Below are 46,117 nucleotides of genomic sequence, written 5' to 3' on the forward strand. Positions count from 1 at the left end.
GCCGCGGGCATCTCGACGGCGGCGCGCGCCTACCCTCAGGCGGCGCTTGTCCTCAATTTCGGCCACAACCGCGAACATGGCTTCACCTCGACGGAATTCCATACAGAGACCGGCCCGTTCACGCAGGTTCCACTGCCGGGCAATCGCTCCAGCCTTGTCTGGGTGGTCAAGCCAGAGACCGCCAAGGAGCTTGCCGCTTTGGACGATGCAACGCTCTCGCTCCGCGTCGAGCAAAAGATGCAATCGATGCTGGGCCGGGTATCCGTCGAGCCGGGTCGCCAGATTTATCCATTGTCGACGGTGACCCCCCTGCGTTTCGCGGCGCGACGGGTGGCGCTTGTCGGTGAGGCGGCGCACGTGTTCCCGCCGATCGGCGCGCAAGGCCTCAACCTAGGCATCAGGGATATTGACGATCTGGTTGGAATCGCGCGTGAAAATCGTGAGGATCCGGGGGCTGTTGCGGCCCTTGCTGCATACGATTTCAAGCGCCGGCCCGATATTCTGGCGCGCAGCAGCGCAGTCAATCTGCTCAACATGTCGCTGCTTTCGGACATGTTGCCGGCGCAGATGGCGCGTGGCGTTGGCCTGGGTGTACTTGGCGGCTTTACGCCGCTGCGCGCCTTCTTCATGCGGGAAGGGCTTCGCCCGGGCAGCGGCTTTGCGGCAGTTGCGGGCGGCCTTCGGAAGCCGGCTCGGCAGCGGTAGCGATTTTGCGGACTTTGCCGCGGTATCGCGACGTTCATCAAAACCTTTGTTGCGCATACCGCGTATCTTGAAGGCGCTCAGACGCTCGGGATTGAATTGATGCGGAGTCTGCGCCAAATAAAGCCAAGGAATTCAGTGGTGAGTGCGATGAAAACGGCCAAATTCGCGATCGGACAGGTGGTTCGCCACCGGCTGTTCCCGTTCCGAGGCATCATTTTCGACGTCGATCCGCAATTCGCCAACACCGACGAATGGTACGAGGCCATCCCCGCCGACGTACGGCCGCGCAAGGACCAACCATTCTACCACCTGCTCGCCGAGAATTCGGAAACCGAATACATCGCCTATGTGTCCGAGCAGAATTTGCTCGAGGACCAATCGGGAGAACCTGTCCGCCATCCGCAAATCAAGGAAATGTTCGACAAGAAGCCGGATGGGCGCTATGCGCCGAAACGGCAGTCCAGGCACTGACTTCCGGCATGCTGAGTATGGCCAGAAATGAAAAAAGCGGGGCATGACCCCGCTTTTTTGACTCGCTATATTCCCGACGCTGGATCAGTTGGCGGTCTTCGCCTTGTCCTGCTCGTCCTTGAGCTTCTTGGCGAAATCCTGGTTGTTCTTGGCGACGAAGTCCTGAAGCTTCTTCTGCCGGTCCTCGATGTCCGACTGCTGCAGCGGCGGGCCGTCATAGGCGCCGCTGAAGCCCTGCAGCGCGATCTTGATCGGGTTGGCCTGGTTCTGGAAATTGATCGAGGTCAGCGTGATCCCCTGACCCTTCTTGAACGAAGCGACAAGCTGATCGGTCAGCGGCACTTCCGCCACGCAACGATCCGGGAAGCAGATGACATAGTCGAGCTTCTGCGCCTTGCCGGTGTCGATCTGCAGGCCGATGCCGGGAGGCACGAGGCGGCCGGTCGGGACCGTCACCTGGAACACTTTGCGGTTCACCTTGCCCTTGAGCTCGATCAGGCTGACGCCGGTCACGAGTTGGCCATTGCCAGCGGTGACGATGTTCTGGACATTGCAGATGTCGACGTCTTCCTGCTTGGTGCAGGCCTTGAACCAGCCCTGCGGAATCTGCGGCTGCTGCTGCGCGGAAGCAGAGGGAAGTCCTGCGCCGAGAAAGCCAACCACGCCTGCGGCCATGACCGACAGGCGGTACGCGTTGCTGTTCAGGCTCGTCATGTCGTGCACTTCCTCTCAATGATCCCGGGACCGGCTTCTTCGCGCCGTGTGGTCCAGCTACCTGTTGCCAAAATGAGGCAACAGAATGACTTCGGACGGCGTGTTACACTGCAAGCGGCGTCGAATCCAGCCCGCCGACCGGTAATTCTTGACGACGCCATTGGCCGCCACGCAGGTGCCCCATGCTAGGGTGCGGACCGAATCATCAAGCCGACCTGTTAAGGAGACGGTCATGGGCCGCGTTCTTGTTTGGCTGGTCACCGCATTATCGTTTTTCAGCCTGTCGTCGCCTCCGGCGCTGTCGGAGCCGAAACACGCGATTGCGATGCAGGGCGAACCGGCCCTGCCGCCGGACTACACCCATTTCAGCTACGTCAATCCCGACGCGCCGAAGGGTGGCAGCATTACCTATTGCGTCGTCGGCAGCTTCGACAATCTCAACCCTTTCATCCTGAAAAGCCTGCGCACGACCGCGCGCGGCATGATGGACACGATTTACGGCAATCTGGTCTTCGAGCCGCTGATGCAGCGCAGTGCCGACGAGGCCTTTACCCTTTATGGGCTTCTGGCCGACACCGCCGACATGGATCCCGAGCGCAAGACCATCGAATTCCATCTCAACCCGAATGCCAAATGGTCGGATGGTCAGCCAGTGACGCCGGAAGACGTGCTGTTCACCTACGATGCCTATACGCAGAAAGGCCGTCCGCCCTACAGCGACCGCATGGCCAGGATCGCCAAGCTCGAAAAGACGGGCGACCATAGCGTGCGCTTTACCTTCAATGACAAGGCCGATCGTGAGTTTCCGCTGATCATCGCGCTGACACCGATCATCCCCAAGCACGCTTTCGACATCGACACTTTCGACAGGACGACGCTGAAGCCGTTGATCGGCAGCGGTCCCTACAGGATCGCGCAGGTGACGCCCGGCCAGCGCATCGTCTTCAAGCGCAACCCCGACTATTGGGGCAAGAACGTTCCCGCCAAGCGCGGTTTCGACAATTACGACCAGATCACCATCGAGTATTTTCTCAACGCCAACGCCAAGCTCGAAGCTTTCAAGAAGGGTCTTTGCGCCATCGACGACGACAGCGATCCGGTGAAACGCGAGCGCGATCTCGACTTTCCGGCGTTTCATAGGGGAGACGTTGTCTCAGAAACCTTCGATACCGGCATTCCACCCGTCGTGACGGGTTTTCTGTTCAACACGAGGCTGCCGAAGTTTTCCAACCCCGTGGTTCGGCGCGCGCTCGGCATGCTTTATGATTTCGAATGGGCCAACAAGAACCTGTTCGGCGGCAAGTACACCCGCACGATGAGCTACTGGCAGAACTCGGAGCTTTCCGCGCTCGGCCATCCGGCTGATGACAGGGAAAAGGCGCTGCTGGCGCCCTATCCCGGCCGCGTGCCGGCCGACGTCATGGACGGCACCTGGAAGCCGCCGGTGACGGACGGTTCGGGCCAGGACCGCAAGGTGCTGAAGACCGCTTTCGATCTTCTGAAAAGCATCGGCTACCATGTGCAGGACGGCACGATGATCGATCCCGACGGTAAACCTTTCGGCTTCGAGATTCTGACCGCCTCGCAGGATGAAGAACGTCTGGCCGGCATCTATCAGCGCACGCTTGAGAAGATCGGCATCAATGTCAGCATCCGCAGCCTGGACGGCGACCAGATCCAGTCGCGCAAGCAGCGTTTCGATTTCGAGGTCCTGATCGGCTCCAGCGGCTTCAACAATTCGTTGTCCCCTGGCATTGAGCAGATCGGGCGCTGGTCGTCCGCCGCGGCCAGGACCGAGGGATCGTTCAACCTCGCCGGCGTCGCCGATCCGGCGATCGATGCGGCCATCGACGCAATGCTGCGAGCCCGTTCGAAAGAGGATTACGTCGCGGCGGTTCGCGTTCTCGATCGGCTGCTGATCTCCGGCAATTACATGGTGCCGATGCAGTACAATACGCAGCAGTGGCTTGCTTACTGGAATTATCTGGAACATCCGCGCAAGACGCCCATATTCGGTTATCAGCTGCCAACATGGTGGCGCAAACCGAACTGAAGTCCGGAGATCGAGATGAGCGAAGCGAACGCCATAACCGTCGACGTGGTGTCGGACGTCGTCTGCCCGTGGTGCTTCATCGGTCAGAAGCGGCTGGACAAGGCGATCGCCGCGGCCGGCGATGTCGAAGTGCATATACGCTGGCGGCCGTTCCAACTCGATCCAACCATTCCGCCGCAAGGCAAGGACCGCCACGACTACATGCTGGCCAAGTTCGGCAGCGACGAGCGCATTCGCGAAATTCATGCTCGCATCGAACCGCTTGGCGAAGCTGAAGGCATTTCCTTTGCCTTCGACGCTATCAAGGTGGCGCCGAACACACTCGACGCGCATCGGCTGATCCGCTGGGCCGGTGCCGCCGGCGAGGACGTCCAGAACCGACTGGTGCGCCACCTATTCCAGCTGAATTTCGAGGAAGGCGCCAATATCGGCGACCACACCGTCTTGGTCGAAGCTGCCCGCGAGGCCGGCATGGACGCCGCTGTTGTCGAAACGCTCTTGCCGAGTGACGCTGATGTCGAGGCGGTTCGCACGGAAATCGCCACCGCGTCGCGCATGGGCATCACAGGCGTGCCGTGCTTCCTGCTCGAGGACAAATATGCCGTGATGGGTGCGCAGGATGCCGACACGTTGGCCGATGCGATCCGTCAGGTCGCGGCGGCCAAGGCGCGTGGCGAGTTGGAGAAAGCCGGCTGAGGCCAGCGGACGCCAATTCGCCTTCATTTGGCGTGCTGATGAAAGAGCCGCTTGCCATTGGGCCGGTGCGGATCACCCCTTTGGTTGACGAATGGGCAAGAACGATCCTGCACTCCCGCTGTTCCAATCCGATATCGGCGACTTCGCCACGGCGAGGAATCAGACGTTGAGGACAGCGTGTTCTCAGGCATTCTGGCCAGGTCTCGGCAAGAGAACCCCGGCCCTCATGATTTTTTGAGTCACGAAACCGTGTACCAGGTTTCCCCAGGGGAAGATCGACAGAAGCCCCGTTCGCCGCGTCCAAGTTGCTGAAACCAATCAAAATTTTCTGATCGTTGCCCACCGTTTTGCTGGCGATTCGATCTTCAATCTGTTGCCTCAGTGCAACGGCCGCGAGAGCAATCCCATAGGCCTGGTTTAAAAATTAATGGAAAATGATCAATTGGTGTTACCATCCGTAACAAAACAAAAAAGGTTTGGGCGGGATCGTGATTCGGATCGGCAGGCGATCGCAAGAGTCAGTACCGGATGGACTACACAGCGACGCCGCAGGGCGGTCGCATTTGACGCCGGTATCCTCGATGCGCAATTTCTGGGGGCTCGTGCGAGCCTACTGGATTTCGGACCGCTGGAAGGAAGCCTGGGCGCTGACGCTGGTAATAGCCCTGCTCACCGCGCTGTCCAGCAAGGCTAGCGTGTGGTTCGCCATGGCGTCGGGCGAATTGGTGAATTCGATCGCCTTCCTGCACGATGCCGCCAACACCAGGCCCTTGGAGACAATCCTGACGAACGCCGGCATACTGGTGCTGCTGGTCATGCTCAAGGACGTCGGCTTCACCGGCGTGCGCAATCTCGTCTCGGCAACCTTGCACCGCAAATGGCGCGGCTGGCTGAACGACCAATTCAACCAGGCCTTGCTCGACGGCAACCATACCCATTTTCACGCTCAACATGGTTCCGCGGACGGCGGCATCGTTGCGCCCGACAATGTCGACCAGCGCATCCAGGAATCGATCAAGGACATGACCGGCGGTGCAATCGGCCTCGCTATGGGCGTGCTGGGGCTGGCGACTTCGCTCTATTTCATAGGCCAGAACCTGTTGCAGTCGTCAGTGGAGGTCAAAGGCCTGGAGTTCCTTGGCAGCTATGGCAGCGCTGTTCTCGCCCTTCTCGCGGTTGCCACTTACGTACCCCTCAACACCTGGATCGCCGTCAAGCTCGGCAGCCTGCTGGAACGTCTCAACATTCGCATGCAGAAGGCCGAGGGAAGTTATCGTAGCGAACTGACGACGTTCCTGCGCCGCAGCTTCCATGTCGCCGCCTCGCATGGCGAGGGCGTGCAGAAGAGGATGCACGACCGGCTCTATGTCGACATCGATCGCACCTGGGGGCGGCTGAATGTCGTCAACACCAGCTATATGTCGTTCGAGCTGATCTACAACTTCGTCGGCGCCCGTATCGTCGCCTATGCTCCAGGCCTTGTGCCGTTCATCCACAGCCGCTTGGACTATAAAGGCTACATCACCGGCTCCGAAATGGTCGCCCAGCTCATCAGCCAGTGTTCCTGGTTCATTCATGTCATGCCCGCCATCGCGACGCTGCGCGCCAACAGCCAGCGCGTGACGGAGCTCGCCAACGCGATCGAGAAAGTCCAGCACCCGCAGGAATTCTACAGCCAGAGCGGCCGTTCCGACTTCCACTACGCCAGCCAGAATCCGGTCTTCGGTCTGACCATCCAGAAGCTGGAGCTGGCGCATCAGGGTGAGGATGCGACACCATTCCTCAGTTCCGCCAACCTGCGCTTCCGGCGCGGCGAATGGACCTTCCTGAAAGGCGAATCCGGGTGCGGCAAGACCTCGCTGATCAAGGCGATCAACGGCCTGTGGCCTTATGGCCGCGGCACCATCGTCTTCCCCGAGGGCGTCAAGAGCTTCTATGCCGCCCAGGAGGTCAAGCTGCCGCAGGTGTCGCTGAAACAGCTGGTCTGCCTGCCAGGCTCCGAAGGCGACCACGGCGATACCCAGGTCGCGTCGGCACTGCACAAGGCTGGCCTTGGCGATTTCATCGAACACATGGCCAATGAAAGCCGCGAGGGCAAGAACTGGGATCAGGTCCTGTCGGGCGGCCAGAAGCAGAAACTGGTGGTGGCTCGTATCATCCTGCAGCAACCGGGCCTGCTGTTCCTTGACGAGGCCACCGGGGCTCTCGACCCTGATGGCAAGATTGCCTTCCACCAGGCCATCAAGGACAACTGCCCTGATGTGACGGTGATCAGTGTCATGCACGAAGCCGTGGCACCGAGATCTGCCGCCGGGACCGAGTTCTACCACTCGATGGTCCTGATCGCCGATGGCGTCGCCACGAAGAAGCCGCTTGCCCCGAGCCTGCCGCTGGAACTCACCACGATCCTGGCCCAGCCAAGGCCGGTCGAGGACAAATGGACGCGTTTCTCGCGCCGGCTGAAGCAGAAATAACGCTGATGTCCCCGTGGCTTGCCATGGTGAACGGTCCACGGTGATCACAGTCTCGCGATCCGGGCCGTTCGGCACTGTTTTCCTTCCTCACCGCGATTGACTCGGCAAGGCGCGCTCCTATGTTGCGCCGGCTTGCAGCAGTCAAAAGCGAACCCGCAAGCAGAAAGGTCACCGCGCCATGCCTGGCGACAGTCACAGTCGAACGCAACCGCCGTCCGCCTAGACGTGACCTGAATGGTTCATGTCCTGCCGGACGGCAAGGAGTGAGCCATGAACGATTTTTTCCCCGTAGCGGACGACGAGGCCGTCGCTATCGCCCGCATCCTTGCCAATGATCACGTCGCCGACCTTGTCGAGGCGCTCAACCATGAATCGCGCGAAACCGCGACGGAGCTGCTTTGCGCCGTACCCTTCGAACGGCTGGTCGAGATTTTCGACCAGCCTGAGCTCGAAGGCGCGCCCGAACTGGCGGAGGCCCTGCCCCGTCCCAAGGCGAGCAAGCTGCTCACCGCCATGTCCGTCGACCGCGCGGCCGACATCCTGCGCGAGCTCGACGAGCCGGCACGCTCCGAGCTGCTCGGTGCGCTGGCGCCGCCGCTGCGCGCCACCCTGCTTTCCATTCTGGGCTATCCCGAAGGCAGCGCCGCCTCGATCATGACGACGGAGTTCGTCAGCGTGCCCTCCGACTGGACCGTCGGACGCACGCTCGACTACATCCGCAAGGTCGAACGGACGCGCGAGACGGTCTATGCGATCTACATCGTCGATCCGCGGACAAATCTCCTGGTGCGGTCGACGGGCTTGCGTCGGCTCATCACCGGTGAACCGGACGACCCGATCCTGTCGGTAGCGCCGGACCGCCTGCCGGTGACAGTCACTCCGCTGACGGATCGTGAACACCTGGCGCAGACGATCTCCAAATACGATCTGCTCGCCGTCCCGGTCGTCGACAACGGCAAGATCCTCGGCATCGTCACCATCGACGACATCATCGACACGATGATTGAGGAGACGACCGAAGACGTGCATCGCTTTGGCGGCATGGAGGCTTTGGACGAGCCGTATATGAAGATGAGCTTTCTCGCCATGATCAAGAAGCGCGGTGGTTGGCTCTGTGCGCTGTTCATCAGCGAGATGCTGACGGCCAATGCCATGCAAAGCTATGAGGGCGAGCTGGAGAAGGCGATCGTGCTGACGCTGTTCATCCCGCTGATCATGAGCTCCGGCGGCAATTCCGGCTCGCAGGCGACCTCGCTGGTCATCCGCGCGCTGGCGCTGCGCGAAATCGGCCTTCGTGACTGGTGGCGGGTGGCGCTGCGCGAACTGCCTACCGGTCTCGTGCTCGGCGCCATGCTGGGCGTGGTCGGCGTCTGCCGCATCGCGCTCTGGCAATATATGGGCTTCTATGACTATGGCCCGCACTGGCCGCTGATTGCCGCAACCGTTGGTGCCGCACTGGTCGGCATCGTCACCTTCGGTTCGCTGTCGGGGTCGATGCTGCCTTTCGCCCTGAAACGGATCGGTTTCGACCCCGCCAGTGCATCCGCACCGTTCGTCGCCACGCTGGTCGATGTCACCGGACTGGTGATCTATTTCTCGGTGGCGCTCGTCATCCTGCGCGGCACCTTGCTGTAGCGGTTCGACTGCCGCCGCCGGCCGTGGCTGGCGGCGGCAGCGCCGCGTCAGGCGACGTCAGACGCGCTCGCCGTCCTTCACTCGATAGGTCGGCTTGTACATGGTGACGAGCTCTTCGGAGGCGGTCGGGTGCACGGCCATTGTGCGGTCGAAGTCGTCCTTGGTCAGTCCGGCCTTCAGGGGGATGCCGAGCAGCTGTGCCATTTCGCCGGCATCCGGCCCCAATATGTGGGCGCCGAGAACCCTGCGCGAAGCGCCATCGACGACCAGCTTTATCAGCATCTTTTCGTCACGGCCCGACAGCGTGTGCCGCATCGGCCGGAAGCTGGCGCGGTAGATTTCGACATCGGCGAAGCGCTTTACGGCTTCGTCTTCCGACAGGCCGACCGTGCCGATTTCCGGTTGCGAGAAGACAGCCGTTGCGATCGTGTCGTGGTCGGGCGCCGTCGGATTGTCCTTGAAGGCCGTCTCGACGAAGCACATGGCTTCGTGAATCGCCACCGGGGTCAGCTGCACGCGGTTGGTGACATCGCCGATCGCCCAGATATTGTCGATGCTGGTGCGGGAATACGGGTCGACCTTGATCGCACCGGTCGCGGCGGTCATCTCGAGGCCTATGCCTTCCAGGCCCATATTCTCGGTGTTGGGGATGCGGCCGATCGCCAGCATCACCTGATCGACCGTCAGCACCTGCCCCCCGATGAGCTGCGCGTCGAGCCGTCCGTCCGGCCGCTTGCTGACCGATTCGGAGACGGAATGGCAAAGGATCTTTATCCCCTTCTTCTCCATCGTCTCATGCAGCGTGCGCCGCAGGTCCATGTCGAAGCGGCCGAGGATTTCCTTGCCGCGATAGACCAGCGTGGTGTCTACGCCGAGGCCATGGAAGATGTTGGCGAACTCGACCGCGATATAGCCGCCGCCCTCGATCATGATCGCCTTTGGCAGGTCCTTGAGGTCGAAAGCCTCATTGGAAAAGATGCAGTGTTCGTGGCCGGGCAGCGCCGGATGCGCTGCCGGACGGCCGCCGGTGGCGATCAGGATCTGATCGGCGGTGACGGTGCGGTCCTCGCTCAGGAGGTGGATCACGTGCGGGTCGACGATCATCGCCCGCGTGTGAAACGTCTCGCCACCCGAACCCTCGACATTCTTCTTGTAGATCGCTTCCAGCCGGCTGATCTCGCGGTCCTTGTTGGCGACCAGCGTCTGCCAGTCGAAACTGGCTTCCGGCACTGTCCAGCCATAGCCGGCGGCGTCGGCGAAATGCTCGGGAAATTGCGAGGCATAGACATAGAGCTTCTTCGGCACGCAGCCCCTGATGACGCAGGTGCCACCGAAACGGTATTCTTCGGCGATGCCAACGCGCTTGCCGAGCGCTGCCGCGACCCGCGCCGCCCTCACCCCTCCGGAGCCGCCGCCGATGACGAAGAGGTCGTAGTCATAACCGGCCATGAAGCGGCTCCTTGAACGCCAAAATGCGACTGACAGGTAGGCCGCAAACCGTCAAAAGAAAAGCCCGGACAAGCCGGGCTTTCACAGATGGCCGCAAGGCCGTCGGAAAGATCACGATCAGTTCTGCGTGCCGTCCGCCGGCGCAGAACCGTCGGCGGGGGCCGCGCCATCCGCCGGAGCAGCTCCGTCCGCAGGAGCAGCACCATCCGCGGGCGCGGTTGCATCGGCGGGTGCGGCCGGCGCCTTGGCTTTTGCCGCCGCTGCCAGAGTCTCGCCGACTTGCTGGGCGAGATCGCGCGCGACGCCGTTCTGCCAGATGTCGGCGGCCTTGACGAGGTCACGCGTCACGGTCGGGCCGCTGTCGAGCAGCTTCTTGCCGGACTCGGAGCTGTAGAAAGCCGCGATGTCGGAGAGTTCCTTTTCGGAAAACACCTTCGCATAGGCAAGAGCCGCTTCCTTCTCGAGATCCGCACGGCGTGAGGCCATCGCCAGCGCCTTCTCGTTGATCGTCTTGCCGATCAGTTCCTGCATGTCCGGGTTCTTCTGGATAAGCTGCGATTCGAGCGCCGCGGCGGCCTGCGGCAGGATGTTGTCGAACGGGTCGGTCGCGTGGATCGCGGCGACCGCGGCGCGTGCGGCCTTCAGATGCGATTCCGTGACGTCCTGCGCGAAGACAGGCGAGGAGAACGCGAAGACGGCCGATGCCGCCACAAGGACGGAAAGACGGCGAACCCGGTTATGCAACATCATGATCGGTAGAACTCCCTGGTTTTCGGGCGGCATGGACAGTTTGGATACCGTCGCCGCCGGCGATGATGGCCGCTGACGCCAGCCCGATGAAAAGACCATGCTCGACCACGCCAGGAATGGCGTGGAGAGCATTCGAAAGCGCTCTTGTATCCGGAATGCGGCCAAAAGATGCATCGAGGATAAAATGGCCGCCGTCTGTAACAAAAGGCTGGCCTCCCGTCATCCTCAATGTCACCGGACCGGAAAGGCCGAGATTTCCAGCCGCCATGACCACGGCGATCTCGGTCGCGCGCAGGCCGAACTGGTTGACTTCGATTGGAAGCGGAAACCGGCCGAGTGTCTCGACCATCTTCGATCGGTCTGCGATGACGATCATGCGCTGCGAGGCCGCGGCCACGATCTTCTCGCGCAGCAGCGCCCCGCCGCCGCCCTTGATCAATGTCAGCTCCGGGTCGACCTCGTCGGCACCGTCGACTGTGAGATCGAGCTCGGGCGTTTCCTCCAGCGTCGACAGTGGCACGCCGAGTTCGCGGCACAGCGCAGCAGTGCGTTCAGAGGTCGGCACGCCTGTTATGGTCATGCCGGTGGCGACCTTGTCGGCAAGCAGCCGCACGAACTCCTCGGCAGTGGTGCCGGTGCCGATGCCGATCCGCATGCCGTCGCTGACATGGGCAAGGGCCGCCCGCGCGGCCTCGACCTTCAATTGCCTCGCATCCATGCTGCTTTGCTGCCCCGAAACCGAATGCATGTCGCCCAAAATGACCTCGGCTTTGGGAAAACGACATGCATGAAAGAAAGACCTGAAGCGCGCCGCATGAGTCTGTTTCGACGCGACGCGCTTTAGCGTTTTCGGCTCCTAGCATTTTTGCAGGCCGGGTCAAAGCCCTTGGCGGCCGTCCCGCCGGTCTGCTTGCCTTAACGCGTCGCAGCCGTTATCGCCTGCCATGCACAAACCTGCGCAGGATGGATCATGACTCGCCCGATCATCGTGTTCGACCTCGATGGAACGCTGATTGACACGGCGCCGGACCTGCTCGACAGCCTCAACCACAGCCTGGCGGCCAGCGAACTATCGGCCGTCGACGAAGCCGGCTTCAAACGCTTCGTCGGCCATGGCGGCCGGGTGATGATCGAACGGGCGCATGCCGCGCAGCAACGATCCCTCAAGGTCGAGGAGCACGACCGGCTGCTGAAACTGTTCCTCGATCACTACACCGACAACATTCCGGGCAAATCCCGCCCCTACCCCGGCGTGATCGAGGCGATTGCCCGCTTTGAGAAGGCCGGCTATCTGCTGGCCATCTGCACGAACAAATACCAGGCCAATTCGCTGGCGCTGATCGAAGCACTCGGCTTGACCAGGCATTTCGCGGCAATTGCCGGGCAGGACACGTTCGCGTTCCGCAAGCCCGATCCGCGCCACCTGATCGAGACCATCAAACTCGCCGGCGGTGATCCGCACCGCGCCTTGATGGTCGGCGATTCGCAAACCGATATCGACACCGCCAAGGCGGCCGGCATTCCTGTCGTCGCCGTTGATTTCGGCTACACCGACCGTCATGTGCGCGAGTTCGAGCCCTCGGCGGTGATCTCGCATTTCGATGCGTTGACGCTCGATCTGGCGCAAAGGTTGATCGGCGCCGCCGCACACTGAGCGCCACGATGAAAATCTCTGCGGAACGGGCCTTGGCGAGACCGCAAATCCGATCTGTGTGACAACACCAGACGCTGCCTTGACTTAATGGGTCGGCCTCCCTTATATCGCGGCTCGCTTGGCCTTCGGGCAACGAGCGGGCGATTAGCTCAGCGGGAGAGCACACCCTTCACACGGGTGGGGTCGCAGGTTCAATCCCTGCATCGCCCACCATCTGTTTGCTGAACATCACATCGGCAGCTACAGCCCGCCTTCCCCTTTGGCGCTCTGCCTTTCCGCACAGGCGCTGAACGCCGGAACACCCACATGCGGAACAAACCTGCATGACAGCGAGTTTCCTTGCGTCGAAACTTGAGGGAAAACCATGTCCAGATTTCTGCTTGCGGCCTCCGTCGTCGTTCTTTTCGCCGCCGGACCCGCCTTTGCCGCGGATGAAACTGCACTGCCGCCACCCAATGCCAAGAAGCTGTCGGAGATCATCGCCAAGGTCGAGCAGCGTGACGGGTTTCGCTACGTGAAGGAGGTCGACTGGGACAAGGACGGCTACACCGTCACCTACTATACCTCGGACAAGGCAAAGGTCGAAATCGTCTTCGATCCTGTGACGGCCGAACCAAAATAAGGTTCGCGGACATCACGTCGCGAATGCGCTGCGTCTGGGTGTTCTCAACGACAAAACGAGCGTCAAAATTGTCCATCCTGGCGTATGTTAGGCTGGGCGCGGGGCCGCGCCTTCGGCAATCCTGTTGGCTTGGGGGCCATCATGCGATGTTTCGTTAGACCCTATCTTCTGTCTGTATTCGCCATCGTCCCAGCCGGCGGCTTCCTTGCCGTTTCTCCGGCATTGGCGGACGGGTCGTCCTTCGACTGCGGCAAGGCAAACCTGCCGGCGGAAAAGGCGATCTGCGCCGACCCGCAGTTGTCGGCCATCGATCTGCTGGTTTCGAAGGCCTACAAGGAATTCGAGCCGGCGTTCGGCGGCGACAGGCGTAAGATTGCCCGCGGGCTGATCGCCGATCGCAATGCTTGCAAGAGCGATACCCCCTGTATCGCCAGCGCGCTCGACAACGCCTTGCAGACCTATGGAAATGCGCCGTCCTGGGTGCAGGACTACACCATCGCGCTGATCGGCAAGAAGGCGCTGGACGCTGCTGCACGGAATCCCGGCAATAAGGACCAGCCCCTGCCCTCGGCGATCGGCCAATGCGCGTCGACGCATATCGAGACGCTGACCACGCGGCTTGGCGACGATCCGCTGGAAACGGCTACTCCCGAAGCGGGCAGCGCGGCCACATTCACCAATGGCGGCGGCGCCGTATCCTATGATCGCGAGGCTGGCCTTGCCGCCGCCAAGGTCGGCGAACCCGTCGTCATGTGCTTGATCTCCATTCCCAGGGACTGCCCCAAGGACGACGACCGTGGCCGGGTTTATTATTCCGTCGACCTCGTCGCGAAAGGCTCCTGGGCTCTCCCGGATTCGCAGCATATGTGCGGCGGCGCCTGAGCTGCGGGATTTTCACCAGCGAGCCCAGGAGTGCTCCGTCTCCCCTTGCGTCAATTCGCCATTGATGGCTGATTGTGGAGGGACCGCGCTTCAGGGGGTGGGTATGTCGGCTGCGAAGCACTTGATGAAGCGCGTCCTCATGATGCTGGCCGGCTATCTCGTCGCCATACTGGTTGGTCTGATCGCCGTCGTGGCGATCTATGCCGCGCTGAGTTCCCTGCCCAACGCGCCAGCCTATTTCGACCTCATGGGGGTCTCGCCGATCGCGGCCTTTGTGGTACCGCCGCTCGGCATGTTCATCTATTTCCTGACCATCGTGGTGACCGCGCCCCAGACGCTGATTTTTGCGCTGATCGCCGAATTCTTCTCTCTTCGCAACGCTATGCTGCACATGGTCTTCGGCGCCGCGGCTGCGGCCGGAGGTTTCTTCCTGATCTGGCCGGGCGCGGCGGAGGACGTGGATCTGGAGCGCTGGGCCGACATCGGCATCATAGCCGCCGCCGGTCTGGTTGCCGGGCTGGTCTATTGGCTGATCGCCGGGCGCGACGCCGGTTTCAGGCGCTCGCTGTCGGAGCGATAACGACTAGCTCGAGGGTGAGCGCACCGCCTCGGTTGCGTCCAGGGCCTGCTTCAGCCGGGAATCGCGATCGTAGACGTCGCTGAAATACTCGACCTTGCCGGACATGTCGGGCCAGGCGGTGAAATAAGCGACATAGACTGGGATCGTGCGTGTCACATCCTCGGTCGAGTGTCCGTGCTTCAATTTCTCCGCGATATAATCGACCGAGGTGCCGAGCACTGCCGCCGCCATGCCGCGCGGATCCTGCAGGCGCACGCAGCCATGGCTGAGTGCGCGCATATCCTGCTTGAAGAACGATTTCTGCGGCGTGTCGTGCATGTAGATCGCGTGCTTGTTGGGGAACAGGATCTTCAGTTCGCCCAGAGCATTGGCCTCGCTCGGCTGCTGGCGCACATTATAGGGAATGTTGGCGCCATAAGCGCCCCAGTTCACCGCCGACGAAGGGATGCGCTTGCCGCGTGAATCCGTCACCTCGTAGCCGGCCCGGTCAAGATAGCCGGGATCGCCGCGCAACCTCGGCAGCATTTCGTTGACGATGATCGACTGCGGCACGCCCCAGTAGGGGTGGAAATCGACCTGCTTGATCTGGTCGTAGAAGAAGGCGGTCTGGTTGGTGACGCGGCCGACGACGGCACGCGTCTTCAATTTTTCCTGGCCGTCGTCGATATAGCTTGCGGTGAAGGCAGGCTGGTTAATGAAAACACGCGGGCTGCCGAGATCGGAAGGCAGCCAGCGCAGTTCTTCCAGCGCCACCTCCACCTTCAGCAGCCTGTCGGCCTTCGACGTCCCGGCCAGCGTGGCGACCGTGCGTGGACCGATGACGCCATCGCCCTTCATGCCTTCCTTCTGCTGCACCGCCTTGATCAGCGGCACCAGCTCGGGAACGTAGACTTCGCTGGTTGCCAGCCGCGACAGGACCTCGCCATAGGTGCCGCCCATCTCGTCATCGAGATTACGCGCGATCAGCGACAGCAGCTTCGGCAATTCGGGGCTGGTTTCGCCTGGCTTCAGCAGCAGCTTGGGATCGACGACGATTTCGTTCTCGGCGCTCGCCTGCAGCGCTTCCAGTTCGACGCGCAGCGCCTGATATTCCGCATTCTGCGGATGGCGCGATTCCAGATAGGTGCGAACCTCCTGGGTATGCGCCAGAGTCTTCAGCACGCCCATCATGTCGAGCGGCTTGGCCGGGAAATCGTAGTAGCCGGTCATGCGGTTGGGCTCGACACGGCCATTCTGGGCGTCATGGGCATAACGCAAGACACGTGCCGACAGCGCCATCTCGAATCGCACGAGCTCCTTCAGCTTGGCTGCCTCGTCCGCCGAGGACGAACTGGCGGCAGGCACATCGACCGTGTAGTCGGCAGGCGTGAGGCCGTAGCTTGCAGCCTCGCCAAGCACCCGCACGGCATCCTGGGCGCGGTTGTTCGGGGTGGTTCCGGTCACCCAGATGAAATCCGGGTTGGCCGAGTAATAGGCGATCAGCGCCTTGGCGATGTCGGGCTCGGCATAGAGTTCATAGTCGGCGAGCCCGGCAATGGCTTCATGGAAGGCAGCATCCGTGGCCGAAGGCACGAAAGCGGCATCTTGCGGTGTAGCCGGCTGCGGCGCCGTCGCCAGCGTCGAGAAGTCGACACGCACCAGCTTGTCGGCCTTGTAAGTATAGTAGGACGGACTGCTGATCCTCACACCGCCCCCGCCGGCCGGAGCGTTCGGCTTGGGTTTGTGCTTCGGCGGAGGAGGCGGAAACTCGCCTTTCGGCTCATGCCTGATGCCCCCGCCGAACAGCATGTCGAAAAATCCCTGGGCCCCTGCCTGAGGCATGCCGAAAGCCAGCGTCGCCGTAACCGCCACCAGCGGCATCACGGTTGCTTTTTTACCGAGGAATTTCATGGATCACCCGCTCCGGTCGCAACCGGTTCCCGTTCCGCACGCTAGACCGTCCCGCTCACCGCATGGCGGATGTAAGGCGCGACTATACCGATTCATACCGATTTCGTTAAGCTTTCATAAATTTCGGCAGGGCTGTTGCAGAACGGTTTCACAACATCGTGACGGCCGGCGCGACCGAACTGTCGCGCCGGCCCGGGAATCCCTGTGGCTTACGCGTTTGCGCCTCCATCGATGGTCAGCGCGGCTCCGGTGACGAACCTGCCCTCCGGTCCGGCGAGCCAGGCAACCATGCCGGCGATATCGTCAGCTTCGCCGAATCGCGGGGTGGCCATCTTCTGGCGCTGATGCTCGGCATGCGGGCCGTCGGCCGGGTTCATGTCGGTGTCGGTCGAACCGGGATGGACGACATTGGCGGTGATGCCGCGTGACCCGAGGTCGCGGGCCAATGCCTTGGTCAGGCCGACCAGCGCCGCCTTGCTGGCCGAGTAGGCGCCCAGGCTGGTGTCGGTGACCCGCTCGGCCAGATTGCTGCCGATCGAGATGATCCTGCCGCCCTCGCCCATGTGCCTTGCCGCCGCTTTCGAGGCGATGAACGGCGCTCTCAGATTGATCGACATGGTTTCGTCGAAATCGGCAAGCGACAGCGCATCGATCGGCGCGGCGCGCCAGATGCCGGCACTGTTGACCAGGATGTCGAGCCGGCCGAAGGCAGTCACAGCATCGGCCACCGCCTGGTCTATGGCCTCGGCGTCACGGTTGTCGGCTTTAATGGCGATGGCGCGACCGCCCTTGGTCTCTATCTCGGCGACGACGGACCGGGCCTGCTCCTCGCCATGCACATAGGTCAGCGCCACATCGGCCCCCTCCGCCGCCAACCTTCGTGCAATGGCCGCGCCGATACCGCGGCTGCCTCCGGTGACGAGTGCTGCCTTGCCGTTCAAATTTCCTGATGACATCGGTTTCTCCATTTATGTAGCGATTGATACATAAATACCTGCCAGCCTTGCCCGGCCGCGTCAACTCATTTATGTATCGATCAACACAGAAAAGAGCATCATGTCGGAAAGAGGCCGTCCCCGAACCTTCGATCGAACCGCGGCCTTGCGGCGCGCGATGGACGTGTTTTGGGCCAAGGGCTATGAAGGCGCATCGATCAGCGATCTCGCCGTGGCAATGGGCATAAATTCGCCGAGCCTCTACGCCGCCTATGGCAGCAAGGAGGCCCTGTTCCTCGAGGCGACCGATCTCTATTCCCGCGTTCAGGGCGCCGACATCTGGCTCGCGCTGGAAGAGGCGCCAACGGCGCGGCTTGCGATCGAGCGGTTCTTGCGCCGGACCGCGAAGGCCTATTCGCAAAGCGATCGTCCGCAGGGCTGCCTGATTACGCTGGGTGCGCTGCACGAAGACTCGAGCCGGGGCGCGATCTGCGCGGATTTGCGGCGCCGGCGCGCCGAGAATCTCGCCGCGCTGAAGAAGCGTCTGCAGCGCGGCGTGGCCGAAGGTGAATTGCCTGCCGACTTCGATTGCCTTGCAGCCGCGACCTTTTTCGCAACGGTCCAGCATGGCATGTCGATTCAGGCGCGTGACGGCGCTTCCCGCGCCGCCCTGATGGCGACGGTAGCCGGGGCAATGGCCGCTTGGAAGACCATGGCCGGCACCGTCGAGGCGTGACAAACACCATCCGTTGTGCTCGAAATCCGACTTGCCAGCAAACCTGCGGCCGGAGGGAACCACGTGAAAAAAGGGTATCGCGAACTGCTGGATGAGGCCAACGCCGAGATCGAAGTGGTTTCGCCCGAGGAAGCGGCAGGGCTGCTTGAGGACGAAGACACCATCTTCGTCGATCTGCGCGATCCTCGTGAAATCGAACGCGACGGCAGAATTCCCGGCGCCAAGCACGTCACGCGTGGCATGCTGGAGTTCTGGATCGATCCCGAAAGCCCCTACCACAAGCCCTTCTTCGCTTCCGGAAAAAGCTTCGTCTTCTTCTGCGCCGGCGGCTGGCGTTCAGCGCTGGCCACCAAGACGGCGCAGGACATGGGTCTTTCCCCGGTCAAACACATCCTCGGCGGCTACACGGCCTGGAAGGCTGCCGGACTGCCTGTAGAGCCCGGAGACAAGAAGAAATAGCCTGAGTGCCGCTCAGTGGAGCAGCGACGGGTTCTGCTGCATGGTCACGAACCCGACGGCGCGTTCAACCACGCCCTTGTCGGCCAGAATGCGGCGATGGCCGAGTCCGTCGACCCAGTGCAGCCGTACATGGTCGCCGGCGCCGGCATAGCGTCGTGCATGTTCAGCCGGCACCTCCCGGTCGTCGGGCGCGTGGATGACCAACGTCGGCACGGGCGCCTGGGCGAGCTGCCGGTCACCGGTGAATTCGTGCAACGGCCGGCCGGAGAGATATTCGACGCGGTCAGCCATGGCGACCTGCGAGCGGGGACCGACATTGAGCATGCGGCTGAAGTCGGCGAAGATTGCCGGCAGCGAGCTTGGTGCCGCGATCAGCACAAGACGTGCGGCCGACAGCGGCGGGATGTCCTTGACGGAGCCGGCGATGGCATTGGCGGCAACGGCACCTCCGAAGGAATGGCCGACGGCAGCCACGAACGGCCCAAACCATTCGCCGGCCACTCTTGCGGCTTCGACGGCATTGACCATGTTCAGGTGCCTGCCCTGCGAATGGCCATGACCGGGAAGATCGAGTGAGACGACCTTGTAGCCGGCGGCGCGAAAACCTTCGATCAGCACGCGCATATATTCGGTACGCGAGCGCCAGCCATGGATGACGAGGACGGTGCCGGCGGACTCGCGGCCCGGCTCGGGGCGGAATTCATGAACCATGACGCAGCCGGTCGCGGTCTTCAGCCGGTGATGCCGCGCCTCGGCCATGAACTCCGCGGCGCGGTCGATGGCGCGGCGCTCGCCGTCGGTCAGTGTCCTGGTGCTTGGCGTACGGCAGAACAATTCGAAAGCCGCACGCCCGGTGATGCGCGGCGCGACATGTTCGGCCGCACCAAACACACCTCGGATGACCTTCAGCCCGAATGATGCCATAGTCAGAATCCATCCATACGTTCAAGCATGAACATAATAGTTCAAAGATGAACAATAAACAAGAGCTACCCTGGGACAACCCGCGTTTTCGCAACTGGGTCGCGGTGGCGCGCGCCTGCCATGTGCTGGAGCGCACGCTGGCGGTGAAACTTGCGCCGCTCGACCTTAAGCCGGCGCAGCTCGACGTGCTGATGAATCTCTACCGCCACCCGGGCATGTCGCAGCACGACCTCGCCCGCAAGCTGCTCGTCGGCCGCTCCAACATCACCATGCTGTTGCCGCAGTTGGAGACGCGTGGCCTGCTGCGGCGCGAAGGCGACGAGAAGGACAAGCGCATCTTGCGGCTTACGCTGACCGAAACCGGCGAGGCGCTGCTGATGCGGGCGCTGAAAGTGCATATGGCGCTGATCGAGAAGGCGATGAGCCAGTCGACGCCGGAACAATGCGACATGATCGGCGAGCAGATGCGCAAGATCTATGACGTGCTGAACGAGGCGTGATCGCCCTTTCAGGCGATCACCACATCGATTTCTTCGCCCGCTCCGGCCATTCCCTGTCGTAGGTTTCGCCATCGATATTCTTGCGGCTGGTGATTTCCAAAATCCTTCCGGGTGTCGGCAGCGACTTCGGGTCGACATGCTTGGCAGGGTTCCACAGTTCCGACCGCACGATGGCGCGAGCGCACTGGAAATAGACCGAATCGACATCGATCACGGTCACCGAACGCGCAGGCTTGCCTTCGACCATGAACGATGCGCACAGCGCTGGGTCCGTGGTGATATGGGCTCGGCCGTTGATGCGCAGCGTCGTGCCGGAGCCCGGCACCAGGAACAGCAGGCCGACACGTGGATCCCTGATGATGTTCTTCAGCGAATCGGCACGGTTGTTGCCGCGCCGGTCCGGCATCATCAGCGTTTTCGCATCGACGATGCGCACGAAGCCCGCGAGATCGCCGCGCGGCGAACAATCCAGCCCCTCCGGGCCGCTGGTGGCTAGCGCCACAAAGGGCGAGGCTTCGATAAAGGCGGCGTATTCGGGGATGACATGGTCGAGTTCCTTGACCACCGAGGCCTCGCCCGGCAATCCGTAAAGGGCTTCGAGTTGTTCGACTGTGGTGATGACCGACATTTTTTTCCGTCTCCCGTTTCGCCGCCCTACTCCCGATCGGTGACGTTTTGACGACGCAATGGCGGCTAACGATCGCGGCTCAGGCCCTTCTCGGCGAGCTCCGCGAGATAGGCATTCCAGCGCGCATCCTTCTCATGGCCGAGCGTGTGCAGGTAATTCCAGGTGAAGATGCCGGTGTCATGGAAGTCGTCGAAGGTGATTCGCACCGCATAGTTGCCGACCGGCTCGATCTTCAGGATGGCCACATCGCGTTTGCCGGGAACCGTCACCCGCTGTTCGGGCGAATGGCCCTGCACTTCCGCCGACGGTGAGGCGACGCGCAGCAGCTCGGCCGGCAACTCGAACGGCTGGTGGCCGGGAAAGGTCACGGTGAGCAGCTTGCGGTCCTTGGAGACCCTCAGTTCTTTCGGCGCCGTCATGATCAATCCTGCCTGAATTTGCCCTTCCCTACGCTGCTTCGCGCCAAGCGAAAAGGTATGGGATCGTGCCGACACGCAATGTCGGTCGCGGAATGTTACCAAAGATCGAGGCCGGCTATCTTGAATGGCGGGCTGGATCGTATCACATAGCTGTATATAACGGCGCCGTTAACGGCCACGGAAACGCTCGAACATGAACATGATCGACCCCTTCGGTCGCACGATCAGCTATCTCAGAGTGTCGGTCACCGACCGCTGCGATTTCCGCTGCACCTATTGCATGGCCGAGGATATGGCCTTCCTGCCCAAGAAAGACCTGCTGTCGCTGGAAGAACTCGACCGGCTCTGCACCGTGTTCATCGAAAAGGGTGTCAAACGGTTGCGCCTCACCGGCGGTGAGCCGCTGGTGCGCAAGAACATCATGCATCTGGTGCGCCAGCTTTCGCGACACCTCGACAGCGGCGCACTGGAAGAACTGACGCTGACCACCAACGGTTCACAGCTTTCGCGCTTCGCCGCCGAGCTCGCCGATTGCGGCGTCAAGCGCATCAATGTTTCGCTCGACACGCTCGATGCCGACAAGTTCCACGCAATCACCCGCTGGGGTTATCTCGGCAAGGTCATGGCGGGCATTGATGCCGCCCAGGCGGCTGGATTGAAAGTCAAGCTCAACGCGGTGGCGCTGAAGGATTTCAACGACGCCGAACTGCCCGAAATGATGCGCTGGGCGCATGGCCGCGGCATGGACCTGACCGTCATCGAAACCATGCCGATGGGCGAAATCGACGCCGATCGCACCGACCAGTACTTGCCGCTGTCGCTGCTGCGCGCATCGATCGAGCGCCAATTCACGCTGACCGACATCCCGTTCAAGACCGGTGGCCCGGCCCGCTATGTCCAAGTCGCCGAGACCGGCGGAAAACTCGGCTTCATCACGCCGATGACGCATAATTTCTGCGAAAGCTGCAACCGGGTCAGGCTGACTTGCACGGGCACGCTCTATATGTGCCTTGGCCAGGAAGACGCGGCCGACCTGCGCGCCCCGTTGCGCGCGTCCGAAGGCAATGAACTGGTTGCCGACGCTATAGACGAAGCCATCGGCCGCAAGCCGAAGGGCCATGACTTCATCATCGACCGCCGCACCAGCCGTCCGTCGGTGTCTCGGCATATGAGTGTCACGGGCGGCTGACCTCGTCGCCTGTCCGTGCGAGAATGCCGTGCAATCATCGGCTTCGGGGCAAGGCATGCGACGGCTCTACTCAATCGTCATATCTCTTGCCGCGGTCTCGGCGAATACCGCGTTTGCCGCGCAATCCACCTACGTGAACGAGCGCTTCGGCACCGTTTGCACCTTCCCCGACGATATCTTCACCGATCGCCAGCCCGAGCCTGAGAATGGCGACGGTCAGGTATGGCTGAGCGCGGACGGCGCCAGCCTGACATGCTCCGGCATCCTCAACATCGACCATGAGACGCCGAAAGACTTTGTCGTCGGCGAAAGGGCGAGCAAGGAGCCTGGCTACAAGCTCACCTACGGCAGGGCCGGCAAGGATTGGGCGGTGCTGTCGGGCGTGAAGGACGGAAAGATTTTTTACGAGCGGCGGCTGTTTGGCGGGGATGGCGTCATCCGCACGATCTGGATCGACTATCCGCCGGCGCTGAAATCGAAATATGACCCGCTGGTCGGCGCCATCGCTGGCAGCCTCAAGGGGCCATGAACCGTTCGAGCCAAGAGTATTTTAGCCACACCGCAAACAAATCTCTGTCGGCAAATGTCGGTCTGATTTACTGGTCATGGTTTCCCGCCTACCCTCCGTTCCGTAGCGATTCATCGCATTTTCGGGGGATTACATGATGCGCAAACTTCTTCTCGCTTTTGCCTTGCTCGGCTTGGCTGCCCTGCCGGCGGCTGCCCAGTCGATCGGCGGCACTTACACCGTCGCCGGCACCAATTTCGATGGTTCGTCCTATGGCGGCGAAGCCACCATCACGCTGACCAGCGGCACCACCTGCACGATCCACTGGGAGACCGGCGGCTCTTCTTCCGATGGCATCTGCATGCGCAACGACAACGCATTCTCCGCTGGCTACGAAATGGGCAAGGATATCGGCCTCGTCGTCTACAAGGTCGAGGATGACGGGTCGCTGCATGGTCTGTGGACCATCGCCGGCAAGGAGGGGAACGGCACCGAGGTGCTGTCACCCAAGAAGTAGACAATCCCTCGTCCGCACCGTGTCGGGAGGCGTTGCCGCCTTCCGACAGAATTCATACCTCGTCCGGGATGGTTTCACGCCGGCGAAGATGGATATCGGGTCCTGGCCCAGCCCTTTGCCGTTGCTGTCTCGTGGCGGGCTGTTACAGCCTTGCTTGCCAAAGCAACCGGTAGATGTCTTGCCCCTTTCCCCAAATCTTCGCGGCGCGTTGTTCATGGTGGTAGCGATGGTTGGCTTCACGCTCAACGACGCCATCACCAAATACTCTTCTGAGTCGATGAACATGGCGCAGGTCATGTTGATCAGAGGGGCGTTCGCCTCGCTGTTCGTCGGTCTGCTGGCTTGGCAACGTGGCGCACTTTTTCAGCCGCGCCTGATGCTGCAGCCGCTGGTGGCGGTCCGTGTCCTGGGCGAGGCGGGCGCTACGGTGTCCTTCCTGGTCGCGCTCGCCCATTTGCCGATCGGCAGCGTTTCGGCCGTTCTGCAAGCGCTGCCGCTGGCGGTGACGATGGGCGCGGCGCTGTTTTTCGGTGAAGCGGTCGGCTGGCGGCGCTGGCTGGCGATCGCCATCGGGTTTGCCGGGGTCATCATCATCGTGCGGCCGGGTTTCGAGGGCTTCAGCATTTACTCGCTGGTGGCGCTGGCATCCGTCGCCTGCTGCACGGTGCGGGACCTTGCCACCAAGCGCATCCCCCAGGCCATCCCGACGATGCTGGTCTCGACCGCCACCGCGCTGGCCATGACCGTAGTCGGTGCGTTTTTGTTGACGCCGATGGGTGGCTGGACACCGATGACCGGCAAAAGCACGGCGCTGCTGGCGCTGGCCGCGGTGCTGGTGCTCATCGGCTACCAATTCATCATCATGGCGATGCGATCGGGTGAGATCTCCTTCATCGCCCCGTTCCGCTACACGGCGCTCCTCTGGTCGATACTGCTTGGCTTGATTATTTTCGGTGACATACCGGACGTGCCGATGATTGGCGGCGCGGCAATAGTTGTTGGCTCGGGTCTCTATACGCTTTATCGCGAGCGGATGGTCGGCCGGCGAAAGATCGTCGCCGAAAGCACCGGCCCGGCCATGGCGCCGGAAGGACTCTAGCACCCCCTTGAAGCCGCTTGCGATTTCCGCGGCTGGCGTACAGGCTGGATAGCATGAAGCGGGATATTGCTGGGCTCATCCTGGCAGGTGGCCAGTCGAGGCGGATGGGCGGTGGCGACAAGGCGTTGTTGCCGCTGGGCGGCGGCTGCGTGCTCGACCAGGTGCTGTCGCGATTTGGCCCGCAGCTCGAGACCCTGGCGCTCAGCGCCAATGGCGATCCGGCGCGGTTCGCCCGGTTCGGGCTGCCGGTGCTTGCCGATACCATCGAAGGCTTTGCCGGGCCGCTTGCCGGAATCCTGACCGGCCTGGAATGGGCCGCCGCCGGCACGCCTTGCAGGGCGATCGTCACAGCGGCCGGCGACACGCCTTTCCTGCCGCCGGATCTCGTCGATCGTCTTGCGGCGGCGGCGCATCAACACCCCGGTTCGATCGCCGTCGCCTCTTCGGCGGGCCGGCGGCATCCGACCTTCGCGCTGTGGCCAACCGGATGCCGCGAAGCCTTGCGGCATTTCCTGGTCGATGAGGACAACAGGCGCGTTTCGACCTTTATCGAACAACACGGCCATGTCGACGTGGAATTCCCTGTCCCGCAATCCGTGGGAATCGATCCTTTCTTCAACATCAATGTGCCGGACGATCTTGCCCAGGCTGAACAGCTGTTGCAGAGCATGTCGCCATGAACAGACGCATCTTCGGCATCACCGGCTGGAAAAACTCCGGCAAGACCACACTGACGGAAAGGCTGGTCGCGGAGCTTGTGCGGCGCGGCTGGAAAGTCTCGACGGTCAAACATGCTCATCATCATTTCGACATCGACAAGCCCGGCGCCGACAGCTTCCGCCACCGGCAGGCGGGTGCTACCGAGGTTGCGATCGTATCGGGCAGTCGCTGGGCGCTGATGCACGAATTGCGTGGCGAGCAGGAGCCGCCGCTGGACGCCATCCTGTCGCGGCTCGCCCCCTGCGACATCGTGCTGGTCGAAGGCTACAAGCGCGAATCCCACCGTAAGATCGAAACGAGGCGGCTGGAAGCGAAGGACCGGACGCCGCTTGCGGTGGATGATCCCAATATTGTCGCCGTCGCCGCGGATTTCGCCATCGCCGACCAGAGCCTGCCGGTGTTCGACCTCGATGACGCAAAATCCATAGCCGACTTCATCGAGCGTACGACCGGCCTCGTTGCTTGAGAAGTAACGTAACGGTAGAAGCCCATTACCGATTTCGGCGGTTTTGCGGTTGCTTTTTTCTTGGAAAGAGTGGGAGTATCGGCCTAGCGGGCGGTCAAAAAGCACCGCCCCACAGAGCCGTTTCGGAACGACGGCCGGGACCATAAAGAGAGGACTATCATGCGTATTGCACTGCGTATCGCGCTCGCCGCATCGGCTGCGCTGCTGACGCTCGGCGTAGCCCAGGCCCAGGAGAAGACCCTGCGGATCGGCACCGAAGGCGCCTACCCCCCCTTCAACAACCTCACCGCCGATGGCCAGCTTGTCGGCTTCGACATCGACATCGCCAAGGCACTTTGCGATGAGATGAAGGTCAAGTGCACCTTCGTCGCCCAGGATTGGGACGGCATCATCCCCGCACTTCAGGCCGGCAAGTTCGACGCCATCGTGGCCTCGATGTCGATCACGCCGGAGAGGCAGCAGAAGGTCGACTTCTCGCACAAATACTACAACACCCCGTCGGCGATCGCCGTGCCGAAGGATTCGCCGCTCAAGGGAGTGACCAAGGAAGACCTCGCCGGAAAGAATATCGGCGTCGCCACCACCACCACCCATTTCAACTATGCCTCGAAGACCTACACGGACAGCACCATTAAGGGCTATCCGAGCAGCCCCGAGGAACAGGCTGACCTCGCCAATGGCCGTCTCGACGCCATCGAGGACGATATTGTCGTGCTGCAGCAGTTTCTGGATTCGCCTGAAGGCGCCTGCTGCAAGATTCTCGGCCAGCCCTCGCCGCAACCTGTCGAAATTTTCGGACCTGGCGCCGGCATCGCCGTTCGAAAGGGCGATACCGACCTGGTCAACAAGCTGAATTCCGCCATCGACGCCATCCGCGCCAACGGAAAATACAAGGAAATCAACGACAAGTACTTCAAGTTCGACGTCTACGGCGCCGAGTCCTGATCATCATTGCCAAGGCGGCGGGGTTTCCCTGCCGCCTTGTTCATCTCGGGAGCGCCGTGGGGTAAGGCCAGTCAATGCCAGTCCAAAGCATATGGACACTGCTCAGTTGGGGACCGGAGGGCTGGAGTGACGATATTGCCTATGGTGCGTTGGTCACCATCGCGCTCGCGCTTGCAACGCTGCCGATCGGCCTGACGATCGGCTTTTTCGTAGCCTGGGCCAAGCAGTCCGAAGAACCGTCGCTGCGGCTGGCCGCCAACATCTACACCACCATGTTTCGCGGCCTGCCGGAATTGGTGACGCTGTTCCTGTTCTTCTTCGGCATGCCCATCTTGCTGCAATACGTCATCCGCCTCTTCAAGCCCGAGGCAACGATCGATGTCGACAGCTTCATCGCCGGCATGATCGTGCTGTCGCTGATCTTTTCTTCCTACGCCAGCGAGGTATTCCTCTCCGCCTTTCGCGCCATTCCGAAGGGCCAGTATGAAGGCGGCTATGCAATCGGCCTGTCGAAATGGCTTACCATGCGCAAGGTGATCCTGCCGCAGCTGCTGCGCATCGCCTTTCCCGGCCTTGAGAATTGCTGGCTGAGCCTGCTCAAGGACACCGCCCTCGTCTCGGTCGTCAACCTCGCTGAAACCCTGCGCAATGCCGGCGTGGCGGCACGTGTCACCAAGCATTCCTTCCTGTTCTACAGCGTCGCCGCATTGGTTTTCCTCGTCCTGGCGATCCTGTCCTCGATCGCAACCGGGTTCATCTTGCGCTCGCTGGGGCGGAGGGAGGCACGATGAGCGTCACGGAAGCGATCTCGGTCGACCGCCCGCCGCCGCGGGCACGCGGCTGGCCGCGCACCCGCATCGTCGGTTACGCACTCGTCGGCCTCTGGATCCTCTTCGGCCTCGGTATCCTCGCCTATCTCGTCTACGCCTGGAATGGCGAGTTCTTTGCCAGATATGCACCCGCCTATCTGCAGGGACTGTGGACCACGCTGTCGCTCGTGGCGATCTCGATGGTGGCCGGCGCGATCTTTTCGCTGCCCGTCACCTATGGCCGCATGTCGAAGAACCGGTTCTTGTCCGGCCTTGCCTATTGCTATGTCTATTTCTTCCGAGGCACACCGCTGCTCGTCCAAGTCTACCTCGTTTACTATGGCTTGGGTTCTTTCCGGCTGCAGCTCGAGTCCATCGGGCTGTGGTGGTTCTTCCGCGAGGCCTTCAACTGCGGGGTGTTCGCCTTTGCGCTCAACACCGCGGCATACCAGGCCGAAATCCTCCGCGGCGCCATCGAGAGTGTTCCCAGGGGCCAATGGGAAGGTGCTGCCTCGCTCGGCCTGCACAAGCTGCAGACGCTGCGCAAGGTCATCCTGCCGCAGGCGTTCATCGTGGCCTTGCGGCCCTACGGCAATGAACTGGTTCTGATGATCAAGGCCTCGGCCATCGTCGCCATCATCACGGTCTATGACCTGATGGGCAATGCGAAGCTTGCCTACGCCAAATCCTTCGATTTCCAGGCCTATGTCTGGGTCGCCATCGTCTATCTGGTGATGGTCGAAATCCTGCGCCATGGCGTCGAATGGATCGAGCGCAGGATTACGATCCACCTCAATCGCTGAGCCGCTCCGGATCGGCCTGTGCCAGTCGATGCCGCAGCGCGCGCCTTGACGAATTCGTCGCATGGCCTAGAGCTTCCGCAGCTGAAATCTCTGTTTCGCCGGAAGGACAAGGCATGGCATCGGTGGCATTTCTCGGTCTTGGCGTCATGGGCTATCCCATGGCCGGACACCTGAAGAACAAGGGTGGCCACGACGTGACCGTCTACAACCGCACCCAAGCCAAAGCTGAGCAGTGGGTCGCCCAACATGGCGGCGGCTTTGCCGCGACGCCGGCCCAGGCCGCCGAGGGCAAGGATTTCGTTTTTTCCTGTGTCGGCAACGATGACGACTTGCGCTCGGTGACCACAGGCCCCGCAGGCGCCTTCAAGGCGATGAAGAAAGGCTCGGTATTCATTGACAACACCACGGCTTCGGCTGAAGTCGCGCGCGAACTGGCCGAAGCCGCGCAATCGGGCGGCTTCTCATTTCTCGACGCGCCCGTCTCCGGTGGCCAGGCCGGCGCCGAGAACGGCGTGCTGACCGTCATGGTCGGCGGCGATGAGGCCGCCTTCGCTAAGGCCAGGCCAGTTATCGACGCTTTTGCCCGCATGGTTGGACTGATGGGATCGGCGGGCGCCGGGCAGCTCACCAAGATGATCAACCAGATCTGTATCGCCGGGCTGGTGCAGGGGCTTTCGGAAGGCATTCATTTCGGCAAGAAGGCAGGTCTCGACATTGAGAAGGTGATCGAGGTGATTTCCAAGGGCGCGGCCGGTTCCTGGCAGATGGAAAACCGGCACAAGACCATGAATGCCGGCAAATATGACTTCGGTTTCGCCGTCGACTGGATGCGCAAGGATCTCGGCATCTGCCTTGAAGAGGCCGATCGCAATGGCGCCAGGCTGCCGGTGACCGCGCTGGTCGACCAGTTCTACAAGGACGTGCAGGCGATGGGCGGCAAGCGCTGGGACACGTCCTCGCTGCTGGCGCGGCTGGAGAAGTAGGCGCAGTGTCCCTGCCCGTTCCAGGCTGGACCGCGCAGGACATCGTCGCTCATCTGCATTCGATCGGAACCGAGGAAGTCCGCGCCGGCATGGGGCGGTTCGGTATCAACACCGCGACCGCGCTCGGTGTCGCCAATGCGGATTTGCGGCCTTTGGCGCGCAAGCTGAAGCGCGACCACAAGCGATCCCTGGCGCTGTGGGACAGCGGCGTTCGCGAAGCACGGCTGATGGCGGCCTTCACCGGCGAGCCGAAAAAGATTACCATTGAAGAATGCCGCCGCTGGGCCGGCGATTTCGATTCCTGGGAGATCGTCGACACCGTCTCGGATCTGTTCGTGGATACGCTGTTCTGGCGCCAGCTGGTCGAGGAGTTTGCCGCCGACGAGCGCGAATTCGTTCGCCGCACGGCCTTCGCGATGCTGGCATGGGCGTCAGTGCATTTGAAAAAGGAGCCGGACGCGACGTTTCTGTCCTACCTGCCGCTAGTCGAGGCTCATTCCCGCGACGAGCGCAATTTCGTCAGGAAAGCGGTCAACTGGGCGCTGCGGCAAATCGGCAAACGGTCGGTGGGTTTGCATGGCCCTGCCCTTGCCCTGGCGCAGGAACTTGCCAACTCCGCGAACAGGACGGCGCGCTGGATCGGCAAGGATGCGGTGAAAGAACTCTCGCATGCCAAAACCCACGAACGCCTCGCCACCAGAAAGACCTGACAAGGCGGGGATTGCCGCAGCCGGTTCTCGCCGACATGTGACGCGGCTCGAGCATTGACGCCACCGACAGCGGCGTCTTTACTCGCCCGCAAAGGATGCGACCATGAACCATTTCAAAGCGATCCTGGCGCTTGCGGCCGCGCTTGCACTCTCCACCGCGGGCGCTTCGGCCGAGACCACGCACATCTTCTGGAAGGATCTGCGCCCGGCGACGCAGGCCATCGCCGAAGACGCCGGCTTGCCGATGATCGCGGCGAAACTGCCGGATCATGGCGAGACACTCTCAGTCGCCCTGCACGACAAGACCATACAATTAGCCGGCTATGCATTGCCGGTCGATCGCGACGGAGATCTCGTTTATCAGTTCCTGCTGGTGCCATGGACGGGTGCGTGCAGCCACATGCCGACGCCTCCGCCCAACCAGATCGTGCTGGTCACACCAGCCCATCCCTACAAGATGTCCGAGGCCTACCAGTCGGTTGCCGTCACCGGCGCCTTGAACCCCGACATGGAGAAGAGCCAGCTGTTCATTCTCGACGGCGTCAGCGTCATCCAGTCCGGCTATAGCGTGCGCAAGGCAGATGTCGTGGCCGTCGACACGGTTCCGGACTCCGTTGTGTTGCCGGTGAACTCGCCCTGGAGCTTCCTCAACAAGAAGAAGAATTGAACGGCGGGCTCAGGCTGCGTTCGCGCCCGACTCCTTGTCCAGCACCATATAGTCGAGCGGGATTTCGGTCGTGTACTTGATCTGCTCCATGGCGAAGGACGACGACACGTCCCGGATCTCGATCTTGGCGATTAGCCGTTTGTAGAAGGCGTCGTAGGCGGCAATGTCGGGCACCACGACGCGCAAGAGGTAATCGACGTCGCCACTCATGCGATAGAATTCGACCACCTCGGGAAATTCCTGGATGACCTCGGAAAACCGGCGCAGCCATTCATGACTATGCGAATTGGTGCGGATCGACACGAAGACGGTGACCCGCACATTGACCTTCTCGTGGTCGAGAATGGCGACGCGCCGCTTGATGACGCCCTCCTCCTCCAGCTTCTGGATGCGCCGCCAGCACGGCGTGGTCGACAGGCCGACTTTCTTAGCGACATCGGCGACCGCGAGCGTCGCGTCCTCCTGCAGCAGGCGGAGAATTTTTCGGTCGAGGCGATCCATCGGAGGCTCCTGGTGGAATAGTTTCCCTATATTCCCTTTTATTTGGGCCATTCACAAGAAAGAAATTCTGCCCCTTGCGCCAAAAGCGAGTGATTTCTTGCTCAATGCCTAACCGAGGCGATAGCGGATTTCCGAGCGCAGGAAAGGCAGCAAATCCATTTCAAACCACGGATTCTGCTTCAACCAGCCCGTGTTGCGCCAGGATGGATGTGGCAGCGGCAGCACTTTGGGGCCGACGGAATTCTCCCAGATGGCGCGCCAGTCCATCACCGTTTCCGTCAGCGAGGCGCGCCGCGCCGCGCCCATATGCCAGGTCTGCGCGTAGATGCCGATCGTCAGCACCAGGTCGATCCGCGGCATCAGCGCCATCAAGGGCGCGCGCCAGGCCGGGGCGCATTCGCGCCTCGGCGGCAGGTCGCCGCCCTTGGCGTCCTGTCCGGGAAAGCAGAAGCCCATCGGCACGATGGCGAATTTCTCGATGTCGTAGAATTCGTCGCTGGTCACATCGAGCCAAGTCCGCAAACGGTCGCCCGAAGCATCGGTGAAGGGCATGCCCGACAGATGCACCTTGGTTCCCGGTGCTTGGCTGGCGATCAGGATACGGGCGCTGGAAGAGGGTCGCAGCACCGGACGCGGCTCATGCGCCAGCGGCTTGCCGATGGGATCGTCCGCGCAGATGCGGCAAGCGCGGACCGTCGCGGCGAATCTGTCCAGTTCCACGCTCAAGCAGCGGCACTCGGCCGGCTGGAGATTGCCTGATGCCAACGCGACACATTGGTGCATTCCTCCGGCACCTTGATGCGTGCCGGCTTCATGAAGTCGATCGCGATCAGCCCTGTGATGTCGGCAATGGAATAGCTGTCGCCGGCGACGAATTCACGGCTGCCGAGTTCAGCATCGAGCAGCATGAGAAACTCCACCGCCTTCGGCTTGTTGGCCTCACCCCATTCGGGGATCTGCGGAATTTCCCATTCCTTCATGGCGGGATGGATATGGCGGAAAGCCTGCGTGACGCTGCTGAGCAGGTTGAACTCCATCCGCCTCTGCCACATCTCGACCTTTGCCTTGCCAAGCGCGTCGTGTCCGAACAATGCCGGCTCGGGATGGAGTTCCTCGAAATAGCGGCAGATGGCGACGGATTCGGTGAGGATGGTGCCGTCATCGAGTTCCAGCACCGGCAGGCGCCGCAGCGGGTTGCGCGAGCTTACCGGCTGCTGTTTGTGCTCCAGCGCGCCCATGTCGACGGGCACCAACGGAACCGCGATCCCCTTCTCGGCGAGAAAAATCCGAACCCGCCGAGGGTTGGGTGCCCGGCCGCCGTCGAACAGCTTCATTTCGATCCTCCTTTTCCTTCCGCCAGACACGCTTCACCAGAAGCGAAAGATCTCGCGCGCCGCGTCGCCGATCGACGCCAGTGTGCCATGTTTTCGCTCGACGACCTCGCCGTGGTGACTATCGCGCCAGTCCTGCGGCAGGTCGAACGTGCCCGCCCAGATGCCAACCCTGGCCGCGCGGGCCGTTGCTTCATCGCCTTCGAAAGCGCCATAGGCAACGGCCCAGCCGGCCTCGACCTGGGCGCGGTTTAGGTCGGTGCCGCCGGCCTTGCAGTCGCCGAGCAACCGGCCATAGCGGTCGCGCTGCCAGCCGCTGCAGGTGACCGGCCTGCCGGCGATCAGCCGCACCAGCGACTGGCGCGCCAGCGTGCCACAGGCATAATCGGCGCCGTTCTTGTGGCAAGTCTGGGTGTATTCCGGGGCGTCGATGCCGCGCATGCGGATGCGCTCGGCGCCGAGCGTGATCGAATCGCCGTCATTGATGATGGCTGTACCTTGCGTCTTGCGTGTCTCCACTCGATCGAGACGCGCCGCAAGCAGGATCAGCAGCCCCAGAATGATGACGGTCAGCCCGTAATCCAGCAGCTTTCGCCACGGACTTCTCGGGCGCGCTGCCGCGTACCTCGGGCGCGACCTTGGCGACCACGAACGGCTCATATGGCAAACGGTTGGTTAATCATTCGAACGTAGCTTAACACCTTGAAATCGCTGCGCGCATAAATTGAAGCTTTTGATGCCCTTGCAACGCTCGAACACGGCGGACAAGTTCATTGTGGACCGCAGGAAACGGCATCGCAACAGCGATGTCGCGCGCGCGGTTCGCAAGACGCGCGACCGTCTTTCGCAGCAGGCCGGCAATCTCGATTTCGACCGCGAGCTGCTGAAGCTCCATGCCCAGGCGATGACCAGCGGTGCCGTCGTCATCCCGATGCTCGTCCTGGCGATCGCCGCGGCCGGTCGTCTGGCCGGTGTCGGCAATGAGATCGGGCTCTGGGCGTTGTTTACGCTGACCTCTTATACGATCGTCGTTTTCATGGCGCGGCGCATCGAGCGCACGGAAGCTTCCGAACTTAACGCCTTGCAAACGCGAAGGGAATTCCTGGTCGGCCACTTCCTTTGTGGTCTGGGCTGGGCCTGGTTCGTCTGGCTGGGCTGCGGGGCCTGCGAGGTCGACCAGTTCCAGGCGGTCAAGGCGGTGGTGCTGCTGTTTGCCATGGCAGGGACGGCGCTCATGGCCTCGTCCCTGGGCGGAGCACTGCTGGCGACCTTCGCGGTTCCAGTGGCGCTCTACGCCTATGCCGCGACCAAGTCCTGGATGCCGGTCGGGGCCACCATGGCTGCGCTGCTTGTCCTGTCGCTGCCTTTCTTCGCCTATATTGCCAGTCACCTCAATCGTTTTTCCCTGCTGCTGTTGTCGTTCCGCTCCGAAAAGGACGCGCTGATCGCCGAAGTGGAGACGGCGAAGTCGATGTCGGACGAGGCGCGGCGGCGGGCTGAGGACGCCAACCTGGCAAAATCGCGTTTCCTCGCTTCGATGAGCCACGAATTGCGCACGCCGCTCAACGCCATTCTCGGCTTTTCCGAGGTGATGGCGAACGAAGTCCTCGGGCCGATGAGCAATCCCACCTATCGTGACTACGCCCACGACGTGCATGACTCAGGCCAGCATCTGCTCGACCTGATCAACGAGATCCTCGACCTATCGCGCATCGAGGCCGGCCGCTACCAGCTCAACGAGGAGCCGGTCATGTTGCTCAACATCGTCGAGGATTGCTGCCACATGATGGAGTTGAAGGCGCGCAACAAGGACATCCGCGTCATCCAGGATTTCGAACAGACATTGCCGCGGCTGTTCGCCGACGAGCGCGCCGTGCGCCAGATCACGCTCAACCTTCTGTCCAATGCCATCAAGTTCACCGCCACCGGCGGCGAAATCCGCGTCCGGGTCGGCTGGACGGCGGGCGGCGGACAATACATTTCGATCAAGGACAACGGTCCGGGCATTCCCGAAGACGAGATTCCGGTCGTGCTTTCAGCCTTCGGCCAGGGTTCGATCGCCATCAAGAGCGCCGAGCAAGGCACCGGGCTTGGCCTGCCGATCGTCCAAGGGCTGCTCGCCATGCATGGCGGCGAGTTCGAGCTTCATTCCAAGCTGCGCGAAGGCACCGAGGCGATCGCTATTTTCCCGCTGAGCCGGGTGATGGAAGAACTGCCGGCGCTGCCGACCGCGGCGGTGGCCGCGCGACGGCGGTAAGGACCCCGTAAACGCTGGTGCTGCGTGGTCAACCCCGCACAGCCGCCGCCATGCCCGAACTGGTCAGTGCCGCCGCCTTGACCAGCCCAGCCGCCAGAGCGGCTCCCGCCCCTTCGCCGTGGCCGATCCCCAGATCGAGCAGCGGACGCAGCCCGAGGTGCTCGGCCGCCCTTGCATGCGCGGACTCCGGCGACAGGCTGGCGAGAAGACAATGATCAAGGGCTGCGGGGTTCGCTGCATGCAGCACCGCCGCGGCTGCCGTTGCCGCGAAGCCATCGAGCAGTACCGGTATCCGCTGCATCCGCGCGGCAAGGATTGCGCCGGCTATCGCCGCGAACTCGCGGCCGCCGACCCGGCGCAGCGCCTCAAGCGGGTCTTCGAGATGGCGGCCATGAAAAGCCAGCGCCGCATCGACAACCTCTGCCTTGCGGGCCCGCATCGCCGCGTCGGCGCCGGATCCCGGGCCAACCCAGTCGGCACCCCTGCCCCTCAAAAGCGCGGCGAGCAGGGCGGCGGCGACGGTGGAATTGCCGACGCCGAGATCGCCGAGGCAAAGCAGGTCGGTGCCGCCGGCAATCGCCTCCATGCCGAAGGCCATGGTGGCGGCGCAACCGCGCTCATCGAGCGCCGCGTCCTCGGTGATGTCGCCGGTCGGGATGTGCAGGGCAAGATCGAACACCTTCAGACCGAGGTCGTTGGCAATGCAGATCTGGTTGATCGCCGCACCGCCGGCCGCGCAAAGCTCGACCGCGTTAGCGGTCGCCGCCACGGGCCTCGGCGAAATGCCTTGCCTGGCAACGCCATGGTTGCCGGCAAAGACAGCCATCAGGGGCCTAGTCACGGCAGGCGGAGCGCGACCGCTCCAGGCTGCGAGCCAGGCGGCGATGTCCTCGACGCGGCCAAGCGAATTCTCAGGCTTATCGGCCTTGGCAAACAGTGTGCGCACGCGCGCTTCAGCTTTGAGGTCGGCCAATGGCAGATTGCCGAGCAGGTCGCGGAAATCATCGAAAGGCAGTGCACTGGTCATGTCGCGAACAATCGTTCCTGGAGCAGAGGAGCGGAATAGCTGTCTTGCGTGACCGGCACAACCTCCTCGATCGTCCTTCCTGATTTGCCGCAAAGGCGGCCACGGAAGGCGCGATCGGGAGGGCTTGCATTGGCTTTGCCGTTGCACCATGTGGAGGTGGAAGAGCGGATTCCGGACCGGGTCCACCGAGAGAAAGTCATGACGGCCATCGAATCTCCCTGCATCCTGGTCTGTTCGATCGATATGAAAACCGGCTTCTGCTTCGGTTGCGGCCGCACGCGCGAGGAGATCGGCGCCTGGATAGGGATGACGCCCGAGACGCGCCGCAGCGTGATGGCCGAACTGCCAGCCCGGCTCGAAACCGTCGAGCGCCGGCCGCGCCGGGAAACGCGCCGCACCCGCATGGCGCGTGAACGCGACGCACTCTAGCGAGGGACGAGTGAGCAGCCGGCTGTTCTGGGTTGTGATGGCGGTGATCGGTGTAGGGGCAGCCCTGCTCATGCTCAACGATTCCGCCGGCAGCACGTTCGGCGTCGAGAATTACGATTTTGGCCGGCTGATCTGGCTTGGGGCTTTCGGCGCCCTTATCGGCGCCGGCTTGCTGCGGTCCGCTCCGCTGGGAGTGATGGCCCGCAATCTCGGCGCCTGGGCGGCTATCGTGCTCGCGCTGATCGCCGGCTATCAATATCGCTACGAGCTGCAGGACGTCGCCAGCCGGGTGACCGCCGGCCTTGTTCCCGGCAGCCCGCTGGCGCTCGGTGTCGAAGACGGCCACGCCACCGTGACCTTGGACAAGGCCGACAATGGCCATTTCGAAGCGCGCATCCTGGTCAACGGCAACCCGGTTCGCGCCGTTGTCGACACCGGCGCCACCAGCACGGTGCTGAGTTCGGAGGACGCCCAGGCCTCAGGCTTCAATCCCGCGGCACTCAACTACACGATACCGGTTTCGACCGCCAACGGCATGACGCGCGCCGCGGCGGTCAAAACCGACGAACTGGCGATCGGCGGCATCGTGCGCAAGGATATGCCGGTGATGATCGCCGCTCCAGGCATGCTGAGCCAAAGCCTGCTCGGCATGAACTTCATCGGTTCGCTGTCGGGCTTCGACGTGCGCGGCGACCGGATGATCCTCAGGGACTGAGCTCAGGCCGCTTCGGCCGCTCCTCCGAGTTCGACAGCCGCGAAAGCCGTCTTCAGCACGTCAGCCCCGGCCCCGGGTCGGGTTGCGTCGGTGGACAGGATCTGACGATAGCGGCGAGCGCCGGGCAGCCCATGAAACAGCCCGACCATATGGCGGGTGACATGGCCGAGCCGGCCGCCTTGTTCGATATGGCGCGCCGCATACTCCGCCATAGCATCGATCAGTGCCGCGAAATCGAACGCCTCCGACCGCGCACCGTAGAAGGCGGCGTCAACACCGGCCAGAATGCCTGGTGTGTGGTACGCGGCGCGGCCGAGCATGGCTCCGTCGACATGATCGAGATGCAGCCGCGCCTCGTCAAGAGACTGAATACCGCCATTGATGCCTATGAATTTGCTTTGTTTTCTAGCCTTCAACCGATAAACCCTGTTATAGTCTAGCGGCGGGATGTCGCGATTTTCCCTGGGGCTCAGCCCTTCCAGCCAGGCCTTGCGAGCATGCACCCACAAGGCATCGGCGCCGGCATCGAACACCCCATTCGCCAGCGCATCGAGCGCGGGCTCCGGATCCTGTTCGTCGACGCCGATGCGGCACTTGACCGTGACTGGCACCGTCACCGCCGCCTTCATCGCCGCGACGCAGGTTGCGACGAGGTCGGGTACTTTCATCAGGCAAGCGCCGAACGTGCCCGACTGGACGCGGTCGGACGGGCAGCCGACATTGAGATTGATCTCGTCATAACCGAAGGCTTCGCCAACGCGCGCCGCTTCGGCAAGTTTTGCCGGATCGGAGCCGCCAAGTTGCAGGGCGACGGGATGTTCCACCTCATCGAAGCCAAGCAGCCGCTCGCGCGCGCCGTGGATGACCGCGTCGGCCACAACCATTTCGGTATAAAGCAGCGCATGTGTCGTCAGCTGGCGATGGAAGAACCGGCAATGCCGGTCCGTCCAGTCCATCATGGGTGCAATAGCCAGTCTATACTGTTGATTTTTCAGCATTTTCTTTAACATTCAAAACGCTAGACCCTGCCGGGTGCACACGAATTTACGCCAAGTCGATCATGGTGAGACGCTGACAAAGTCCCGTATAGCGCGCCTGAAGCCCTTCGGCGAATTCGTCGACCTTCATATCGACGACATGTGCGATGTAGGCAAGTCCCTCTCCGATCTGTGTCGTAAGCACATGAGTTGTCCGGATTAGGTAGCAGATGAGTTGTCCGGGTTTATCGCCCGCCAAAGGAGGCTTGGGATGCCACGGACAGCATGGCTGAACACCAGCCTTCAAATCCAACTGCACGAATTTTTCCAAAGCAGGAACATAGAAGCATTGTGCGAGTTAGGCACGGACGCCTGCTCGCGTTCACGATCTGCCAGGGTTCTCTTTGATGTTCGAACGAATGCCCAAGACAATGTATCGCTGTCAGCTTTTCGTATCTGCCTTTGGTTTGTTGTTGCTGATGGGCGACCTGCTCCACGATGACAGGGCCATGGCGCAGCAGGCTTGTCCGGCCGATCACGATAGGCTGCTTACAGTCCTCAAAGCCAATGTGAAGGCAAGCGGCGGACCAGCCAATGGCGGCTTTGAAACCAACGAATGGGGCGCGATCGTTGCCCGCGATGGCACTGTCTGCGCGATTGCGTTCAGCGGCCCGGCAGTCGATTCGCAATGGCCGGGCAGTCGGCTCGTCGCAGCGGAGAAAGCCAACACCGCCAATGGTCTCAGCCTGGCTCAAATGGCCCTGTCGACGGCCAATCTCTACGCTGGCGTGCAACCGGGTGGGCCGCTGTTCGGGCTGCAGGCGACCAACCCCGTCAACCAAGCCGCGGCTTATGCGGGCGATCCCAAAACCTTCGGCAGCGCCAACGATCCGTTGGTCGGCAAGCCTATCGGCGGCGTCGTCGTGTTTGGCGGGGGCTTGGCCCTTTACGACGGCAAAACGATCGTCGGCGCGCTTGGCGTCAGTGGCGATTCCTCTTGCGCCGACCACAATGTCGCCTGGCGCGTTCGCGCGGCTCTCGGCCTCGACAAGGTCCCGGCAGGCGTCAATCCCAACCGTAAGGATGCCATCATCTATGATCTCGATCCCGGCGGAAAAAGCGCCTCCGGCTGGGGTCACCCGCTATGCTCGGGCACCGAGGCCGACATCGCAGCGGAAATCGGTTCAGGCGTCGGAGGCGCGACACCGAAATGAAGCAAGCAGCGCGGTGTGCAACACCCTGCGTCGACGCGGTACGCACGAACCGCCCGGCGGCAGCTAGAAAACGTCTCCAGAGCTTCCTTGCGGGGTTGCTGCTGGCTTGCACTCCTCTGCTGACAGGCGCTTCCGAAGCTCCGCCACCGTCAGCGATCTCGCCGCCGGCTTCCGCCGCACCGCGCGACGATGGGCAATGGACGATGCCGGCCAAGAACTACGCGTCGACCCGCTACAGTGAACTCACGGAAATCAACGAAGGCAATGTCAAGAACCTGCAGGTGGCCTTCACCTTCTCCACCGGCGTCAACAAAGGCCAGGAAGCGGCGCCGCTGGTCGTCGGCGGCACGATGTACATCGTGACCCCCTTCCCCAACATGGTCTACGCGCTCGACCTCACCAAGCCAGGCGCGCCGATGAAATGGAAGTTCGAACCCAATCCCGAACCCGCGGCGCAAGGGGTTGCCTGTTGCGACGTCGTGAATCGCGGCGCGGCTTTCGCGGACGGGCGCATCTTCTTCAACACACTGGACGGTCACACCATCGCACTCGATGCGAACACCGGTCAGCCGATCTGGAACTCCCATATCGGCAACATCAACATAGGCGAGACCATCACCATGGCGCCGTTGGTGGTGAAAGGCAAAGTGCTGGTCGGCAATTCAGGCGGCGAGATGGGCGTCCGCGGCTGGGTCAAGGCGCTTGACGCCGGCGACGGTCATGTCGTCTGGACGGCCTACGGCACCGGACCGGACAAGGACGTGCTGATCGGCCCCGATTTCAAGCCGCATTACGACATGGACAAGGGCAAGGACCTCGGCGTCACGACATGGCCGCCGGAAGCCTGGAAAATCGGCGGCGGCAACATGTGGGGCTGGATTTCCTACGACCCGGATCTCAACCTGATCTTCCACGGCACCGGCAACCCTGGACCGTGGAACCCGGATCTGCGGCCCGGCGACAACAAATGGACGTCAGGGATTTTCGCCCGCGACCCCGATACCGGAGCGGCGAAATGGTTCTACCAGTGGAGCCCGCACGACCTTCATGACTATGACGGGATCAACGAGCAGGTCCTGCTCGACATGAACTGGCAGGGCAAGCCGCGCAAGGTGCTGGTCCGGCCCGAGCGCAACGGCTATCTCTACATTCTCGACCGGACCACCGGCGAAGTGCTGTCCGCGAAGCCCTACGGCCCCGTCAATTCCAGCAAGGGTGTCGACCTCGACAGCGGCCGTCTGATCGAGAACCCGGACAAGAAGACCGGTACCGGCAAGGTCGTCCGCGACATCTGCCCGACCGCGTCAGGGCTCAAGGATTGGCAGCCTTCCGCCTTCTCGCCGAAGACAGGGCTGCTCTACATACCGCATAACAATCTGTGCATGGACGAAGAAGGCGTCGAGGTGAACTACATTGCCGGCACGCCCTATGTCGGCATGAACGTGCGCATGATCCCCGGGCCTGGTGGGAACCGGGGCGCCTTCACCGCTTGGGACATCGCCGCGGAGAAGCCCGCCTGGAGCCTCAAGGAGAACTTCCCGGTGTGGAGCGGCGCGGTCGTGACCGCCGGCGATGTCGTCTTCTACGGAACCATGGAGGGTTGGTTCAAGGCGGTCAGCGCCAAGACCGGCGAGCTGCTTTGGCAATTCAAGACGTCGTCCGGCATCATCGGCCAGCCCATCACATATCGCGGCCCCGACGGACACCAATATGTGGCGATCCTGTCGGGTGTAGGCGGCTGGGCCGGCGCCATCGTGTCCGGCGATCTCGATCCGCGCGACGCCACCGCTGCCCTCGGTTTCGTCAACGCGATGAAGGATCTCAAGGACGCGACAACGGCGGGAGGCACGCTCTATGTGTTCCGGCTGCCCTGAGGCACTCGAGCGGGCCCCGCGCCAGGTGCGAAAGGCGCTCCAGCGACTGGCAACCGGCATGGTCGCCCTCGCCTTGCTGCTCTTGCCGGCGACAGCGAATGTGCGTGAACTGAGGGTCTGCGCCGACCCGAACAACATGCCCTTCTCCAACGCCGCCGGTCAGGGCTTCGAGAACAGGATCGCTGAGATCGTGGCCGCCGATCTCGGCGCCAAACTGACCTACACTTGGTGGGCACAGCGCCGGGGCTTCGTGCGCAACACGCTGAAGGCCGGCCTTTGCGATCTCGTGCCCGGCACGCCGGCCAATCTCGAAATGCTGCGCACCACCACCCCCTATTATCGGTCGTCCTATGTTTTCGTCACCCGCCAGGACGGCCCGGATGTGGCATCCTTCAACGATCCGCGGCTGCGCGCCATGCGGATCGGCGTGCAACTCATCGGCGACGACGGGGCCAATTCGCCTCCCGTCCAGGCGCTCGGCCGCCGCGGCATCGTCGGGCATCTCGTCGGCTATCCCGTCTATGGCGACTACTCCGCACCCAACCCTCCGGCGCGCATCGTCGAAGCAGTGGCGACCGGAGACATCGATCTTGCCGTCGTCTGGGGCCCGCTCGCCGGCTACTTCGCCGCCAAGCAGAAAGTGCCTCTCCGCGTCACGCCCGTCACGCCTCGCATCGACGGGCCGCAATTGCCCATGATCTACGACATCTCGATGGGCGTTCGGCGCGAGGACGATGCGCTGCGTGGCGATGTGAACAGCGCGCTGGCCAGGCACAAGGCCGAGATCGACGCATTGCTGTCGCAATATGGCGTGCCGCGCCTCGATGGCCCGGGGAGCCCAGTGCGATGAAGCACGGTGCCGCCATGCTCTTGTTTACGGCCCTAGCGCTTACGGCATGCCAGCGCGAGGAGCGCGACACGCGCCCGCAATCCTCGCTCGGATCGGGCGAGCAGCCGGCGCCTGTGACCACATTGGAACCCGGTGGAAAGCGGCCTTCGGCCAGCGACAACAAGGCAGCCAGCTTCGAGGCCAATGCCTTCCACCTCAGCGAGGGCAAGCGCCTGTTCAGCTGGTTCAACTGTTCGGGCTGTCATGCCAATGGCGGCGGCGGCATGGGGCCGGCCTTGATGGACCAGAAATGGCTTTACGGCAGTTCGATCGAAAGCATCCACGCCACCATCCGCGATGGGCGGCCAAAAGGCATGCCGAGCTTCCGCGACAAGATACCCGATGACCAGATTTGGGAGCTTGCCGCCTTCGTTCGCTCGCTGAGTGGCAACGCACCCTCGTCCGCCGCGCCGCAACGCAATGACGACATGATGCCGCATCCGTCGGAAAATCGCATGCCGGATGCAGCCACGCTGGGGAAATCACCGTGAAGCGCCTTGCGTCGACCGGGTTCGGCACGGCCTGCGTCTTATTTCTGCAGGGATGCGCGGGATGGCAATCAGCGCTCGACCCGAAAGGGCCAGCTGCCAGTGAGCTGGCATGGCTCATCTGGTTTTTCACCGCGCTTTGCGCGGTGATCTGGGTCCTGGTGATGATCGCTCTTGCCACACCGTTGATGATGCGGTCGCGGGACGGCGCCGAGCCGCTCGTGCTCGACGCCGGCGCCGACCATCGAAAGTTGCGCGTTGTCGTGGTTGCCGTCGGGCTGACCGCAGCCATCGTGGTCGGGCTGACCTTGCTGAGCTTCTTCGCCAACAGGACGCTTGCGGCGATCGGCTCCGACGCCGCGCTCACCATTCGCGTCACGGGCCACCAATGGTGGTGGGAAGTGCGCTACGAAGACGCCACGCCGAGCCGTATCCTGACCACGGCGAACGAAATCCACATCCCCGCCGGGGAGCCCGTACGGCTTCTGCTGACATCGACGGACGTGATCCATTCCTTCTGGGTGCCGAGCCTTTCCGGCAAGCTCGACCTCATCCCCGGCCATATCAATGTGCTCGACATCAAGGCCGACAAGCCTGGCGTATATCGCGGCCAGTGCGCCGAGTTCTGCGGTGCGCAGCATGCGAACATGGGTACCTTCATCATCGCCGAGCCGAAGGAAAAGTTCGACGCTTGGTGGAACGACCAGTTGCAGCCGTCTGGCCCTCCGGCGAGCGACGAGGCCAAGGCTGGCGAGGACCTGTTCCTCAAGCGTCCCTGCGTGATGTGCCACAGGATCGGGGGCACTCCAGCGGGAGGAACCGTCGCGCCGGATCTGACGCATATTGCCAGCCGGCGCACGCTCGCCGCCGGCACGTTGACGATGAGCCGAGGCAATATCGCTGCCTGGATAGCGGACCCCCAAGGCGTGAAGCCCGGTTCCCACATGCCTGTGGTGGAGCTCAACGGCGACGAACTCAACGCCATCGTCGCCTATCTCGAGGGTCTGAAATGAGCAGCGCGGATCTGATCAGCGAACGCGACCTGCCGCCGAAACGCGAGACCGCCACCAAGGGCGACCTGGCTCCCGAGCATGACGGACCGCGCGATACCGGCATGGACGATGCCAGCCTGCACCACTGGCTCACGCGGGCATGGCGCACGCCGCCCGGCATCATCGGAGCATTGTCGAGCGTCGACCACAAGGTCATCGCAAGGCGCTATCTGATCACGGCCTTCATCTTCCTGTGCCTTGGCGGGCTGAACGCGGTCGCCATGCGAATCCAACTCTCCGGGCCGCAGCGCGGGCTGATCGGGCCGGACCTCTACAACCAGCTGTTCACGATGCATGGCGTCACCATGATGTTCCTGTTCGCTGTGCCCATCGTTCAGGCAACGGGAATCTATCTGGTGCCGCTGATGGTCGGCACCCGTAACATCGCCTTCCCGCGGCTCAATGCATTCGGCTACTGGATCTACGTCTCGGGCGGGGCCTTTGCCTGGATCTCATTCCTCCTCAACATGGCGCCGGACGTCGGCTGGTTCGCCTATGTGCCCCTATCCGGACCGGAATTCTCTCCTGGCAAGCGCGCTGACGTCTGGGCGCAAATGATCACCTATACCGAAGTGTCGTCGCTTGCGGTCGCCGTCGCCACCATCGTCACCGTGTTCAAGCAACGCGCGCCCGGCATGTCGCTGGACAAGATACCGCTTTATGTGTGGGCACTGCTGGTCACTTCCTTCGTCGTCGTCTTCGCGATGCCGGCGGTCATGATCACCTCGACCTTCCTCATTCTCGACCGGCTTGTCGGAACCCACATTTTCAACCCCGCGGAGGGCGGCGACGCCCTGCTGTTTCAGCATCTGTTCTGGTTCTTCGGTCATCCCGAGGTCTACATCATCTTCCTGCCGGCGACGGGCATGGTCTCCTCCATCATTCCCGCTTTTGCCCGGCGACCGACGTTCGGCCATTTAGGGCTGGTCCTGTCGCTGATCGCGGTGGGTTTCCTGTCGTTCGGCCTCTGGGTGCATCATATGTTTGCAACCGGATTGCCGAAGCTCGGGGCGAGCTTCTTCACGGCGTCCAGCATGCTGATCGCCATCCCCAATGGCGTGCAGATCTTCTGCTGGCTGGCGACCTTGTGGGATGGCAGACCGGTGATCCGCACGCCGCTGCTGTTCGTCTTCGGCTTCTTCTTCATCTTCGTCATCGGCGGGCTAACCGGCGTCATGCTCGCCTCGGTGCCGCTCGACCTTCAGGTGCACGACACCTACTTCGTCGTCGCCCACTTCCACTATGTGCTGATCGGCGGATCGGTATTCCCGCTGCTGGGCGCGGCCTATTTCTGGTTCCCCAAGATCACCGGGCGCATGATGAGCGAACGTCTCGGACGCTGGCATTTCGGGCTGGCCTTCATCGGCTTCAACGCGGCCTTCTTCCCGATGCATCTCGTCGGCCTGTGGGGCATGCCGCGCAGGGTCTATACCTATCCGGCGGAGCTTGGCTGGGGCAACATCAACCTGTTCATCAGCGCCGGCGCGGTGCTGTTCTTCCTAAGCTTCGTGCTGTTCACCTTCAACCTGATACATGGCGCATTGAAAGGGGCTCCGGCCGGCGATAACCCCTGGGATGCCGGCACCCTGGAATGGGCCACGTCGTCCCCGCCTCCAAGTTACAATTTCTCGCGCATTCCGATCGTGACGAATGTCGAGCCGCTGTGGGCCGAACGAGAGGCGCTTCCCGTCGCAACCGGACTCCGCGTCGATGTCCGCGAGTTGCTCATCTCGACGGTGGCGGAGGCCTACCCCGACATCCGCGAGAAATCGGCGACGCCGTCGATCTGGCCGCTGCTGGCGGCGATCGCCGTGGGCGGCACGTTCCTCTACTCGATCTTTACGCCGTGGGCGATCGTCTGGGGCGCCATGCCGATCGCGCTCACGCTGCTCGGCTGGTTCTGGCCCAAGGGCGATCCGGAGGACGAGGAATGAATCAGCGGCCCGTCACCGACCTTTCCGCCCTCCCTACGTTTGGCCATGGTCCGCGCAGCCCAACCTGGTGGGGCACGCTCGGCTTCATGGCATTGGAAGGGACGGGCTTCGCGCTGGCGGCCGGCGCCTATCTCTATCTGGCGATGTCATGGCCCAACTGGCGTCTGAGCGCCCCGGAACCTAACCATTGGCCGGGAACGATCGTCACCCTGTTGCTGATCGCCAGCCTGGTGCCAAACCACATCCTCAATCGCTACGCCGAGCATTGCGCCATCGTACCGGTGCGGATCGGCATGGTCGTGATGTCGCTGTTCGGTGTCGCCCCGCTCGTGGTGCGCTGGTTCGAGTTCCCGGCATTGAATATCTTTTGGGACACAAACGCCTACGGCTCGATGCTTTGGGTGTTGCTTGGACTGCACACCACGCATCTGATCACCGACGTGGGCGACACGATCGTGCTGACGGTGCTGATGTTCACACGCCATGGGTATAGCGGCCGGCGCTTCGGCGATGTGGGCGACAACGTCTTCTACTGGGATTTCGTGGTGCTCACCTGGATCCCGATCTACCTGCTCATCTACTGGGTACCGAGGCTAGGCTGATGCGCGCGCTGCGGTTGGGAATGTCCTGGGGTGGTCTTCTGTCGGGGCCTTTGGCTTGGGCAATCTCGACGCAGCTGAACTACGCGCTTGTTCCGTGGCAGTGCAATCGCCAGGTTCCGGTCGTGCTTCCGATCGCATTGCTGCTGGCCTTCCTTTCACTTCTCGGCGGCATGCTTTCTTGGCGGGCACGGCGGCAAGGGGGCGCGGCTTTCAAGCCGGAGCGCACGCGCGGCAC

At 62.4% G+C, this 46,117-nt stretch carries 52 protein-coding genes and 1 tRNA gene (1 of these 53 cut by a window edge); 37 read left to right on the forward strand and 16 right to left on the reverse strand.

Annotated features, from left to right (window positions below):
* Nucleotides 1-705, forward strand: the 3' portion of a protein-coding gene (locus FJ950_RS26005; protein WP_140619650.1) for a UbiH/UbiF family hydroxylase. It extends 510 nt beyond the left edge of the window; the window shows 705 of its 1,215 coding nt (coding positions 511-1,215); its start codon lies off the left edge, out of view; its stop codon occupies nt 703-705.
* A gap of 147 nt (nt 706-852) precedes the next feature.
* Nucleotides 853-1,176 carry a heat shock protein HspQ gene (gene hspQ, locus FJ950_RS26010; protein ID WP_027142695.1) on the forward strand — a complete coding sequence of 108 codons (324 nt, stop codon included), beginning with the start codon at nt 853-855 and terminating at the stop codon, nt 1,174-1,176.
* Between the two features lie 84 nt (nt 1,177-1,260).
* Here hspQ and FJ950_RS26015 read toward each other — a convergent pair whose 3' ends face one another.
* Nucleotides 1,261-1,890: an invasion associated locus B family protein gene (locus FJ950_RS26015; protein WP_015317881.1), complete on the reverse strand. Its 630-nt coding sequence runs from the start codon at nt 1,888-1,890 to the stop codon at nt 1,261-1,263.
* Nucleotides 1,891-2,122: 232 nt separating this feature from the next.
* On the opposite strand from FJ950_RS26015, the gene FJ950_RS26020 reads away from it, so the two are divergent.
* The 4 genes from FJ950_RS26020 (at nt 2,123) to mgtE (ending at nt 8,748) form a co-directional block, all read left to right on the forward strand.
* On the forward strand, nt 2,123-3,943 hold the full coding sequence (locus FJ950_RS26020) for an extracellular solute-binding protein (RefSeq protein WP_140619652.1): 1,821 nt from the start codon (nt 2,123-2,125) through the stop codon (nt 3,941-3,943).
* A 15-nt stretch (nt 3,944-3,958) separates the two neighbouring features.
* On the forward strand, nt 3,959-4,639 hold the full coding sequence (locus FJ950_RS26025; RefSeq protein WP_140619654.1) for a DsbA family protein: 681 nt from the start codon (nt 3,959-3,961) through the stop codon (nt 4,637-4,639).
* Nucleotides 4,640-5,220: 581 nt separating this feature from the next.
* Nucleotides 5,221-7,113: an ABC transporter ATP-binding protein/permease gene (locus FJ950_RS26030; protein WP_181171440.1), complete on the forward strand. Its 1,893-nt coding sequence runs from the start codon at nt 5,221-5,223 to the stop codon at nt 7,111-7,113.
* Nucleotides 7,114-7,383: 270 nt separating this feature from the next.
* Nucleotides 7,384-8,748: a magnesium transporter gene (mgtE, locus tag FJ950_RS26035; RefSeq protein WP_140619658.1), complete on the forward strand. Its 1,365-nt coding sequence runs from the start codon at nt 7,384-7,386 to the stop codon at nt 8,746-8,748.
* Nucleotides 8,749-8,805: 57 nt separating this feature from the next.
* On the opposite strand, the gene gor is transcribed toward mgtE, so the two are convergent.
* From gor to rpiA, 3 genes are all read right to left on the reverse strand, one after another.
* Nucleotides 8,806-10,197: a glutathione-disulfide reductase gene (gene gor, locus FJ950_RS26040; RefSeq protein WP_140619660.1), complete on the reverse strand. Its 1,392-nt coding sequence runs from the start codon at nt 10,195-10,197 to the stop codon at nt 8,806-8,808.
* 117 nt (nt 10,198-10,314) lie between these two features.
* Nucleotides 10,315-10,947 carry a DUF2059 domain-containing protein gene (locus FJ950_RS26045; RefSeq protein WP_140619662.1) on the reverse strand — a complete coding sequence of 211 codons (633 nt, stop codon included), beginning with the start codon at nt 10,945-10,947 and terminating at the stop codon, nt 10,315-10,317.
* On the reverse strand, nt 10,934-11,665 hold the full coding sequence (gene rpiA / locus FJ950_RS26050; protein ID WP_140619664.1) for a ribose-5-phosphate isomerase RpiA: 732 nt from the start codon (nt 11,663-11,665) through the stop codon (nt 10,934-10,936). Before rpiA ends, FJ950_RS26045 begins: the two co-directional genes overlap by 14 nt.
* Nucleotides 11,666-11,917: 252 nt before the next feature.
* Between rpiA and FJ950_RS26055 the strand changes: the two genes are divergently transcribed.
* From FJ950_RS26055 to FJ950_RS26075, 5 genes are all read left to right on the forward strand, one after another.
* The gene (locus FJ950_RS26055; RefSeq protein ID WP_023773727.1) at nt 11,918-12,601 is read left to right on the forward strand and encodes a phosphoglycolate phosphatase; all 684 of its coding nucleotides are present in this window, start codon (nt 11,918-11,920) and stop codon (nt 12,599-12,601) included.
* 138 nt (nt 12,602-12,739) lie between these two features.
* A tRNA-Val gene (locus FJ950_RS26060) sits at nt 12,740-12,814 on the forward strand.
* Nucleotides 12,815-12,965: 151 nt separating this feature from the next.
* The gene (locus tag FJ950_RS26065; RefSeq protein WP_015317872.1) at nt 12,966-13,223 is read left to right on the forward strand and encodes a PepSY domain-containing protein; all 258 of its coding nucleotides are present in this window, start codon (nt 12,966-12,968) and stop codon (nt 13,221-13,223) included.
* Between the two features lie 141 nt (nt 13,224-13,364).
* Entirely contained in the window at nt 13,365-14,105 is a 741-nt protein-coding gene (locus FJ950_RS26070) for a lysozyme inhibitor LprI family protein (protein WP_224682624.1), read from the forward strand.
* Between the two features lie 103 nt (nt 14,106-14,208).
* Nucleotides 14,209-14,685 (forward strand): hypothetical protein, encoded by a 477-nt coding sequence (locus tag FJ950_RS26075; protein WP_015317870.1) that lies wholly within the window; start codon nt 14,209-14,211, stop codon nt 14,683-14,685.
* 3 nt (nt 14,686-14,688) lie between these two features.
* On the opposite strand, the gene FJ950_RS26080 is transcribed toward FJ950_RS26075, so the two are convergent.
* Together FJ950_RS26080 and FJ950_RS26085 are read right to left on the reverse strand one after the other, a co-directional pair.
* Nucleotides 14,689-16,575, reverse strand: a complete 1,887-nt coding sequence (locus FJ950_RS26080; RefSeq protein ID WP_140619667.1) for a murein L,D-transpeptidase — start codon at nt 16,573-16,575, stop codon at nt 14,689-14,691.
* 209 nt (nt 16,576-16,784) lie between these two features.
* Nucleotides 16,785-17,531, reverse strand: a complete 747-nt coding sequence (locus tag FJ950_RS26085) for a 3-oxoacyl-ACP reductase family protein (protein ID WP_140619669.1) — start codon at nt 17,529-17,531, stop codon at nt 16,785-16,787.
* Between the two features lie 100 nt (nt 17,532-17,631).
* Here FJ950_RS26085 and FJ950_RS26090 point away from each other — a divergent pair, with 100 nt between their 5' ends.
* Together FJ950_RS26090 and FJ950_RS26095 are read left to right on the forward strand one after the other, a co-directional pair.
* A complete protein-coding gene (locus FJ950_RS26090) occupies nt 17,632-18,246 on the forward strand; it encodes a TetR/AcrR family transcriptional regulator (RefSeq protein ID WP_140619671.1) in 615 nt (204 codons plus the stop codon).
* Between the two features lie 63 nt (nt 18,247-18,309).
* Nucleotides 18,310-18,705 (forward strand): rhodanese-like domain-containing protein, encoded by a 396-nt coding sequence (locus FJ950_RS26095; protein ID WP_015317866.1) that lies wholly within the window; start codon nt 18,310-18,312, stop codon nt 18,703-18,705.
* Between the two features lie 12 nt (nt 18,706-18,717).
* Here FJ950_RS26095 and FJ950_RS26100 read toward each other — a convergent pair whose 3' ends face one another.
* Entirely contained in the window at nt 18,718-19,629 is a 912-nt protein-coding gene (locus FJ950_RS26100; RefSeq protein ID WP_140619673.1) for an alpha/beta fold hydrolase, read from the reverse strand.
* A gap of 47 nt (nt 19,630-19,676) precedes the next feature.
* On the opposite strand from FJ950_RS26100, the gene FJ950_RS26105 reads away from it, so the two are divergent.
* Nucleotides 19,677-20,129 (forward strand): MarR family transcriptional regulator, encoded by a 453-nt coding sequence (locus FJ950_RS26105; RefSeq protein WP_023773737.1) that lies wholly within the window; start codon nt 19,677-19,679, stop codon nt 20,127-20,129.
* A gap of 16 nt (nt 20,130-20,145) precedes the next feature.
* Here FJ950_RS26105 and FJ950_RS26110 read toward each other — a convergent pair whose 3' ends face one another.
* Together FJ950_RS26110 and FJ950_RS26115 are read right to left on the reverse strand one after the other, a co-directional pair.
* Nucleotides 20,146-20,757, reverse strand: coding sequence for a pyridoxamine 5'-phosphate oxidase family protein (locus FJ950_RS26110; protein ID WP_140619674.1), 612 nt, complete (start codon nt 20,755-20,757; stop codon nt 20,146-20,148).
* A 65-nt stretch (nt 20,758-20,822) separates the two neighbouring features.
* On the reverse strand, nt 20,823-21,176 hold the full coding sequence (locus FJ950_RS26115; protein WP_140619676.1) for a DUF971 domain-containing protein: 354 nt from the start codon (nt 21,174-21,176) through the stop codon (nt 20,823-20,825).
* Between the two features lie 193 nt (nt 21,177-21,369).
* Between FJ950_RS26115 and moaA the strand changes: the two genes are divergently transcribed.
* The 12 genes from moaA (at nt 21,370) to FJ950_RS26175 (ending at nt 30,592) form a co-directional block, all read left to right on the forward strand.
* Nucleotides 21,370-22,365 carry a GTP 3',8-cyclase MoaA gene (gene moaA / locus FJ950_RS26120; protein WP_140619678.1) on the forward strand — a complete coding sequence of 332 codons (996 nt, stop codon included), beginning with the start codon at nt 21,370-21,372 and terminating at the stop codon, nt 22,363-22,365.
* 55 nt (nt 22,366-22,420) lie between these two features.
* Entirely contained in the window at nt 22,421-22,894 is a 474-nt protein-coding gene (locus FJ950_RS26125) for a hypothetical protein (protein ID WP_140619680.1), read from the forward strand.
* A 136-nt stretch (nt 22,895-23,030) separates the two neighbouring features.
* Nucleotides 23,031-23,390: a hypothetical protein gene (locus tag FJ950_RS26130; RefSeq protein WP_015317859.1), complete on the forward strand. Its 360-nt coding sequence runs from the start codon at nt 23,031-23,033 to the stop codon at nt 23,388-23,390.
* Between the two features lie 178 nt (nt 23,391-23,568).
* The gene (locus FJ950_RS26135) at nt 23,569-24,489 is read left to right on the forward strand and encodes a DMT family transporter (RefSeq protein WP_140619722.1); all 921 of its coding nucleotides are present in this window, start codon (nt 23,569-23,571) and stop codon (nt 24,487-24,489) included.
* A 53-nt stretch (nt 24,490-24,542) separates the two neighbouring features.
* Entirely contained in the window at nt 24,543-25,169 is a 627-nt protein-coding gene (gene mobA / locus FJ950_RS26140; protein WP_140619682.1) for a molybdenum cofactor guanylyltransferase MobA, read from the forward strand.
* The gene (mobB, locus tag FJ950_RS26145) at nt 25,166-25,675 is read left to right on the forward strand and encodes a molybdopterin-guanine dinucleotide biosynthesis protein B (RefSeq protein ID WP_140619683.1); all 510 of its coding nucleotides are present in this window, start codon (nt 25,166-25,168) and stop codon (nt 25,673-25,675) included. The genes mobA and mobB overlap by 4 nt, the downstream gene beginning before the upstream one ends.
* A gap of 159 nt (nt 25,676-25,834) precedes the next feature.
* Nucleotides 25,835-26,620 carry an ABC transporter substrate-binding protein gene (locus tag FJ950_RS26150; RefSeq protein WP_015317855.1) on the forward strand — a complete coding sequence of 262 codons (786 nt, stop codon included), beginning with the start codon at nt 25,835-25,837 and terminating at the stop codon, nt 26,618-26,620.
* A gap of 74 nt (nt 26,621-26,694) precedes the next feature.
* Nucleotides 26,695-27,411, forward strand: coding sequence for an ABC transporter permease (locus tag FJ950_RS26155; protein ID WP_015317854.1), 717 nt, complete (start codon nt 26,695-26,697; stop codon nt 27,409-27,411).
* Complete coding sequence (locus FJ950_RS26160; RefSeq protein WP_140619685.1) at nt 27,408-28,232, forward strand: ABC transporter permease; 825 nt, start codon at nt 27,408-27,410, stop codon at nt 28,230-28,232. Before FJ950_RS26155 ends, FJ950_RS26160 begins: the two co-directional genes overlap by 4 nt.
* A gap of 113 nt (nt 28,233-28,345) precedes the next feature.
* Entirely contained in the window at nt 28,346-29,215 is an 870-nt protein-coding gene (locus FJ950_RS26165; protein ID WP_140619686.1) for an NAD(P)-dependent oxidoreductase, read from the forward strand.
* A 5-nt stretch (nt 29,216-29,220) separates the two neighbouring features.
* A complete protein-coding gene (locus tag FJ950_RS26170) occupies nt 29,221-29,925 on the forward strand; it encodes a DNA alkylation repair protein (protein ID WP_015317851.1) in 705 nt (234 codons plus the stop codon).
* A 103-nt stretch (nt 29,926-30,028) separates the two neighbouring features.
* Entirely contained in the window at nt 30,029-30,592 is a 564-nt protein-coding gene (locus FJ950_RS26175) for a DUF3299 domain-containing protein (RefSeq protein ID WP_140619688.1), read from the forward strand.
* 9 nt (nt 30,593-30,601) lie between these two features.
* Here the strand turns inward: FJ950_RS26175 and FJ950_RS26180 are convergent, their stop codons facing one another.
* The 4 genes from FJ950_RS26180 to FJ950_RS26195 form a co-directional block, all read right to left on the reverse strand.
* Nucleotides 30,602-31,093, reverse strand: a complete 492-nt coding sequence (locus FJ950_RS26180; protein ID WP_006205209.1) for an Lrp/AsnC family transcriptional regulator — start codon at nt 31,091-31,093, stop codon at nt 30,602-30,604.
* A 108-nt stretch (nt 31,094-31,201) separates the two neighbouring features.
* Nucleotides 31,202-31,876 (reverse strand): uracil-DNA glycosylase family protein, encoded by a 675-nt coding sequence (locus tag FJ950_RS26185; RefSeq protein ID WP_140619690.1) that lies wholly within the window; start codon nt 31,874-31,876, stop codon nt 31,202-31,204.
* On the reverse strand, nt 31,816-32,427 hold the full coding sequence (locus FJ950_RS26190; RefSeq protein WP_140619692.1) for a glutathione S-transferase: 612 nt from the start codon (nt 32,425-32,427) through the stop codon (nt 31,816-31,818). Before FJ950_RS26190 ends, FJ950_RS26185 begins: the two co-directional genes overlap by 61 nt.
* A gap of 33 nt (nt 32,428-32,460) precedes the next feature.
* Nucleotides 32,461-33,084: a thermonuclease family protein gene (locus tag FJ950_RS26195; protein WP_140619697.1), complete on the reverse strand. Its 624-nt coding sequence runs from the start codon at nt 33,082-33,084 to the stop codon at nt 32,461-32,463.
* Between the two features lie 76 nt (nt 33,085-33,160).
* Here FJ950_RS26195 and FJ950_RS26200 point away from each other — a divergent pair, with 76 nt between their 5' ends.
* A complete protein-coding gene (locus FJ950_RS26200; protein ID WP_140619699.1) occupies nt 33,161-34,681 on the forward strand; it encodes a HAMP domain-containing sensor histidine kinase in 1,521 nt (506 codons plus the stop codon).
* Nucleotides 34,682-34,709: 28 nt separating this feature from the next.
* On the opposite strand, the gene FJ950_RS26205 is transcribed toward FJ950_RS26200, so the two are convergent.
* The gene (locus FJ950_RS26205) at nt 34,710-35,708 is read right to left on the reverse strand and encodes a nicotinate-nucleotide--dimethylbenzimidazole phosphoribosyltransferase (RefSeq protein ID WP_140619701.1); all 999 of its coding nucleotides are present in this window, start codon (nt 35,706-35,708) and stop codon (nt 34,710-34,712) included.
* Between the two features lie 198 nt (nt 35,709-35,906).
* On the opposite strand from FJ950_RS26205, the gene FJ950_RS26210 reads away from it, so the two are divergent.
* Both FJ950_RS26210 and FJ950_RS26215 read left to right on the forward strand, forming a co-directional pair.
* A complete protein-coding gene (locus FJ950_RS26210; protein WP_041163452.1) occupies nt 35,907-36,137 on the forward strand; it encodes a DUF1289 domain-containing protein in 231 nt (76 codons plus the stop codon).
* 10 nt (nt 36,138-36,147) lie between these two features.
* Nucleotides 36,148-36,852 carry a TIGR02281 family clan AA aspartic protease gene (locus tag FJ950_RS26215; protein WP_246681373.1) on the forward strand — a complete coding sequence of 235 codons (705 nt, stop codon included), beginning with the start codon at nt 36,148-36,150 and terminating at the stop codon, nt 36,850-36,852.
* 2 nt (nt 36,853-36,854) lie between these two features.
* Here FJ950_RS26215 and dusA read toward each other — a convergent pair whose 3' ends face one another.
* Complete coding sequence (dusA, locus tag FJ950_RS26220; protein WP_140619703.1) at nt 36,855-37,850, reverse strand: tRNA dihydrouridine(20/20a) synthase DusA; 996 nt, start codon at nt 37,848-37,850, stop codon at nt 36,855-36,857.
* A gap of 46 nt (nt 37,851-37,896) precedes the next feature.
* Complete coding sequence (locus FJ950_RS29605) at nt 37,897-38,034, reverse strand: hypothetical protein (protein WP_157163660.1); 138 nt, start codon at nt 38,032-38,034, stop codon at nt 37,897-37,899.
* A 274-nt stretch (nt 38,035-38,308) separates the two neighbouring features.
* Between FJ950_RS29605 and FJ950_RS26230 the strand changes: the two genes are divergently transcribed.
* The 8 genes from FJ950_RS26230 to FJ950_RS29715 all read left to right on the forward strand — a co-directional run.
* A complete protein-coding gene (locus FJ950_RS26230) occupies nt 38,309-39,043 on the forward strand; it encodes a heme-binding protein (protein WP_224587218.1) in 735 nt (244 codons plus the stop codon).
* 116 nt (nt 39,044-39,159) lie between these two features.
* A complete protein-coding gene (locus FJ950_RS26235) occupies nt 39,160-40,917 on the forward strand; it encodes a methanol/ethanol family PQQ-dependent dehydrogenase (protein ID WP_280739578.1) in 1,758 nt (585 codons plus the stop codon).
* Nucleotides 40,898-41,767, forward strand: coding sequence for a substrate-binding domain-containing protein (locus FJ950_RS26240; protein WP_140619707.1), 870 nt, complete (start codon nt 40,898-40,900; stop codon nt 41,765-41,767). Before FJ950_RS26235 ends, FJ950_RS26240 begins: the two co-directional genes overlap by 20 nt.
* On the forward strand, nt 41,764-42,297 hold the full coding sequence (locus FJ950_RS26245) for a c-type cytochrome (protein ID WP_140619709.1): 534 nt from the start codon (nt 41,764-41,766) through the stop codon (nt 42,295-42,297). The genes FJ950_RS26240 and FJ950_RS26245 overlap by 4 nt, the downstream gene beginning before the upstream one ends.
* On the forward strand, nt 42,294-43,307 hold the full coding sequence (coxB, locus tag FJ950_RS26250; RefSeq protein ID WP_140619711.1) for a cytochrome c oxidase subunit II: 1,014 nt from the start codon (nt 42,294-42,296) through the stop codon (nt 43,305-43,307). Before FJ950_RS26245 ends, coxB begins: the two co-directional genes overlap by 4 nt.
* The gene (ctaD, locus tag FJ950_RS26255; RefSeq protein ID WP_140619713.1) at nt 43,304-45,280 is read left to right on the forward strand and encodes a cytochrome c oxidase subunit I; all 1,977 of its coding nucleotides are present in this window, start codon (nt 43,304-43,306) and stop codon (nt 45,278-45,280) included. The genes coxB and ctaD overlap by 4 nt, the downstream gene beginning before the upstream one ends.
* Nucleotides 45,277-45,882 carry a cytochrome C oxidase subunit III gene (locus FJ950_RS26260; protein WP_140619715.1) on the forward strand — a complete coding sequence of 202 codons (606 nt, stop codon included), beginning with the start codon at nt 45,277-45,279 and terminating at the stop codon, nt 45,880-45,882. Before ctaD ends, FJ950_RS26260 begins: the two co-directional genes overlap by 4 nt.
* Nucleotides 45,882-46,117: hypothetical protein (locus tag FJ950_RS29715; protein ID WP_140619717.1), on the forward strand; the 236-nt coding region annotated here is incomplete at its 3' end. The genes FJ950_RS26260 and FJ950_RS29715, both read left to right, overlap by 1 nt.

The organism is Mesorhizobium sp. B2-3-14 (assembly GCF_006442175.1).
Taxonomy (GTDB): domain Bacteria; phylum Pseudomonadota; class Alphaproteobacteria; order Rhizobiales; family Rhizobiaceae; genus Mesorhizobium; species Mesorhizobium australicum.

Coding starts and splice junctions, on each gene's coding strand:
- FJ950_RS26175 (WP_140619688.1), top strand. CDS start 30,029: ATGAACCATTTCAAAGCGATCCTGGCGCTTGCGGCCGCGCTTGCACTC.
- FJ950_RS26125 (WP_140619680.1), top strand. CDS start 22,421: ATGCGACGGCTCTACTCAATCGTCATATCTCTTGCCGCGGTCTCGGCG.
- FJ950_RS26210 (WP_041163452.1), top strand. CDS start 35,907: ATGACGGCCATCGAATCTCCCTGCATCCTGGTCTGTTCGATCGATATG.
- FJ950_RS26260 (WP_140619715.1), top strand. CDS start 45,277: ATGAATCAGCGGCCCGTCACCGACCTTTCCGCCCTCCCTACGTTTGGC.
- mgtE (WP_140619658.1), top strand. CDS start 7,384: ATGAACGATTTTTTCCCCGTAGCGGACGACGAGGCCGTCGCTATCGCC.
- mobA (WP_140619682.1), top strand. CDS start 24,543: ATGAAGCGGGATATTGCTGGGCTCATCCTGGCAGGTGGCCAGTCGAGG.
- FJ950_RS26190 (WP_140619692.1), bottom strand. CDS start 32,427: ATGAAGCTGTTCGACGGCGGCCGGGCACCCAACCCTCGGCGGGTTCGG.
- FJ950_RS26205 (WP_140619701.1), bottom strand. CDS start 35,708: ATGACCAGTGCACTGCCTTTCGATGATTTCCGCGACCTGCTCGGCAAT.
- FJ950_RS26065 (WP_015317872.1), top strand. CDS start 12,966: ATGTCCAGATTTCTGCTTGCGGCCTCCGTCGTCGTTCTTTTCGCCGCC.
- FJ950_RS26090 (WP_140619671.1), top strand. CDS start 17,632: ATGTCGGAAAGAGGCCGTCCCCGAACCTTCGATCGAACCGCGGCCTTG.
- FJ950_RS26195 (WP_140619697.1), bottom strand. CDS start 33,084: ATGAGCCGTTCGTGGTCGCCAAGGTCGCGCCCGAGGTACGCGGCAGCG.
- FJ950_RS26245 (WP_140619709.1), top strand. CDS start 41,764: ATGAAGCACGGTGCCGCCATGCTCTTGTTTACGGCCCTAGCGCTTACG.
- gor (WP_140619660.1), bottom strand. CDS start 10,197: ATGGCCGGTTATGACTACGACCTCTTCGTCATCGGCGGCGGCTCCGGA.
- FJ950_RS26055 (WP_023773727.1), top strand. CDS start 11,918: ATGACTCGCCCGATCATCGTGTTCGACCTCGATGGAACGCTGATTGAC.
- hspQ (WP_027142695.1), top strand. CDS start 853: ATGAAAACGGCCAAATTCGCGATCGGACAGGTGGTTCGCCACCGGCTG.
- FJ950_RS26025 (WP_140619654.1), top strand. CDS start 3,959: ATGAGCGAAGCGAACGCCATAACCGTCGACGTGGTGTCGGACGTCGTC.
- FJ950_RS26115 (WP_140619676.1), bottom strand. CDS start 21,176: ATGACGGCGCCGAAAGAACTGAGGGTCTCCAAGGACCGCAAGCTGCTC.
- FJ950_RS26180 (WP_006205209.1), bottom strand. CDS start 31,093: ATGGATCGCCTCGACCGAAAAATTCTCCGCCTGCTGCAGGAGGACGCG.
- FJ950_RS26020 (WP_140619652.1), top strand. CDS start 2,123: ATGGGCCGCGTTCTTGTTTGGCTGGTCACCGCATTATCGTTTTTCAGC.
- moaA (WP_140619678.1), top strand. CDS start 21,370: ATGAACATGATCGACCCCTTCGGTCGCACGATCAGCTATCTCAGAGTG.
- FJ950_RS26100 (WP_140619673.1), bottom strand. CDS start 19,629: ATGGCATCATTCGGGCTGAAGGTCATCCGAGGTGTGTTTGGTGCGGCC.
- FJ950_RS26160 (WP_140619685.1), top strand. CDS start 27,408: ATGAGCGTCACGGAAGCGATCTCGGTCGACCGCCCGCCGCCGCGGGCA.
- FJ950_RS26085 (WP_140619669.1), bottom strand. CDS start 17,531: ATGTCATCAGGAAATTTGAACGGCAAGGCAGCACTCGTCACCGGAGGC.
- FJ950_RS26070 (WP_224682624.1), top strand. CDS start 13,365: ATGCGATGTTTCGTTAGACCCTATCTTCTGTCTGTATTCGCCATCGTC.
- FJ950_RS26080 (WP_140619667.1), bottom strand. CDS start 16,575: ATGAAATTCCTCGGTAAAAAAGCAACCGTGATGCCGCTGGTGGCGGTT.
- FJ950_RS26110 (WP_140619674.1), bottom strand. CDS start 20,757: ATGTCGGTCATCACCACAGTCGAACAACTCGAAGCCCTTTACGGATTG.
- FJ950_RS26230 (WP_224587218.1), top strand. CDS start 38,309: ATGGGCGACCTGCTCCACGATGACAGGGCCATGGCGCAGCAGGCTTGT.
- FJ950_RS26130 (WP_015317859.1), top strand. CDS start 23,031: ATGCGCAAACTTCTTCTCGCTTTTGCCTTGCTCGGCTTGGCTGCCCTG.
- rpiA (WP_140619664.1), bottom strand. CDS start 11,665: ATGGATGCGAGGCAATTGAAGGTCGAGGCCGCGCGGGCGGCCCTTGCC.
- FJ950_RS26045 (WP_140619662.1), bottom strand. CDS start 10,947: ATGATGTTGCATAACCGGGTTCGCCGTCTTTCCGTCCTTGTGGCGGCA.
- ctaD (WP_140619713.1), top strand. CDS start 43,304: ATGAGCAGCGCGGATCTGATCAGCGAACGCGACCTGCCGCCGAAACGC.
- FJ950_RS26150 (WP_015317855.1), top strand. CDS start 25,835: ATGCGTATTGCACTGCGTATCGCGCTCGCCGCATCGGCTGCGCTGCTG.
- FJ950_RS26185 (WP_140619690.1), bottom strand. CDS start 31,876: ATGCACCAATGTGTCGCGTTGGCATCAGGCAATCTCCAGCCGGCCGAG.
- FJ950_RS26200 (WP_140619699.1), top strand. CDS start 33,161: ATGCCCTTGCAACGCTCGAACACGGCGGACAAGTTCATTGTGGACCGC.
- FJ950_RS26155 (WP_015317854.1), top strand. CDS start 26,695: ATGCCAGTCCAAAGCATATGGACACTGCTCAGTTGGGGACCGGAGGGC.
- FJ950_RS26240 (WP_140619707.1), top strand. CDS start 40,898: ATGTGTTCCGGCTGCCCTGAGGCACTCGAGCGGGCCCCGCGCCAGGTG.
- FJ950_RS26105 (WP_023773737.1), top strand. CDS start 19,677: ATGAACAATAAACAAGAGCTACCCTGGGACAACCCGCGTTTTCGCAAC.
- FJ950_RS26015 (WP_015317881.1), bottom strand. CDS start 1,890: ATGACGAGCCTGAACAGCAACGCGTACCGCCTGTCGGTCATGGCCGCA.
- FJ950_RS26165 (WP_140619686.1), top strand. CDS start 28,346: ATGGCATCGGTGGCATTTCTCGGTCTTGGCGTCATGGGCTATCCCATG.
- mobB (WP_140619683.1), top strand. CDS start 25,166: ATGAACAGACGCATCTTCGGCATCACCGGCTGGAAAAACTCCGGCAAG.
- FJ950_RS26030 (WP_181171440.1), top strand. CDS start 5,221: ATGCGCAATTTCTGGGGGCTCGTGCGAGCCTACTGGATTTCGGACCGC.
- FJ950_RS26075 (WP_015317870.1), top strand. CDS start 14,209: ATGTCGGCTGCGAAGCACTTGATGAAGCGCGTCCTCATGATGCTGGCC.
- dusA (WP_140619703.1), bottom strand. CDS start 37,850: ATGCTGAAAAATCAACAGTATAGACTGGCTATTGCACCCATGATGGAC.